The 55,015-nt window shown below is 75.3% G+C and carries 53 protein-coding genes and 1 tRNA gene (1 of these 54 cut by a window edge); 21 read left to right on the top strand and 33 right to left on the bottom strand.

Translation table 11 applies throughout. The features are described 5' to 3' along the window. The 3 genes in view from QSK52_RS29290 to QSK52_RS29280 are tightly spaced (each overlapping or abutting the next) and all read right to left on the bottom strand, a layout consistent with a single transcriptional unit that may run on beyond the window. On the bottom strand, positions 1–684 hold the 5' portion of the coding sequence (locus QSK52_RS29290; protein ID WP_285739214.1) for a CDP-alcohol phosphatidyltransferase family protein. 147 nt of this gene lie to the left of the window's left edge; the window shows 684 of its 831 coding nt (coding positions 1–684); the start codon lies at positions 682–684; the stop codon falls past the left edge of the window. Continuing rightward, a complete protein-coding gene (locus QSK52_RS29285) occupies positions 662–1,723 on the bottom strand; it encodes an iron-containing alcohol dehydrogenase family protein (RefSeq protein WP_285739213.1) in 1,062 nt (353 codons plus the stop codon). The genes QSK52_RS29290 and QSK52_RS29285 overlap by 23 nt, the downstream gene beginning before the upstream one ends. After that, the gene (locus QSK52_RS29280) at positions 1,711–2,466 is read right to left on the bottom strand and encodes a phosphocholine cytidylyltransferase family protein (protein WP_285739212.1); all 756 of its coding nucleotides are present in this window, start codon (positions 2,464–2,466) and stop codon (positions 1,711–1,713) included. The genes QSK52_RS29285 and QSK52_RS29280 overlap by 13 nt, the downstream gene beginning before the upstream one ends. 450 nt (positions 2,467–2,916) lie before the next feature. Between QSK52_RS29280 and idi the strand changes: the two genes are divergently transcribed. After that, complete coding sequence (idi, locus tag QSK52_RS29275; protein WP_285739211.1) at positions 2,917–3,522, top strand: isopentenyl-diphosphate Delta-isomerase; 606 nt, start codon at positions 2,917–2,919, stop codon at positions 3,520–3,522. 19 nt (positions 3,523–3,541) lie between these two features. Here idi and QSK52_RS29270 read toward each other — a convergent pair whose 3' ends face one another. After that, entirely contained in the window at positions 3,542–4,060 is a 519-nt protein-coding gene (locus QSK52_RS29270; protein WP_285739210.1) for an ATP-binding protein, read from the bottom strand. Between the two features lie 490 nt (positions 4,061–4,550). On the opposite strand from QSK52_RS29270, the gene QSK52_RS29265 reads away from it, so the two are divergent. Further along, positions 4,551–4,638, top strand: a tRNA-Leu gene (locus tag QSK52_RS29265). A 135-nt stretch (positions 4,639–4,773) separates the two neighbouring features. On the opposite strand, the gene QSK52_RS29260 is transcribed toward QSK52_RS29265, so the two are convergent. The 4 genes from QSK52_RS29260 to QSK52_RS29245 all read right to left on the bottom strand — a co-directional run bounded on the left by QSK52_RS29260 (position 4,774) and on the right by QSK52_RS29245 (position 7,926). Beyond that, positions 4,774–5,601 carry a hypothetical protein gene (locus QSK52_RS29260; protein WP_285739209.1) on the bottom strand — a complete coding sequence of 276 codons (828 nt, stop codon included), beginning with the start codon at positions 5,599–5,601 and terminating at the stop codon, positions 4,774–4,776. Then, complete coding sequence (locus QSK52_RS29255) at positions 5,591–6,625, bottom strand: hypothetical protein (protein WP_285739208.1); 1,035 nt, start codon at positions 6,623–6,625, stop codon at positions 5,591–5,593. The genes QSK52_RS29260 and QSK52_RS29255 overlap by 11 nt, the downstream gene beginning before the upstream one ends. After that, positions 6,625–7,332 (bottom strand): hypothetical protein, encoded by a 708-nt coding sequence (locus QSK52_RS29250; RefSeq protein ID WP_285739207.1) that lies wholly within the window; start codon positions 7,330–7,332, stop codon positions 6,625–6,627. The genes QSK52_RS29255 and QSK52_RS29250 overlap by 1 nt, the downstream gene beginning before the upstream one ends. 117 nt (positions 7,333–7,449) lie before the next feature. After that, positions 7,450–7,926 carry a MerR family transcriptional regulator gene (locus QSK52_RS29245; protein ID WP_285739206.1) on the bottom strand — a complete coding sequence of 159 codons (477 nt, stop codon included), beginning with the start codon at positions 7,924–7,926 and terminating at the stop codon, positions 7,450–7,452. Positions 7,927–8,017: 91 nt separating this feature from the next. Here QSK52_RS29245 and QSK52_RS29240 point away from each other — a divergent pair, with 91 nt between their 5' ends. After that, positions 8,018–9,571 carry an MFS transporter gene (locus tag QSK52_RS29240; RefSeq protein WP_285739205.1) on the top strand — a complete coding sequence of 518 codons (1,554 nt, stop codon included), beginning with the start codon at positions 8,018–8,020 and terminating at the stop codon, positions 9,569–9,571. On the opposite strand, the gene QSK52_RS29235 is transcribed toward QSK52_RS29240, so the two are convergent. Further along, positions 9,541–9,951 carry a Fur family transcriptional regulator gene (locus tag QSK52_RS29235; protein ID WP_285739204.1) on the bottom strand — a complete coding sequence of 137 codons (411 nt, stop codon included), beginning with the start codon at positions 9,949–9,951 and terminating at the stop codon, positions 9,541–9,543. The two genes, QSK52_RS29240 and QSK52_RS29235, sit on opposite strands and share 31 nt — an antisense overlap. Positions 9,952–10,142: 191 nt before the next feature. Here QSK52_RS29235 and katG point away from each other — a divergent pair, with 191 nt between their 5' ends. Further along, the gene (gene katG, locus QSK52_RS29230) at positions 10,143–12,365 is read left to right on the top strand and encodes a catalase/peroxidase HPI (protein ID WP_285739203.1); all 2,223 of its coding nucleotides are present in this window, start codon (positions 10,143–10,145) and stop codon (positions 12,363–12,365) included. A gap of 55 nt (positions 12,366–12,420) precedes the next feature. Here katG and ddaH read toward each other — a convergent pair whose 3' ends face one another. The 15 genes from ddaH to QSK52_RS29155 form a co-directional block, all read right to left on the bottom strand. Then, on the bottom strand, positions 12,421–13,230 hold the full coding sequence (gene ddaH / locus QSK52_RS29225; protein WP_352230322.1) for a dimethylargininase: 810 nt from the start codon (positions 13,228–13,230) through the stop codon (positions 12,421–12,423). A gap of 78 nt (positions 13,231–13,308) precedes the next feature. Then, complete coding sequence (locus QSK52_RS29220; RefSeq protein WP_285739202.1) at positions 13,309–14,664, bottom strand: FAD-binding oxidoreductase; 1,356 nt, start codon at positions 14,662–14,664, stop codon at positions 13,309–13,311. Next, positions 14,661–15,008: a hypothetical protein gene (locus QSK52_RS29215; protein WP_285739201.1), complete on the bottom strand. Its 348-nt coding sequence runs from the start codon at positions 15,006–15,008 to the stop codon at positions 14,661–14,663. Before QSK52_RS29215 ends, QSK52_RS29220 begins: the two co-directional genes overlap by 4 nt. Then, positions 15,005–15,355, bottom strand: a complete 351-nt coding sequence (locus tag QSK52_RS29210; RefSeq protein ID WP_285739200.1) for a cupin domain-containing protein — start codon at positions 15,353–15,355, stop codon at positions 15,005–15,007. The genes QSK52_RS29215 and QSK52_RS29210 overlap by 4 nt, the downstream gene beginning before the upstream one ends. A gap of 32 nt (positions 15,356–15,387) precedes the next feature. Then, positions 15,388–16,065 carry a response regulator gene (locus tag QSK52_RS29205; protein ID WP_285739199.1) on the bottom strand — a complete coding sequence of 226 codons (678 nt, stop codon included), beginning with the start codon at positions 16,063–16,065 and terminating at the stop codon, positions 15,388–15,390. A 114-nt stretch (positions 16,066–16,179) separates the two neighbouring features. Next, entirely contained in the window at positions 16,180–17,907 is a 1,728-nt protein-coding gene (tsrT, locus tag QSK52_RS29200; protein WP_285739198.1) for a tryptophan 2-C-methyltransferase, read from the bottom strand. A 35-nt stretch (positions 17,908–17,942) separates the two neighbouring features. After that, the gene (locus QSK52_RS29195; protein ID WP_285739197.1) at positions 17,943–19,112 is read right to left on the bottom strand and encodes an acyl-CoA dehydrogenase family protein; all 1,170 of its coding nucleotides are present in this window, start codon (positions 19,110–19,112) and stop codon (positions 17,943–17,945) included. A 40-nt stretch (positions 19,113–19,152) separates the two neighbouring features. Continuing rightward, positions 19,153–20,358, bottom strand: a complete 1,206-nt coding sequence (locus tag QSK52_RS29190) for an acyl-CoA dehydrogenase family protein (protein ID WP_285739196.1) — start codon at positions 20,356–20,358, stop codon at positions 19,153–19,155. Then, positions 20,355–21,671: an ATP-grasp domain-containing protein gene (locus QSK52_RS29185; protein WP_285739195.1), complete on the bottom strand. Its 1,317-nt coding sequence runs from the start codon at positions 21,669–21,671 to the stop codon at positions 20,355–20,357. Before QSK52_RS29185 ends, QSK52_RS29190 begins: the two co-directional genes overlap by 4 nt. Beyond that, positions 21,668–22,966, bottom strand: a complete 1,299-nt coding sequence (locus tag QSK52_RS29180; RefSeq protein ID WP_285739194.1) for an ATP-grasp domain-containing protein — start codon at positions 22,964–22,966, stop codon at positions 21,668–21,670. The genes QSK52_RS29185 and QSK52_RS29180 overlap by 4 nt, the downstream gene beginning before the upstream one ends. Continuing rightward, positions 22,963–24,240, bottom strand: a complete 1,278-nt coding sequence (locus QSK52_RS29175) for an MFS transporter (RefSeq protein ID WP_285739193.1) — start codon at positions 24,238–24,240, stop codon at positions 22,963–22,965. The genes QSK52_RS29180 and QSK52_RS29175 overlap by 4 nt, the downstream gene beginning before the upstream one ends. Further along, positions 24,237–25,334 carry an NAD(P)/FAD-dependent oxidoreductase gene (locus QSK52_RS29170; RefSeq protein WP_285739192.1) on the bottom strand — a complete coding sequence of 366 codons (1,098 nt, stop codon included), beginning with the start codon at positions 25,332–25,334 and terminating at the stop codon, positions 24,237–24,239. Before QSK52_RS29170 ends, QSK52_RS29175 begins: the two co-directional genes overlap by 4 nt. Next, entirely contained in the window at positions 25,331–26,878 is a 1,548-nt protein-coding gene (locus tag QSK52_RS29165; RefSeq protein WP_285739191.1) for a class I tRNA ligase family protein, read from the bottom strand. The genes QSK52_RS29170 and QSK52_RS29165 overlap by 4 nt, the downstream gene beginning before the upstream one ends. Continuing rightward, a complete protein-coding gene (locus QSK52_RS29160) occupies positions 26,878–28,164 on the bottom strand; it encodes a lysine N(6)-hydroxylase/L-ornithine N(5)-oxygenase family protein (RefSeq protein ID WP_285739190.1) in 1,287 nt (428 codons plus the stop codon). The genes QSK52_RS29165 and QSK52_RS29160 overlap by 1 nt, the downstream gene beginning before the upstream one ends. Before the next feature lie 190 nt (positions 28,165–28,354). After that, positions 28,355–29,761, bottom strand: coding sequence for a hypothetical protein (locus tag QSK52_RS29155; protein WP_285739189.1), 1,407 nt, complete (start codon positions 29,759–29,761; stop codon positions 28,355–28,357). Positions 29,762–30,162: 401 nt separating this feature from the next. On the opposite strand from QSK52_RS29155, the gene QSK52_RS29150 reads away from it, so the two are divergent. Further along, complete coding sequence (locus tag QSK52_RS29150) at positions 30,163–31,731, top strand: alpha-amylase family glycosyl hydrolase (protein ID WP_285739188.1); 1,569 nt, start codon at positions 30,163–30,165, stop codon at positions 31,729–31,731. On the opposite strand, the gene QSK52_RS29145 is transcribed toward QSK52_RS29150, so the two are convergent. Beyond that, positions 31,721–32,719, bottom strand: coding sequence for an ArsR/SmtB family transcription factor (locus QSK52_RS29145; protein WP_285739187.1), 999 nt, complete (start codon positions 32,717–32,719; stop codon positions 31,721–31,723). The two genes, QSK52_RS29150 and QSK52_RS29145, sit on opposite strands and share 11 nt — an antisense overlap. An 85-nt stretch (positions 32,720–32,804) precedes the next feature. On the opposite strand from QSK52_RS29145, the gene QSK52_RS29140 reads away from it, so the two are divergent. The 4 genes from QSK52_RS29140 (at position 32,805) to QSK52_RS29125 (ending at position 36,983) form a co-directional block, all read left to right on the top strand. Then, complete coding sequence (locus QSK52_RS29140) at positions 32,805–34,082, top strand: MFS transporter (protein ID WP_285739186.1); 1,278 nt, start codon at positions 32,805–32,807, stop codon at positions 34,080–34,082. Positions 34,083–34,120: 38 nt separating this feature from the next. Next, positions 34,121–35,026 (top strand): hydroxymethylbilane synthase, encoded by a 906-nt coding sequence (gene hemC, locus QSK52_RS29135; protein ID WP_285739270.1) that lies wholly within the window; start codon positions 34,121–34,123, stop codon positions 35,024–35,026. A 99-nt stretch (positions 35,027–35,125) separates the two neighbouring features. Further along, a complete protein-coding gene (locus tag QSK52_RS29130) occupies positions 35,126–35,872 on the top strand; it encodes an SDR family NAD(P)-dependent oxidoreductase (RefSeq protein WP_285739185.1) in 747 nt (248 codons plus the stop codon). Between the two features lie 286 nt (positions 35,873–36,158). Continuing rightward, positions 36,159–36,983: a hypothetical protein gene (locus tag QSK52_RS29125; protein WP_285739184.1), complete on the top strand. Its 825-nt coding sequence runs from the start codon at positions 36,159–36,161 to the stop codon at positions 36,981–36,983. A gap of 53 nt (positions 36,984–37,036) precedes the next feature. Here QSK52_RS29125 and QSK52_RS29120 read toward each other — a convergent pair whose 3' ends face one another. Next, positions 37,037–37,852 (bottom strand): UbiA family prenyltransferase, encoded by an 816-nt coding sequence (locus tag QSK52_RS29120; RefSeq protein ID WP_285739183.1) that lies wholly within the window; start codon positions 37,850–37,852, stop codon positions 37,037–37,039. Positions 37,853–38,010: 158 nt separating this feature from the next. Between QSK52_RS29120 and QSK52_RS29115 the strand changes: the two genes are divergently transcribed. The 5 genes from QSK52_RS29115 to QSK52_RS29095 all read left to right on the top strand — a co-directional run bounded on the left by QSK52_RS29115 (position 38,011) and on the right by QSK52_RS29095 (position 43,273). Beyond that, positions 38,011–39,768, top strand: coding sequence for a serine/threonine-protein kinase (locus QSK52_RS29115; protein ID WP_285739182.1), 1,758 nt, complete (start codon positions 38,011–38,013; stop codon positions 39,766–39,768). A gap of 84 nt (positions 39,769–39,852) precedes the next feature. Beyond that, positions 39,853–40,587, top strand: coding sequence for a DUF6928 family protein (locus QSK52_RS29110; RefSeq protein ID WP_285739181.1), 735 nt, complete (start codon positions 39,853–39,855; stop codon positions 40,585–40,587). Positions 40,588–40,664: 77 nt separating this feature from the next. After that, on the top strand, positions 40,665–41,723 hold the full coding sequence (locus QSK52_RS29105) for a type III polyketide synthase (protein ID WP_285739180.1): 1,059 nt from the start codon (positions 40,665–40,667) through the stop codon (positions 41,721–41,723). A gap of 6 nt (positions 41,724–41,729) precedes the next feature. Beyond that, complete coding sequence (locus tag QSK52_RS29100; RefSeq protein ID WP_285739179.1) at positions 41,730–42,248, top strand: isoprenylcysteine carboxyl methyltransferase family protein; 519 nt, start codon at positions 41,730–41,732, stop codon at positions 42,246–42,248. Then, positions 42,245–43,273 carry an NAD(P)/FAD-dependent oxidoreductase gene (locus QSK52_RS29095; protein ID WP_285739178.1) on the top strand — a complete coding sequence of 343 codons (1,029 nt, stop codon included), beginning with the start codon at positions 42,245–42,247 and terminating at the stop codon, positions 43,271–43,273. Before QSK52_RS29100 ends, QSK52_RS29095 begins: the two co-directional genes overlap by 4 nt. Here QSK52_RS29095 and QSK52_RS29090 read toward each other — a convergent pair. Then, positions 43,254–44,615: a cytochrome P450 gene (locus tag QSK52_RS29090; RefSeq protein ID WP_285739177.1), complete on the bottom strand. Its 1,362-nt coding sequence runs from the start codon at positions 44,613–44,615 to the stop codon at positions 43,254–43,256. The two genes, QSK52_RS29095 and QSK52_RS29090, sit on opposite strands and share 20 nt — an antisense overlap. An 82-nt stretch (positions 44,616–44,697) precedes the next feature. Here QSK52_RS29090 and QSK52_RS29085 point away from each other — a divergent pair, with 82 nt between their 5' ends. After that, positions 44,698–44,934: a hypothetical protein gene (locus QSK52_RS29085; RefSeq protein WP_285739176.1), complete on the top strand. Its 237-nt coding sequence runs from the start codon at positions 44,698–44,700 to the stop codon at positions 44,932–44,934. Here QSK52_RS29085 and QSK52_RS29080 read toward each other — a convergent pair. Both QSK52_RS29080 and QSK52_RS29075 read right to left on the bottom strand, forming a co-directional pair. Next, complete coding sequence (locus QSK52_RS29080; RefSeq protein WP_285739175.1) at positions 44,931–45,749, bottom strand: ABC transporter permease; 819 nt, start codon at positions 45,747–45,749, stop codon at positions 44,931–44,933. The genes QSK52_RS29085 and QSK52_RS29080 overlap by 4 nt on opposite strands. Beyond that, entirely contained in the window at positions 45,746–46,762 is a 1,017-nt protein-coding gene (locus QSK52_RS29075; RefSeq protein ID WP_285739174.1) for an ATP-binding cassette domain-containing protein, read from the bottom strand. Before QSK52_RS29075 ends, QSK52_RS29080 begins: the two co-directional genes overlap by 4 nt. 175 nt (positions 46,763–46,937) lie before the next feature. Between QSK52_RS29075 and QSK52_RS29070 the strand changes: the two genes are divergently transcribed. The 4 genes from QSK52_RS29070 to QSK52_RS29055 all read left to right on the top strand — a co-directional run bounded on the left by QSK52_RS29070 (position 46,938) and on the right by QSK52_RS29055 (position 50,785). After that, the gene (locus tag QSK52_RS29070; RefSeq protein ID WP_285739173.1) at positions 46,938–47,837 is read left to right on the top strand and encodes a COG4315 family predicted lipoprotein; all 900 of its coding nucleotides are present in this window, start codon (positions 46,938–46,940) and stop codon (positions 47,835–47,837) included. 1 nt (position 47,838) lies between these two features. Further along, positions 47,839–48,399: a DUF6529 family protein gene (locus QSK52_RS29065; protein ID WP_352230321.1), complete on the top strand. Its 561-nt coding sequence runs from the start codon at positions 47,839–47,841 to the stop codon at positions 48,397–48,399. Positions 48,400–48,549: 150 nt separating this feature from the next. Next, positions 48,550–49,569, top strand: a complete 1,020-nt coding sequence (locus QSK52_RS29060; protein WP_285739172.1) for a phosphotransferase family protein — start codon at positions 48,550–48,552, stop codon at positions 49,567–49,569. A gap of 4 nt (positions 49,570–49,573) precedes the next feature. Continuing rightward, on the top strand, positions 49,574–50,785 hold the full coding sequence (locus tag QSK52_RS29055; protein WP_285739171.1) for an acyl-CoA dehydrogenase family protein: 1,212 nt from the start codon (positions 49,574–49,576) through the stop codon (positions 50,783–50,785). A 37-nt stretch (positions 50,786–50,822) separates the two neighbouring features. On the opposite strand, the gene QSK52_RS29050 is transcribed toward QSK52_RS29055, so the two are convergent. From QSK52_RS29050 to QSK52_RS29040, 3 genes are read right to left on the bottom strand one after another with little or no spacing between them, the layout of a single operon-like run. Then, a complete protein-coding gene (locus QSK52_RS29050) occupies positions 50,823–51,779 on the bottom strand; it encodes an NADPH:quinone oxidoreductase family protein (RefSeq protein ID WP_285739170.1) in 957 nt (318 codons plus the stop codon). After that, positions 51,776–52,576: an SDR family oxidoreductase gene (locus QSK52_RS29045; RefSeq protein ID WP_285739169.1), complete on the bottom strand. Its 801-nt coding sequence runs from the start codon at positions 52,574–52,576 to the stop codon at positions 51,776–51,778. The genes QSK52_RS29050 and QSK52_RS29045 overlap by 4 nt, the downstream gene beginning before the upstream one ends. After that, entirely contained in the window at positions 52,573–53,328 is a 756-nt protein-coding gene (locus tag QSK52_RS29040) for an SDR family oxidoreductase (protein WP_285739168.1), read from the bottom strand. Before QSK52_RS29040 ends, QSK52_RS29045 begins: the two co-directional genes overlap by 4 nt. A 124-nt stretch (positions 53,329–53,452) precedes the next feature. On the opposite strand from QSK52_RS29040, the gene QSK52_RS29035 reads away from it, so the two are divergent. Next, complete coding sequence (locus QSK52_RS29035) at positions 53,453–54,079, top strand: TetR/AcrR family transcriptional regulator (protein WP_285739167.1); 627 nt, start codon at positions 53,453–53,455, stop codon at positions 54,077–54,079. 50 nt (positions 54,080–54,129) lie between these two features. Here the strand turns inward: QSK52_RS29035 and QSK52_RS29030 are convergent, their stop codons facing one another. Then, complete coding sequence (locus QSK52_RS29030; RefSeq protein WP_285739166.1) at positions 54,130–54,345, bottom strand: hypothetical protein; 216 nt, start codon at positions 54,343–54,345, stop codon at positions 54,130–54,132. 173 nt (positions 54,346–54,518) lie between these two features. On the opposite strand from QSK52_RS29030, the gene QSK52_RS29025 reads away from it, so the two are divergent. Then, positions 54,519–54,899, top strand: coding sequence for a DUF2470 domain-containing protein (locus QSK52_RS29025; RefSeq protein WP_285739165.1), 381 nt, complete (start codon positions 54,519–54,521; stop codon positions 54,897–54,899). Positions 54,900–55,015: the final 116 nt, after the last annotated feature.

The raw sequence follows: 55,015 nt of genomic DNA, 5'->3' as shown, positions 1-55,015 counted from the left end.
CGAGGCCTCGACCGCGCCGACCAGGCGGTGGAACTTCAGCAGCGAGGCGGCCCGGCGGGCCTTGGCCACCGCGGTCGAGCGCGGCACCGAGGCGCTGTCCTCGACGGCGGTCAGGCCGGAGCGGGCCCGGGCCACGTCCACCAGGTCGGTCTCGGACTTGATCAGGATCGCGCCGAGCGCGGCCAGCGTGCCGAGGAAGGCCCACTGCCAGGCGGCGTGCGCGCCCTCGCGGTGGAACAGGTCGGCGGCGCGCAGGCCCAGGCCGGTGAGCAGCGCGGCCTCGGACACGTAGTGGCCGACCCGGTCCAGGTAGACGCCGGTGAGCGAGGTCTGCCGCCGCCAGCGGGCCACCTCGCCGTCCACGCAGTCCAGCAGCAGGTAGACCTGGATCAGCACGGCGCCGAGGACCGCGCCGGTCAGGCCGGGCACCACCAGCCCGATGCCCGCCAGGACGCCGGTGAGCATCATCAGGTACGTCAGGCCGTTGGGCGTGATCACCGTGACGGTGGACAGGACCCGGGTGATCCGCAGCGAGATCCGCCGCATGTAGAGGCGGCCGGCCCAGTGCTCGGCGCTCCGGCGCTGCAGCATGCCCTCCGGGTGGATCACCGCCCGCAGTTCCTCGATCGACGGGCGCCGGGTGAGGTCGACCGGCGGGCGTTCAGCTGTTGACGGCTTGGACATAGTCGGCGTACGCGTCCCTGATGTCTGTGGCGGAGAGGTCGAGGTGTTCGAGGATGGTGAAGCGTCCCGGTCTGGTGTTCGGAGCGTAGTGCACCGCTTCGGTGAACTCCGCACCGGTGAAGCCGATCTGGTCGGCGGTCACCGGCAGGCCGTGGAAGCGCAGGCGCTCCACGATCAGTCCGACCAGTTCCCGCTCGCCCCGCAGGTGGCAGGCGAAGGCAGCGCCGAGGCCGACCTGCTCGCCGTGCTGCGCGGACCGCTTGGGGTACAGCACGTCCAGGGCGTGCGAGATCTCGTGGCAGGCGCCCGAGCTGGGCCGGGTGCTGCCCGCGATGTTCATCGCGATGCCGGACAGTACCAGGGCTTCCGCCAGCGTGGTCAGCAGGTCCGGGTCCTCCAGGGTGCCCGGGTGCCGGAGCAGGTTCTCCCCGGCCGAGCGGGCCATCGCGACGGCCAGTCCGTCGACGGGTTCGCCGGTCACCGCGTGCGAGAGCTCCCAGTCCGCGCAGGCGGAGATGTTGGAGACCGCGTCGCCGATCCCGGCGGCCACGAAGCGCTTCGGGGCCTTGGTGACGACGTCCAGGTCGACCACGATGCCGATCGGGCCCGGCACCCCGTAGGAGCCGCGCCCGGCGTCGTTGTCCAGGGTGGAGACCGGGGAGCAGATGCCGTCGTGGGCCAGGTTGGTGGCGACCGCGACCACCGGCAGGCCGACCCGCGCCGCGGCGTACTTCGCCACGTCGATGATCTTGCCGCCGCCGAGGCCGACCAGGGCGTCGTAGTGGCCGCGGCGGATCTCGTCGGTCAGCCGGACCGCGCTGTCCAGGGTGCCGTCCTCGACCGGGTACCAGTCCGCGCCGGGCAGCGCGGGCTCCAGGCGCTCGCGCAGCACCGCTCCGGAGCCCCCGCTGATCGCCACCGCGATCCGGCCGGCCGCGGACAGCCGCTGGTCGGCGAGGATGCCCCCGAGGGAGTCGAGGGCGCCCGCGCGGATCTCCACGAAGAGCGGCGAGGGCACCAGGCGGGTCAGTACCGGCACGCGATCTCCCGGGCCTTGGCCAGGTCGTCGTGGTTGTCGACCTCGACCCAGGAGACCTCGCCGATCGGCTGCACGTCGACGGTCAGGCCGCGGTCGACCATCTCCTGGTAGCCGTCCTCGTAGTACAGCTGCGGGTCGCGCTCGAAGACCGCCCGGAGCGCGTCGGCCAGGGCGTCGGCCGCGGACGGGTTGATCACGGTGACGCCGATGTACTCGCCGGTGGCGTCCAGCGGGTCCATCAGCTTGGTGATCCGGCGCACGCCCAGCTCGGGGTCGACGACGACCTTCATCTCCTCGTCGGCGAGCTTCTTCACGGTGTCCAGCGCGAGCAGGACGCCGGGGGCCCGGCCCTCCTTGATCCGGCGGTCGTTGCCGTCCAGCATGGTGCGCTGCACCGAGGCCGGGTGCACGGTGTCGCCGTTGGCGAGCAGCAGGCCCTCGCCGAACAGCTCGCGGGCGCACCACAGCGAGTAGGCGTTGTTCCACTCCTCGGCCTTGTCGTTCTCGACCAGGGTGAGCTTGACGCCGTACTTCCGCTCCAGCGCCTCCTTGCGCTCGTGCACCGCCTCCTTGCGGTAGCCGACCACGATCGCGGCCTCCCGCAGCCCGACCTCGGCGAAGTTCCCCAGGGTCAGGTCGAGGACCGTCCGCTCCCCGTCGACCGGCACCAGCGCCTTGGGCAGGGTGTCGGTGTAGGGCCGGAGCCGGCGGCCGGCGCCGGCGGCCAGGACGAGGCCGATCATGCGGGACTCCAAGGGGTCTCGGTGCCGCGCGGCACCGATCCGGGGAGGTCGTACCGTGCGGGCCTGGGCGCGGCCGCGGCTGCGGCGCGCCGAGCGGGCGGCCGCTGCGGACCGCCCGGTGCCACTGATGGTAGGCGACCCCGGCGACCTGCCAGAACGCGGCCCCGGGCGGTTCGCCGATCGTTCCGGGCGGTCCGGTGAACGTCCGGTGACCGGGCCCGACCGGTGGTCGAACACTTCTGCCAGTACGGCCGCCTCCGTCCCCGGGGTGTGCGTCGCGGCCCCGCGGCGGGCGGGCCATGCGGCAGACTTGGGCCCCGAACGCCGTCGGCGGACCGGCCGGTCCGCCGACGCGTGCGCAGCCGACCCCAAGGAGCGGGGCGGACTGCCCGGAGCCCACGACACCGGGCGGGCGGCCCCGGTCCACCTGCCGAAAGGGGCATTGTGCCCATGAGCCCTGCTGTCAGCCCGACCGAAGCCCTCTCGCCGGAGCTCGCCGACCCGTCCGGGACGGCGCCGGGCGAGATCCTGCTGGAACTGGTCGACGACGACGGCGTGACCATCGGGACCGGCGAGAAGCTCTGGGCCCACCAGCAGCCCGGCCGACTGCACCGGGCCTTCTCGGTCTTCCTGTTCGACCGCCAGGGTCGGCTGCTGCTGCAGCGCCGGGCGCTCGGCAAATACCACTCGCCCGGTGTCTGGTCGAACACCTGCTGCGGCCACCCCTACCCCGGCGAGCAGCCGTTCACCGCCGCCGCCCGCCGCACCGCGGAGGAGCTCGGCGCCGCACCGGCCCTGCTGTGCGAGGCGGGCACCGTCCGCTACGACCTGCCGGACGAGGCGTCCGGGCTGATCGAGCGGGAGTGGAACCACCTGTTCGTCGGGCTGGTCACCGCCGACCTGGAGCCGGACCCGGACGAGATCGAGGACACCCGGTTCGTGACCGCCGCCGAGCTGCGCGAGCTGCGGGCCGAGAAGCCCTTCTCGGTGTGGTTCGAGACCGTCTTCGAGGCGGCGCTGCCGGGCATCCGGGAGATCGCCGGGCACGACTGGTAGGCCCGGCCCGGCGGGCGCCTCAGTAGTCGGGGTCCTCGTCGGGGTCGGCCCCCGGGCCGGCCCCGGCGGCACCCGGGCCCGGCAGCGGCAGGCTGGCCCAGATCACCTTGCCGCCGTCCTCGGTGCGCTCCACGTCGCACTCGCCGCCCGCCTGGAGGGTCACGCTCTTGACCAGCAGCAGCCCGCGCCCGCCCGGGCGGGCCGGGTCGTTCTCCTGCGCCTTGGGGCGGTACGGGTGGCCGTCCACCACCGAGATCCGCACCCGGTCGGGGGTGATGGCGAGCTCGCACACCACCTCGGGCGAGAGCACCGCCGCGTGCGTGACCGCGTTGGAGACCAGCTCGGAGACGATCAGCAGGAGGTCGTCCACCAGCTCCTGGTAGCGCTCCCCCGCCATCCCCTGGGCGAGCAGCCGGTCCCGCACGGCGTGTCTGGTGCGCGGGACCGACGCCTCGTGCGAGACCGCCGAGAACCGCCACACGCCGGGTTCCGGGCCCGGTCCGGGCTCGCGGCCGGGCCACCAGGTCGCGGTGTCCAAGGCCGCCCTGTCCGTCTGTTCCACTGCACGCCGCCCTTCACGCGGTGACGGGAGGCTCCCGCGCCGGGGTCCGGCCGGCGGCGGCTGTCGGGAATCGGGCGTTCCGCTCAAGGCTCCCTGGTCCACAGAGGCTAGGAGAGCACCCGCCGATGACCCGCACCGGGACTGGAACTACGCGTGTCGTGAAGGTTCCCGACCGATTCGGTGCGTGTTGTGCGCCGTCCTGGCCGGTCGCGGCGCGCCACCGGCCCACTGTTGCCGCCAGAACGCCCGTCCGAAATCGTCGCCGCCCCCCGCGACCAGCGCAATCACCCCCGCGACGGCCGCCCCGGCGTCCGGGTTGTCCGGTTCCGTCCCGGTCGGGCGCGCGGGGCGCGCGGGGCGGGCGCGCGGGGCGCCGAAAACGCAGGTGAGAAGCACTCCCCGAGCCTGGTAGTGTTCTCTCTGTCGCCAGGGGGCAGCCGAGAGGAAGCCCCGAGGTGAACACCCGGTCCGGGTGGCGGAATGGCAGACGCGCTAGCTTGAGGTGCTAGTGCCCTTTATCGGGCGTGGGGGTTCAAGTCCCCCCTCGGACACCAGTGGAGACCCCTGCTTCGGCGGGGGTCTTCTTGCTTTTCCCGGCCGGAGCGCCGCTGCCCCGCCCCACCCCGCCTGGCCCCCCGGTCCTGCCCGGAGGCCGCGGGGCCGCCGGGCGGGACCGGGCAGGGGCCGGGTCAGCGCGGGGGGAGCAGGTCGGTGCGGTGGGGGGTGAGGTCGGTGACGGCGTCCAGGTCGGCCTCCACCGTGTACCGGGTGTGGGTGCCGTCGGGGGCGGTCTCCTCGTCCAGCTGGTTGGCGTCGGCGAAGCCCCAGCTGCCGCCGGTGTAGACGCCCTTGATCCGGCCCTCGACCGTGCCGACGGCCTCGAACGGGCCGCCCCGCCACCGGAACGTCCAGTGGGTGCGGTACCAGGCGTCGAGCCGGGCCGGGGGGACGGCGCCGGCGTCGGCGAGGACGACCAGGCCCTGCGGGTCGACCGCGGGGGCGGCCCGGTGGGTGGTGCCGCCGAGGACGGCGTGGCAGCCGGGGCGGAAGTGGTCGGCCTCGGACAGCCGCCGGAGCAGGTCGAGGCGCGGGCCGAGCAGGTCCCGCCGGTGCTCCTCGGGCTCGGTGACCTCGGCGAGCGGGAAGACGCCCCGGTAGCCGGAGACCCGGCGCTTGAGGTGCTGCCGGGCGAACTCCCGGTCCTCGCCGAGGTAGTTGCCGGCGACGGTGGCGTCGACGCGGTCGGTGCACTCGAAGGGCTCGCCGCGCCAGTGGAACGTCCAGTGCACGGCGTACCAGGCGTCGAGCCGTTCGGGCGGCAGCGGGTAGCCGAGCACCGAGCCGTCGGCGGCCAGCCGGGGGTCGATGCCCTCGGGGGCGGGGGTGCCGGGGGCGGGGAGCAGTTCCACCAGGGGCCACTGGCCGACGGCGGCGCGGGCCGGGTGGACCACCCCGCGGTGGACCGCGAACTCGCCCTTCACCGGCTGGTGGTGACGGCCCGAAGGGTCAGTTGTCATAGTACTTCCACAGCCCATCGCTCTTGTCGAAGCGGCCGACGGCCTCTTCCGTCCCGTCGGCGTTCATCCGCCAGATCTCCGCACCGTGCGGGAAGCCGGTGGGCCTGGCGTCCCACTCGGGGACGCCGCCGCCGGTGTAGCCGGTGCCCAGGAACGGTGCGTCCCAGTTCTTGCCTGCATTCTGCCCGGCCATGCCCGCGATCCGGTCGGCCAGGGCCTGGTCGTTGACCGCGCCGAGGGTCGGGTCGGCCTCCATGCCGTGCGGGGCGGGGAAGCGCAGCTGGTACGCCTCGGTGGCGCCGGGCGGGACCGGGGTCCAGCCCGCGCCGCCGTCGTCGAGGGCGAGGCCGTTGCGCAGGTCGTCCATGCTGCGCAGGTCGGCGGTGTCGGAGCCGCGCGCGATGGAGCCGCGGAACTCGCCGGGGTCGAAGGCGCGGCCGCCGAGCGTGGTGGAGTTCTCCAGGTACGCCTCCGCCACGTCGGGCCTGACGATCTTGGTGACCATCCGGCCCTCGTCCAGCTTGATCGCGTCGCGGACCTGGACGACCTGGCGGGCCTGCTCCTCGGTCAGGGTGTTGGTGGGGCTGAGCCGGAGCCGGTCGTGCTCGGCGCGGTCGAGGCCGCGGGGGGCCAGCTCCTGGTCGATCTGCTGCTGGTAGCCGGGGCCGTCGCGGAGCGCCGCGTTGCCGTACTGCTCGGACTCGGGCGCTCCGGAGCCGGGCTCGGTGCGCGGGGACGGGACGGTGCCGGCCTCGCCGGCCAGGGCGCCCTCCTCGCCCGCCAGCCGCGGGCCGGCCGCCTCCAGGCCCTTCGGGGACGCGACCTCGAGGTCCCGCGGGGCCACCGCCTTGAGGTCCTCGGCGATCCTCGCCTCGGTGGCGGCGTGGGCGGCGAGGTTGCGGGCGCCCTTCTCGGCGGCCTCCTCGACGACGGCGGCGTGCTTCTCGGCGATCTTCGGCAGCGACTCCACGGCGTCGTTCTTGAGCGCCCGGAAGACCGCCTGCTCCTCTCCCCCGGCCCCCATCAGAACGCCAGCCCTTCGAGTCCGGCGCGCAGCTCCTGGGCGTGGCCGCGGAAGGCCTCGGTGTGGGCGCGCATCGCCTTCAGGTGCCGGTCGGCCAGCTCGGCGTCGAGGCTGAAGCCGTCCGCGGCGCCGCCCGCGCCCGCGGTCCGCCCCCAGTCCAGGCCGGACATGGCGTGCTCGATCTTGGCGAAGAGCGGTTTGGCCGCGGCCTCGATGATCTCGCCGACGACGTACTGGATGATCTGCTGCTTGAGCGTCTCCAGGAGTTTCTTCCCGGCCTCCACGATCACCGGCACGGCGGCCTCGGCCAGCCCGAGGGTGGCCACCGCGGCGGCCTGGTCGGCGATGAAGGTGGCGGCCATGACGCCCAGTTCGACCAGGGCCTCGACCTTCTGGGCGACGATCACCTCGGCGCCGACCTCCAGCGCCTCGGCGAGCAGGGTGCAGCCCGTCACGAGCTCCCGGGTGTGCCGCTCGGAGAGCTCGGACCAGCCGGACTGCATCCGCCGGGTGGCGGCGCCCTGGTACGCCTGGGCGAAGGAGTCCATCGCCCGGGTCGCCTCGGCGTGCGTCCGCTCCACGGCCTGGCCGAACTGCCGCACCATGGCGGCGAAGGCACGGACCTCGTCCTCGTTGATGTAGGGCCAGGGCACCCCGATGACGTTGAGGAACGTCACCACCGGTGCCGGTAGGTCGTCGACGGCCACTGCGCATCCCCCGTGCAGGCGTTCGGACCCGTCGCGGTCGCGACCGGTCGGGCGGCCAGACTGTAGCGCAGTGTCCCGGGGGTTCCGGGGCGGCCGGAACGGCGTTCGAGCCGCAGGTCAAGGCTTGTTCAAGGGTTCGTCCACGGGTGCTTCCGGGGGTGCCTCCAGGGGGGCCGGGGCCCAGAGGCCCTCGGCGCTGCCCTCGGCGAGGCGGGCCCGGTAGGTGGTCACCTTGTGGTCGATGGCCGCCAGGTGGGCGCCGAGTTCGGCGAGGCGTTCGGCGACCTCGGCGCGGTGGGACTCGAGCAGGGCGAGGCGTTCGGGTTCGTTGCCGACGCCGGCGGCGACCAGGTCGGCGTAGCGGCGCAGGGTGCGGATCGGCATGCCGGTGGCGCGCAGCCGGGTGCAGACGTCGATCCAGCGCAGGTCGCGGTGGTGGTAGCGGCGGCGGCCGCCCGGGGTGCGGTCGATCCCGGTGACCACCAGGCCGGCCCGCTCGTAGTAGCGCAGGGTGTGGACGCTGACGCCCGTCCACTCGGCGGCCTCGGCGATGGTCAGCCCCTCGGGGGGTGGTTCCGGCTTGATCTCGCGCACGCTCGAAATCGTAGCGTCGGTGCCGTCGCCCGGACGGGGCGTGGTTGGCGGAGGGCCGACACCCGTGGCGGGGACGGACGGAGGGAACACGGTGTCCGAACCGGACGACCGGCGCAAGCGGTTGGTGCTCGCGGTGTGCTGCGTGAGCATCGTGATGGTGGTGCTGGACATCTCGGTGGTGAACGCGGCGCTGCCCGCGGTCCGCCGGGAGTGGGGGGCGTCGGTGTCGGCGCTGCAGTGGACGGTGGACGCGTACACGCTGGTGCTGGCGGCGTTCCTGCTGCCCGCGGGGGCGGCGGCGGACCGGTGGGGGCGGCGGCGGGTGTTCCTGCTGGGGCTGCTGGTGTTCGGGCTGGGGTCGGCGCTGTGCGCGCTGGCGCCGGGGGTCGGCGCGCTGGTGGGCGCGCGGGCGGTGCAGGCGGTGGGCGGGACGATGCTGAACCCGGTGGCGATGGGGATCGTGGCGACCGCCTTCCCGCGGCCCGCCGAACGGGCCCGGGCGATCGGGGTGTTCGGGTCGATGTCGGGGCTGGCGCTGGCGCTCGGCCCGGTGCTGGGCGGGGCGCTGGTGGACGGCTGGGGCTGGCGGGCGGTGTTCTGGGTGAACCTGCCGGTGGTGGCGGCGGGCGTGGCGGGCGCGCTGTGCTGGGTGCCGGAGTCCCGGGCGGAGCGGGCCCGGCGGTTCGACCCGGTGGGGCAGCTGCTGGTGGTGGCGCTGCTGGGCGGGGCGGTGTTCGCGCTGATCTCGGCGGGGCGTTCGGGCTGGTCGGCGCCGTCGGTGTGGGGGCCGCTGGCGGGGGCGGCGGCGGCCGTCCCGGCGCTGGGGTGGTACGAGGCGCGGCGGGCGGACCCGCTGCTGGAGGTGCGGCTGCTGCGTCGCGGCCCGCTGGCGGCGGCGCTGGTGGCGGCGTTCGCGGCGCTGGGCGCGTTCGCGGCGTTCCTGTTCGCGGTGACGCTGTACCTGCAGGGGGTGCGCCAGATGTCGGCGCTGCGGGCGGGGCTGTGCCTGGCGCCGGTGGGCGTGCTGATCCTGGTGCTGTCGCCGCGGACCGGGCGGGCGGTGGGCCGGTACGGGCCGCGCGGGCCACTGCTGGTGTCGGGCGCGGCGCTGGCGCTGGCGGGCGCGCTGCTGCTGGTGGCGGTGGGGCCGCGGACGCCGGTGTGGGTGCTGCTGGCGGTGTTCGCGCTGGTGGGGGTGTTCCAGGGGACGGTGAACCCGCCGATCACCAACACCGCGGTGTCGGGGATGCCGGGGTCGATGGCCTCGCTGGCCGCGGCGCTGGCCTCGGCGGCCCGGCAGACCGGTTCGGCGGTGGGCGTGGCGGTGGCGGGCGTCCTGCTGTCGCCGGGGGTGGCGGCGGAGGGCGCGCCGGGCGGCGGGTCGGGCGGCGCGGGGTTCGTCGCGGCGGCGCGGGGGGTGTGGTGGCTGCTGCTGGCGGCCGGGGTGCTGATCGCGGTGCTGGCGGCGGTGGGGCCGGGCGCCCGGCGCGGGGCGGCTGCGGGGGCCGGGGCTGCGGTTCCGGCGGCGGGAGCCGGGGCTGCGGCGGTTCCGACGGCGGTGGCGGACGGCGCGGGAGCGGGCGGGGGCGCGGGGACGGGGCCGGAGGCGGGGCGTCAGGCGCAGTCGGGGCAGAGCCCGCGGTAGGTGACCTCGGCGGTGGCGACGGCGAAGCCGAAGCGCTCGGCGGCGGGCAGGGCGGCGAGCGGGTCGCCGGTGGGGTGGACGTCGCGGATGGTGCCGCAGTCGGAGCAGACCAGGTGCTGGTGCGGCTGGTGGGCGTTGGGGTCGTACCGCTTGGCGCGGCCGTCGGTGGCGACCTCCAGCACCTCACCGAGGGTGACGAGTTCGCCGAGGGTGTTGTAGACGGTGGCGCGGGAGATCTCGGGCAGGCGGTCGGCGGCGCGCGCGTGCACCTCGTCCGCGGTCAGGTGGACGTGGTCGCCGTCCAGCACCTCGGCGACCACCCGGCGCTGGGAGGTCAGCCGCCACCCGCGGGCCCGCAGTCGTTCCAGCAGATCACTCATCTCGTTCACCCAATCAGCTCAACATTCGCCCGAACTGTACAGCGGACGTCCCCGGTCGCCCGATTCGAGCGGGACCACCACCCGTTTGACCGTCTTCTTGACTTAGACTCGGTCTATCTTAGGATCGACTCCGAAGAAGAGCCAGACGTCCGTTGCAGAGTGCGATTCCGCCCGACCCCGGAGGGACTCCCATGCCCGAGAACGACGACGCCATCGTCACCGACCCCAAGTCCGAGGGTGCGGGCGGCTGCCCCGTCGCGCACGGCCGGGCCGCGCACCCGACGCAGGGCGGTGGCAACCGGCAGTGGTGGCCCGAGCGGCTGAACCTGAAGATCCTGGCGAAGAACCCCGCGGTGGCGAACCCGCTCGGGGCGGACTTCGACTACCCGGCGGCCTTCGCCTCGCTCGACCTGGCCGCCGTCAAGCGCGACATCGAGACCGTGCTCACCACCTCGCAGGACTGGTGGCCGGCCGACTTCGGCCACTACGGCCCGCTGATCGTCCGGATGGCCTGGCACAGCGCCGGCACCTACCGGATCTCCGACGGCCGCGGCGGCGCGGGCGCCGGGCAGCAGCGCTTCGCCCCGCTCAACTCCTGGCCGGACAACGCCAACCTGGACAAGGCCCGCCGCCTGCTGTGGCCGGTGAAGCAGAAGTACGGCCAGGCGCTGTCCTGGGCCGACCTGCTGATCCTGTCCGGCAACGTGGCGCTGGAGTCGATGGGCTTCGAGACCTTCGGCTTCGGCGGCGGCCGGGCGGACGTCTGGGAGGCCGACGAGGACGTGTACTGGGGCCCGGAGACCACCTGGCTGGGCGACGAGCGCTACACCGGCGACCGCCAGCTGGAGGAGCCGCTGGGCGCCGTCCAGATGGGCCTGATCTACGTCAACCCGGAGGGCCCCAACGGCAACCCGGACCCGGTCGCGGCCGCCCGCGACATCCGCGAGACCTTCCGCCGGATGGCGATGAACGACGAGGAGACCGTCGCGCTCATCGCCGGCGGCCACACCTTCGGCAAGACCCACGGCGCGGGCCCGGCCGACAACGTCGGCGCCGACCCCGAGGGCGCGCCGCTGGAGGAGCAGGGCCTCGGCTGGAAGAGCGCGTACGGCTCCGGCAAGGGCGCCGACGCGATCACCTCCGGCCTGGAGGTCACCTGGACCAACACGCCGACCACCTGGGACAACTCCTTCTTCGAGATCCTGTTCGGCTACGAGTGGGAGCTGACCAAGTCGCCCGCCGGGGCGCACCAGTGGAAGCCGAAGGACGGCGCCGGGGCGGGCACCGTGCCGGACGCCTTCGACCCGGCGAAGAAGCACGCCCCGCAGATGCTCACCACCGACCTGGCGCTGCGCTTCGACCCGGTGTACGAGCAGATCTCCCGCCGCTTCCTGAACGACCCGGCGGCCTTCGCGGACGCCTTCGCCCGCGCCTGGTTCAAGCTGACCCACCGCGACATGGGCCCGGTCTCCCGCTACCTCGGCCCCGAGGTGCCCACCGAGGAGCTGCTCTGGCAGGACCCGCTGCCCGCCCCCCAGGGCGAGCCGATCGACGCGGCGGACGTGGCGGCGCTCAAGGCCGAGCTGCTCGGCTCCGGCCTGACCACCGCCCAGCTGGTGTCCACCGCGTGGGCCGCGGCGGCGTCCTTCCGCGGCAGTGACAAGCGCGGCGGCGCGAACGGCGCCCGCATCCGGCTGGAGCCGCAGCGCGGCTGGGAGGTCAACGACCCGGAGCAGCTGGCGCAGGTGCTGCGGGTGCTGGAGGGCGTGCAGCAGGAGTTCAACGCGCGGGGCGGCAAGCAGGTCTCGCTGGCCGACCTGATCGTGCTGGGCGGCACCGCGGCGGTCGAGCGGGCCGCGAAGGAGGGCGGCGTCGAGGTCGAGGTGGGTTTCCGCCCCGGCCGGGTGGACGCCACCCAGGAGAAGACCGACGTCGAGTCGTTCGCCGCGCTGGAGCCGCAGGCCGACGGGTTCCGCAACTACCAGGGCAAGGGCACCCGGCTCCCCGCCGAGTACCTGCTGGTGGACAGGGCCAACCTGCTGAACCTGTCCGCGCCCGAGCTGACCGTGCTGGTCGGCGGCCTGCGGGTGCTGGGCGCCAACACCGGCGGCTCGCAGCACGGCGTGTTCACCGACCGTCCGGGCACCCTGTCCAACGACTTCTTCGTCAACCTGCTGGACCTGGGCACCACCTGGGCCCCGGTCGCCTCCGACAACACGGTCTACGAGGGCCGGGACGCCTCCGGCGCGGTCAAGTGGACCGGCACCCGGGCCGACCTGGTGTTCGGCTCCAACTCGGAGCTGCGGGCGCTGGCCGAGGTGTACGCCTCGGACGACGCCAAGGAGAAGTTCGTCAAGGACTTCGCCGCGGCCTGGACCAAGGTCATGGAGCTGGACCGCTTCGACCTGGTGTGAGCGTGGAGCGGTGAGGGCCCGGACTCGTACGAGTCCGGGCCCTCGCCGTGCGGTGTCAGTGGCGCAGTTCCAGGGTGCAGCACTTGACGGCGCCGCCGGCCCGGAGCAGCTCGGTCAGGTCGACGCCGATCGGGGTGAAGCCGCGCTCGCGCAGCCGGTCGGCGAGGCGGACGGCGGCCTCCGGGAGGACGACGTTGGCGCCGTCGGAGACCGCGTTCAGGCCGAACACCCGGGCGTCGTCGGCGTCGGCCAGCACCGCGTCCGGGTAGAGGCGCTCCAGGGTCGCCCGGGAGGCGGCGTCGAAGGCCGGCGGGTGGTACATGACCTCGGTGTCGCTGAGCACCGCGAGCGCGGTGTCCAGGTGGTAGTAGCGCGGGTCGACCAGCCGCAGCGGCACCACCTCCCGGCCGAGGAACTCCCGGGCCTCGGCGTGCGCGGCGGTCTCGGTGCGGAACCCGGTGCCCGCCAGGATCCGCTCGCCCGCCACCAGCAGGTCGCCCTCGCCCTCGTTGACGTGCTCGGCGTCCTTGACCCGCCAGCCGCGGGCGCGGAACCAGTCGGCGTACGCGGGGCCCTCGGCGGCCCGCTCGGGGTGGCGGAAGCGGGCGCCGAGCACCCGGCCGTCCAGCGTGGTGGCGCCGTTGGCGGCGAACACCATGTCCGGCAGACCGGGCAGCGGTTCGATCAGCTCCACGGTGTGGCCCAGGCGTTGGAACAGCGCGTACAGCTGGTCCCACTGGGCGAGGGCGGTGCCGGTGTCGGTGGGCTTCGCCGGGTCCATCCACGGGTTGATGGAGTAGTCGACGGTGAAGTGCACGGGCCGGCACATCAGGTAGTGGCGGGGGGTGGCGGTTCGCGGCGACACGGTGGTGTCTCCTTCCGGGCATGGCGGAGCGGCTGACGGTCGGTCAGTACCGTTCCGTGGCATGGGGGTTGGTGTCGTTCAGCTGCCGACGGACTGCGGGAAGGCGAAGAGTCCGTCCGGGTCGTGGCGGCGCTTGGTGGCGACCAGCCGCGGGTAGTTCGCACCGTAGTAGGCCTCGCGCCAGGTCCGCAGGTCCGGGTCGGTGAAGTTCAGGTAGGCGCCGCCGGTCGCGTGCGGGGCGACCAGGTGATCGAGTCCGGCCAGGTGGGCCAGGTGCGGGGCCGGGTCCTCGCCGGGCAGCCAGGAGGTGTCCAGGCTGACCAGGTACTGGGCGTCGCGGTGCACGAAGGCGGTGGCCGCCGGGTCGACCCGGTTGATCGCCCCGCCCCAGCCGAACAGCGCCAGGCCGCAGCCGTCGGCGTTGCCGCTGGGCGGCGCGGCGGCGAGGTGCGCCAGGGCGGCGGCCAGCGCCTCGGGAGGCAGCGGGCGGGCGGCGAAGTGGGTGCGGACGGCGAACGCCCCGCCGCTGGTCTCGTGCTGGAGGTGGTCCATCGCGTCCCAGAAGTCCCGGTCGGCGACCTCCGCGCGCAGCGGCGCAGCGGCGGCGAACGCCGGGGCCAGCAGTTCGCGCAGCTCGGCGGCGGGGCCGAGGTGCAGGCCCACGGTGGAGACCAGGGTGCGGCCGCCGGAGCGGGCCACGCCGAGGCGGAGCGAGGTCTCCTCGGGCGCGGCGAGCATCAACTGCTGGACGGCGGTGAGGACTTCGAGGGCGTGGTCGCCCTCCCAGAGCAGCAGGCAGGTGGACGCGGCGGGGGCCGCCACGGCCTGGAAGGTCAGGTCCAGGTTGATCCCGAAGTTGCCGCCGCCACCGCCCCGGCAGGCCCAGTACAGGTCCGCGTTCTGCTCGGCGTCGCAGGTCAGGACCTCCCCGGCGGCGGTGGCCAGGGTGGTGGCGCGCAGCGTGTCGGCGGTCAGCCCGAACCGGCGCGAGGTCGCGGCGGAGCCGCCGCCGAGCGCCAGCCCGGCGATCCCGACGCCCGCGCCGTTGCCCAGCGGCAGCGCGAGCCCGTGCGGGCGCAGCGCCGCGTACAGCGCGCCGGTCAGGACGCCGCCGCCGACGGTGACCCGCCCGGTGGCGGGGTCGACGGCGATCGCGTCCAGCGCCCGCAGGTCCACCACCAGCCCGGAGTTGACCGAGTGCCCGGCGTACGAGTGGCCGCCCCCGCGCGGGACGATCGGCACCGCGTGGTCCCGCGCCCACTCGATCGCGCGCAGCACGTCCGCGTCGTCGGCGGCCCGCAGCACGGCGGCGGGCGCGCGGTGCGCCCAGCGCTCGTTGAACGCGGCGGAGGACTCGCGGAAGCCCGGGTCGTCGGGGCGCAGCAGGGGGCCGGTGGTGTGCTTGTCGAGCAGTGCCCAGTCGGCGGGGGTCACGGGGCGACCTCTTCGATGGTGGAGGTGCCGGTGGTGGGGTGGGGGCCGTAGCGCTCCCAGGTCTCGTGGAGGCGGATGCGGCCGTCGGGGGTGAGGGTGGGGGTGTTGTGGGTGCGGCCGCAGACGACCTGGCCGTCGGTGAGGACGAAGGTGTAGCCCATGGCGAGGGTGCCGTCGGGTTGGCGGGTGCCCGCGGTCCAGCCGCGCTGGATGCTGCCGCCGGTGACCTCGCCCCAGACCAGGTCGCCCTGCTGGTGGTAGACGGCGACGGTGCGGTGGTCGCCGTCGGGGGCGTGGAAGCGGCGGCCCTCGTAGTCGAGGCGGTGGAGGTTCGGCGGGGTCATGCCTGCCACCAGATGGCGTAGTAGGCGAAGTCGGTGTCGTGCGGGTTGGCGACGGCGTGGTCGGTGTCGGCGGGGAGGAGGACGAGGTCGCCCGCGGCGATGGGGTGGCTGGCGTCGGCGGTGCGGACCTCGCCGCGGCCGCTGATGCAGATGAAGAGTTCGCGTTCGGTGTGCTGGTGGGTGTCGGTGAGGTCGCCGGGGCGCAGGACGCACCAGGCGCCGTGGAAGGGGGTGGTGAGCCCGCCCCAGGGGTGGAGGAGGCGGAGGTCGAGGCCGTGGGCGCGTTCGAGGTGCTCGGGTTCCTGGCGGCGGATCACCAGGCCGGGCGGCGGGCCGGTTTCGGGCATGGCGGGGCTCCGTTCGAGGAGGGGCGGTCGCCTCAGCGGGCGGCGGCGGCGTGGCCCAGGCCGGCGTCGCGGGCGAGGACCAGGGCCTGGGCGCGGTCGGCGACGCCGAGTTTGCCGAGGATGTGGGAGATCCGGTTGCTGACGGTCTTGGAGGCGAGGGCGAGTTCCCGGGCGATGGCGGTGTTGGAGCGGCCGGCGGCGAGGTGTTCGAGGACCTCGCGTTCGCGGTCGCTGAGCTGCGGGAACGGGTAGCTGCGCGGGCGCGGGCCGGTGCCGATCAGGGTGCCGAGCCGGGCGGCGATGGTGCGGTCGAGGATGGCCTCGCCCGCGCCGACGGCGTGGATGCCGCGGACGATCTGGTCGGCGGTGGCGCGTTTGACCAGGTAGCCGCGGGCTCCGGCGTGGAAGGCGGCGGCGACGGCCTTGTCGTCGTCGAGGGTGCTGAACACCAGGACGCCGGTCTCGGGGGCCAGGCGCAGGACCTGGCTGATCATCCGCATGCCGGTGCTGTCGTCCATCTGCGGGTCGAGGACCAGGACGTCGGGCCGGTGCCGGGAGGTGGTGGCGAGGACCTCACCGGTGGTTCCGGCCTCGCCGACCACCGCGGCGGCGTCCGTGGCCTCCACCATGGAGCGGACGCCCTGCCGGACGGCGGGTTGGACGTCGGCGAGCAGCACGGTCAGCGGCGTGGTCGTCCCGTGCTGTTTCATCGTCCCCTCGCGGCGTGTGGTGGTGCGCGGTGTGGGCTACGGACTGGTCACCGGTAGTGATGATTCCGTGACCTCATCATGATCTGATCAAATCGCCACCTCAAGTGCGCAATGTCACGCAGGAGTTGGCAGATGTGAGGATTGGGCGGCGGTTTCCCGGGCCTTGCGCATGATCTCCTCGCGGCCGCGCCAGTGCGACCAGAAGGCGCCGGTGTAGCCGAGGCCGCCGAGGCTGGTGAGGAAGGGGTTGTCGGCGTAGTTGTTGTCGTGCTCGCTCATGCCCTCGACGGTGGGCAGCATGACCCGGTGGTGGTCGGCCGGGTCGATCAGCGCCCACAGGTCGGTGACGGCGCCGTGCCAGCGCTCGGCCGGGTCGGCGGCGCGGGCCGGGTCGGGCAGCAGGCCGGGCGAGAAGTAGCAGACCAGCCGGAAGTTGCCGTGCTCGTCGAACATGAACTGCCGCTCGTACTCGGCCGGGGAGGAGCACATCCGCAGCGGCTTGAGCACGATCGGGCCGTCGGCGGTGTTGGACTGCAGGCCGGGGACGGTGCGCACGCCCGCGCACTGCTCGGCGATGTCGATGCCCATCGGGGTGTACGGGAACAGGCGCAGGCCGAGCGAGAAGCCGGTGACGGTGGCGTCCAGGGCCATGAAGGCGTCCACGCAGGCGCGGACCGTCTCGGGGGTCTCCCCCGGCATGCCGAACAGCGCCTCGACCATGGTGAGGATGCCGCGTTCGTGGCACAGCCGCACCAGCCGCTCGGTGTCGGCGAAGGTGTAGTAGGTGCCGCCCTTCTCGGTGACCTTCCAGCCGCTGAGCACCTCGGGGCGGATGTGGTCGCTGCCGACGTTGACGCCGCGGCAGCCCGCCGCGGCCAGCAGGTCGGCGAACTCCTCGTCGAACGGGCTGGGTTGGCAGTAGACCCAGAGCCGCAGCTGGTTCAGCGGGTTGGCCGGGTCGGCGTGCCGGCGGCGGACGATCTCGCGCAGCAGGTTCTTGGCGTGCACCACGGAGAGGTTGAACTCGCTGTCGGTGGTGTGCTGGTCCAGGATGCCCTGCGCCGCCAGCGACTCCATCTCGTCCACCACGGAGGCGAGTTCGCGCTGCCCGTAGCGGGTGCCCTTGGCGTCGGGCTCGACGCAGTGCGAGCAGCGGTAGGCGCAGCCGTTCTTGGTCAGGATGGAGCCGAGGCCGCCGCGCCGGTAGTACTCCAGGTTGTCGACCCGGCGCGGCACGCCGGAGCGCCGCCGGTAGACCGAGAGCCGGTCGACCTGCCACACCCGGGACTCGAACTGGCCGGTGGGCTCGGCGGGTTGGGGCTTCCCGTGGCGGACGGTGAGCACCGCGGGCGGGACCCGGACGGCGCCGCGCTCGGTGTTGCGGATCAGGCCGGGGATGGTGCCGGTGTCGCGGCCCTCGGCGATCGCGGCGGCCAGTTCGCAGAGGATCTTCTCGCCGGGGCCCTTCACGCCGTAGTCGATGCCGAAGTACTCGACCAGGGCGAACGGCATGGTGGAGAAGCCGATCCCACCGCCGACCACGGGCGCGTCGGTGAGCCGCCGGATCTCGGTGATGATCTCCCGGTGCTCGCCGACGAACGGGCGCTGCTCGAAGGCGTACACGGTGTCGGTGTTGCGGACGGTCACCCCGACCAGCATCGGGGAGCGCTCGGCGAAGTACTCGTGCAGGCAGGTCTTCCAGTCGTCGCGGCGGAAGGTCAGGTCGAGCACCTCCACCTCGAAGCCGTCGTCCTCCAGTGCGGTGGTGAGCACGTCGAGGGCGTACGGGGCGATCGGCGGATGCACCTTGTTCGGGTTGACCAACAGGACGAGTCTGCTCATCGGGGTTGCCTCCCTTGGAAGTGGGTGTCGGGCGCTCAGACGAGGCCGAGGCTGATGCCGAACTCGGGCTCGGAGCCCAGCAGGTAGGCCCCGGCGGACTGGAGGATGCGGTCCTGGGCGACCAGGTGCTGGGCGAGCACGGCGGTGTCGCGCAGCCAGCGGTCCATCGGCGAGCTGCGGTAGATCGACCAGGTCTGCAGCAGGTCGTAGGAGCGCGAGACGATCTCCCGGGCGCTGCGGAAGGCGTACAGCCAGGACAGCGGGGAGGCGGCGCGCTCGACCGGGGCGAGGTCGTCCAGGGTGCCGCCGGCCGCCAGCACCTCCCACTGGCGGCGCATCGCGCCGTAGACGCCCTCCCGGGTGGCGTTGAACTGGCCCTCCAGCCGGGAGATCTCGGTCTGCACCCGCCAGCTCTCGGACCAGCCCTGGCCGGCCATCCGGTCGTAGCGGGTGCTCGCCACCTGGCGGACGTGGTCGAGCGCGGCCCGGGCCACGCCGAGCGGGACGCCGCACATCGCCCGGGTGAAGGAGTCCGGCTGGGTGAGCGGGCCGGGGCGGCCCTGCGGGGTGGCGAAGGTGTAGGTGTGCTCCTCGGGGACGAACACCCCGTCCATCGTGTAGTCGCAACTGCCGCTGCCGCGCAGGCCGGTGGTGTTCCAGTTGTCGATCACCTCGACCTGCTCGCGGCGCACCAGGAACTGCCGGGAGTCGTGCCGGTGCTTGCTGCCGGGCGCGGCCCAGGGCTCGCCGTCCTGGTAGATGAACGCGCCGGAGGTCACCCAGTCGGCGTGCTTGATCCCGGAGCCGAACGACCAGCGGCCGCTGAGCCGGAAGCCGCCGGGGACGCGCTCGGCCCGGCCGGAGGGCTGGAGCAGGCCGGCCACCACCAGGTCGAGGCGCGGGAAGACCTCCTTGGCCACGGTCTGGTCCAGGAACTGGGCGTAGATGCCGGTGTTGGCGCCGATCACGGCGCACCAGGCGGCCGAGGCGTCGCCGTACGCGAGCGCCTCCACCACCTCGGTCTGCTCCATCGAGGTCAGGCCGGGCCCGCCCCACTCGGGGCCGAAGCACATGCCGAACACGCCGGTGCCGCGCAGCAGTTCGAGGACGTCGGCGGGCAGTGTGCGGTTGGCCTCGATCTCCGCGGCCTTCTCCCGCAGCACCGGCGCCAACTCCCGGGCGCGACGCAGGATCTCCGTCGTCATGCTGGTCACTTCTCCTTCTGCTGGGGGTGGTGGGCGGTGCTCAGTGGAGGCCGAGGCCGATCCGGACCTTCGGCGGGCGGCCGAGCAGGTAGGCGCCGACCGACTCCAGGACGACGTCGTGGCCGATCTGGCCCTGGCTCAGCACCGCGGTGTCGCGCAGCCAGCGGTCCATCGGGGAGTCGTGGTCGATCGACCAGGTCTGCAGCAGGTCGTAGAGCCGGTTCACCACCGAGCGGGCCACGTGCACGGCGTGCAGGCCGGACAGCGGGACGACGCCGCGCTCGGTCGGGCTGAGGTCGTCCAGCGTGCCGCCCGCCGCCAGCACCTCCCACTGCCGACGGGTCGCCCCGTACACGCCCTCCCGGGCGGCGTTGAACTCGGCCTCGCAGCGCGCCAGTTCGACCTGCACCCGCCAGCTGTCGGCCCAACTGCGGCCGGCCATCCGGTCGTAGCGGGTGCTCGCCACCTCGCGGGCGTGGTCGAGCGCGGCCCGGGTGATGCCGAGCGGGACGCCGGGCAGGGCGCGCATGAAGGAGTCGGACCAGGCCATCGGGTTGGGCGCGACCCGCGGCTCGAAGAACGAGAAGGTGTGGCCCTCGGGGACGAACACGTCCTTGAGGACGTAGTCGCTGCTGCCGGTGCCGCACAGGCCGGTGGTCTCCCAGTTGTCGACCGGCTCGGCGGCGGAGGCCCGGACGACGAACTGCATCGAGTCGTGCTCGTGCGGGCTGTCGGGGGCGGCCCAGGGCTCGCCGTCCTGGTAGACGAACGCGCCGGAGGTCAGCAGGTCGGCGTGCCGGACGCCGGAGCCGAACGGCCAGTGGCCGCTGAGCAGGTAGCCGCCGGGAACGCGCTCGGCCCGGCCGGCCGGGACCAGCGAGCCCGCGGTGATCAGGTCGGGGCCGGTGTAGAGGGCCCGGGTCGCCTCCGGGGTGAGGAAGTTGGTGATCGCGCCGCCCATCGCGCCGATCCCGGCGCACCAGCCGGCCGAGGCGTCGCCGTACGCGAGCGCCTCGACCACCTCCAGCTGCTCCACCGAGGTCAGGCCCGGGCCGCCGGTCGCCGGGCCGTGGCCGATCCGGAACACGCCGGTGGCGCGCAGCAGTTCGACGACGTCGGCGGGCAGCGTGCGGTTGTCCTCGATCTCGGCGGCCCGCTTGCGCAGGACGGGCGCCAGCTCGCGGGCGCGGCGCAGGATCTCGGCGCCGTCCAGCGGGGTGTCGGTGGTGTTCGAGCTCTCGGTCATCGGTCCACATCCAGGAGTCCGGCGGGCATGGCGAACGGGGCGTGCGGGTCGGCGGGTTCGACCTCGGAGGTGACGGTGCGCACCAGCGCGGCGGCGTCGGCCAGGCGCTGTTCGCAGGCGGCGACGCTGTCGGCCTCGCAGATCACGAAGGAGTGCCGGGCCAGGTAGCCGCCGGGGGGCAGCCGCAGCACGGTGCCGGGCGGGGCCATCGGGGCGGCGTGCAGCAGGCCGGGGGCGTCGCCGGGCTGCGGGAGGGTCAACCCGTCCAGGCGGCAGTCCCGTTCGGGGCAGCCGAAGCTGATCCCGGCGACCGCGGCGCGGGTCGGGGCGATCTCCGGGCGGCGGCCGACGGCGACGTCGAACAGCACCTCGCCGGGTTCGATCCCGGTGGCGATCCGGCCGAGCAGCGGGATCAGGTCGCCGCCGAGCCGGCCGTTGACCTCGACGATCAGCGGTCCGCGCGGGGTGAGCCGCAGCTCGGTGTGGGTGATGCCGTCCTCGACGCCGAGCGCCCGGTGCGCGTCGGCCAGGTGGGCCAGCAGGGCGGGGTCGGCGAGCAGCGGGTCGGCGGCGTCGACGACGTGGCCGACCTCCTCGAAGTACGGCTCGTCGCTGCTGTACTTGCGGGCCAGGAACAGCGGCCGGTACTCGCCCTTGTGGACGGCGCCGTCGACGCTGATCTCCGGGCCGCCCGCGTACTCCTCGACGATCACGCTGGCCCGGTACGGCCCGGGGTCGACCTCGCTCGCGGAGAGCGCGGTGCGGAACGCCTCGTCGAGCTCCTGCTCGTCGGCGGCGAAGACCACGCCGATGCTGGCGCCCATGGCGCGCGGCTTGAGCACCACCGGGTAGCCGATCCGGGCGGCGGCGGCGCGGGCCTCGTCGATGTCGGTGGTGAGCGCGAAGCCGGGCTGGCGCAGGCCCGCGGCGGTGAGCACGGTGCGGGTGCGCTCCTTGTCGCGCACGCCGCGCACGCCTCGCTCGGACAGGCCGGGGACGCCGAGTTCGGCGGCCAGCAGGCCCGCGTCCAGCACCAGCGGCTCGTCCCAGCAGAGCAGGCCGACGACGTGCTTGCGGGCGGCGATCTCCCGGACGGTGGCGTTCATCGTCGCGGTGTCGAAGACGTCGGCGACCACGATCTCGTCGAAGTACTCGCGCTGCCAGGTCGGCCGCAGGTTGTTGACCAGCAGCAGTTCCAGCCCGGCGGCGCGGGCCCGGCGGCTCATCGGGCCGACCAGGTACTCGCGGTACTCCTTCAGACCGCTGCCGATCACCAGCAGGGTGCCGGGTCCGGCTTCCCGGTGTTGCGTCATGATTCCTCCTCCGCGAGGGGGTCGAGGTCGAACCGGACCAGCGCGGCGGCCGCATCGGCCAGTCGGCGGGCCTCGGCGGGGGTGTCGGCGCGGGTGGTGACGATGCCGACCCGGTCCCAGGAGCTGCGCAGTCCGGCGCTGCGGTGGCCGGGGGCGATGCCGACGACGGCGAGCTGCACGCCCTCGGCGGCGGCGGCCGCGTCCAGGCCGTGCACGGCGGTGACGGTGCCGGGCCGGTCGGGGGCCAGGAAGGCGGCGGCGGTGGCGCGTTCGGCCTTGGCGGGCAGCTCGCCGGTCGGCTCGCCGCGCATCAGGGCGTAGTAGGCGCGGGTGAGTTCGACCGGGTAGGCGGCCTCGATCAGGTCGGTGATGGAGTCGCCGGGCAGTCGGCCGGCGCACTCCACCAGGACGGGCACGCCGTCGGCCAGGATCCACTCGCAGTGCAGCACGCCGGTGCCGAAGCCGACCGCGGCAGCCAGCCGTTCGGTCTCGGCGGCCAGCAACTCGTGGGTCTCCGGCGGCAGTTCGGCCGGTACGGTGTGCCCGGCCTCGATCGGGTACGGGCCGGGGTAGAGCAGTTTGCCGGTGGTGTTGGCGAACACCGGGCGGCCGTCGGCGACCAGCATCTCGACGCTGAACTCCGGCCCGGAGACGTACTGTTCGGCCAGCATGGCGGGCGGGATCGGCCGGTCCGGGACGAACACGCCCTCGTCCTGCGCCTGCCCGAACGCCCAGGCCGCCGCGACCTCCTCGGGGGCGTGCACCACCCGGGTGCCGACCGAGGCCTGCCGGTTGGCGGGCTTGAGCACCACCGGGCCGGGGTGCCGGGCCATGAAGGCGGCCAGCGCGGCGGCGTCGGCGACCGGCTCGGAGGCCGGGTTGGCGATTCCGGCGGCGGCCGCGACCACCCTCAACTGGTGCTTGTCGCGCAGCAGTTGGGCGGCGCCCAGGCCGGCCCCGGGCAGCCCGTAGCGTTCGGCGAGCCGGGCCGCGAACGGCACCGCGTACTCGACGGCGGGGACCACCGCGACCGGGTCGAGCCCGGGGTGGGCGGCGAAGAAGGCGTCGGCGCGGCCCGGCAGGTGGTACTCCCACTCGATCAACCCGCGGGCGTAGTCGATGCCTTGCACCGTCTCGGCGAGGTGCCGCTTGCGGGCGACGTCCGGCTCCTCGACGTAGACCACCGAGTCGGCCTGCTGGAAGGCGGCCAGCGCGGGCACCGCGAAGGCCACGTAGCCGACCACCAGCACGGGGCGCCCGCTCGTGCCCTGCCCGCCCGTGCCCTGCCCGCTCATGCCTTCCCCCCGACCGGCTCGACCAGGTCGGCGGCGGCGGCCCCGGCGGCCCGCCGGTCCGCGTCCCGCTTGATGCCGTACACCGCGAGCGCACCGGCCAGTGCGGCCGTCAGCCCGGCCATCGCCCAGAAGCCCTGGCCGAACCGCTCCCACAGGTAGACGCCGAACAGCGGCGCGACCGCTCCGGCCAGGCCGGTGACGGCGTGCATGGCGGCCAGGTAGCGGGCCTTGAGGTGGGAGGGGAAGGTCGCCGGGTGGGCGAACATGCTGGGCGCCGCCGTCATCAGCCCGGCCACGTAGACCACCGCGCCGAGCAGCACGAACGCGCCGGAGTGCACCGCCAGCCCGTACACCGCCAGCCCGACCGCGTTCAGTCCGTGGCCCAGGCCGACCGCCAGGTAGGTGGGGATCCGGGTGATGTACGCGGTGATCTTCAGCTCGCAGGTGATCAGGATGACCGAGGAGGTGGCCAGCACCGCGCTGTACAGCCAGGTCGGGTAGCCGTCGTCGACGATCTCCAGCGGCAGCGAGACCGAGGACTGCACGTAGGTGAGCGTGCCGAGCGTGATCGCGGCCAGGTACGCCAGGTAGGCGCGGTCGCGGAGCATCGCCGCGTACGCGGCCCGGCCGGTGGCCCGGCGCTCGGTGTCGGGGACGGCCTCCGGCTCGGGCACGGCGTGCCGCGGCAGCAGCCGGAAGGCGAGGGCGGCGTAGGCCAGGGTGGTGGCGCCGTCGATCCAGAACAGCAGGTCCCAGTCGAGCAGGATCACCCCGGCGGCGATCAGCGGGGCGAGCGCGGCGCCGACGTTGAGGGCGATCCGCATCATCGAGAACGCCATCACGTGGTAGCGGTCCGGCATCAGGTCGCTGAGCAGCACCGACGCGGCGGGCCGATACGCCTGGGCGAACAGCCCGGCCCCGGCGACGGCGAGCAGCAGCGGCACCAGCAGTCCGGGCCGGGCCAGCAGCGGCAGCAGGGCCACCAGCGGCGCCGAGCCGGTCATCGCGACCACGATGGTGGTGCGGGCGCCGAGCCGGTGGGTGGCCTCGCCGCCGAGCACGGTGCCGACGGCGGTGCCCAGGCTGTAGGCGCCGAGCGCGAGGCCCGCGGCGCCGTCCGACATCTCCTTGTGCGTCAGGTAGAGCACCAGGAAGGTCTGGACGAACGCGCCGAGCTGGTTGACCAGGACGCCGCCGAGCAGGTAGCGGACGGTGGTCGGGGTGGCCCGGAGCGTGTCGAGCACGCCGATCGGTGGCCTGTCGTCGTCGGTCATGCCGCCTCCTTCACTGCCTTGGCGATGCGTTCCGCGACCAGCGGAGCGGTGGAGAACCCGCTGCCGCCGCACGCGGCGCGGGTCCACAGGCCCGGGGAGACCCGGGTGAGCAGCGGGCCGCCGGTGGCGGTGTCCGCGGTGTAGTGGCAGACCCGGACGCCTGCCACGGGGTAGCGGTCGAGGTCCGGCAGGATGCCCTCGGCGGCGAGCCGCTCCAGGTACGGCCGCTGGTCCTCTCCGCTGCTGTCGGTGTCCGCGACGGGGCGGCACACCGTGTCGGAGCTGAGCTTGAGCAGGGTCCCGACGCCGGGCGGCAGCACCCAGCCGCGGCCCGCGCGGCCGAGGCCGCCCGCGGCGGGCGCCTCGTCCCAGCGGTCGCCGCCCGCGGGCCGGCCGAGGTAGAGCATGGTCTGCCGGTGCAGGGCGACGGGGCTGTCGGCGAGGCGGCGGGTCCAGGGGCCGCCCGCCAGCAGGGCGAGGTCGCCGCGGAGCACCTCGCCGGTGTCCAGCACGATCCGCCCGGAGCCGGTGAACACCGAGCGGACGGTGCTGTGCGGGCGCAGCACCACGCCCGGCCGGGTGGCCAGCCAGCGGGCCGCGGCGTGCAGCACCCGGTCGGCGAGCAGCACGCCGCCGGTGCGCTCGCGCACCCCGACGGTGCCGGGCGGCAGGCCCAGCGGCGGGAGGGCGTCCGCCGCGGGCAGGTCGACCGGGACGCCCGCCTTGTCGGCCTCGGCGAGCAGGTCGTCGAGGCCGCCCTCGGGGTGGGCGGTGAGCGTGCCGACCCGGCGGTACAGCGGGGTGCCGAACAGGGCCTCCAGGTCCTGCCAGTGGCGGTGCGCGTCGAGCCGGCGGGCGGTGCCGTCGGGGTCGCCGGGCAGCAGGGTGCGGATGGCGCGGTGCTGGTCGTGCGAGGTGGCGTCGGGGTTGGGCAGCGGGCCGCGCTCCAGGACGGTGACCCGGTGCCCGGCCCGGGCGCAGGCGACGGCGGTGAGCAGGCCGGTGACGCCCGCGCCGACCATCACCACGTGCGCGGCGGCGCTGCCCGCCGACCGCGCGGGGGCGGTCGGCGCGAGCCCGGTGGTGCTGCTCACCGTCCGCCGCCGCGGAGCCTGGTCGCCAGCCTGGGCAGCGGGCGGGGGCGGACGGTGGTGGCGGTGTGCTCGGCGGGGATCGCGGCGTCGGGCAGTCCCTCGGCGGCGAGGTCGACCAGCAGCGGGGCGGCGCAGCGCAGGAACAGGTCGAGTTCGTGCCAGAAGTCGCCCGCGTCGGCCTCGGTGACCTCCCAGCGGTCGAGTCGGCCGAGCTGTTCGGTGAGGGTGAAGGCGGCGGCGCTGAGGCTGAAGCGGCGCGGGCGCAGGGCGGCCGCGAAGCGTTCGGCGATCAGGGCGGCGGCGTGCCGGGAACGGGCGCTGACCGGCAGCGGGCCGCGGTCGAGGTGGGCCTCGGCCTTGGCGGCGACCCGGTTCCAGGGTTCGACCAGGCGCTGTCCGCAGACCCGGTCCATGGCGGCGCGGGTGAAGTTGGTGCGCTGGAAGTCGGGGCCGGTGGCGGCCAGGTAGTAGCGGGCCAGGTCGCGCGGGACCTCGGCGGTGAGCTGGCGTCCGGTGACGACGTGGCCGCGGCTGGTGGAGAACTTGTCGCTGTCGAGCTCGTAGAACTCGTTGGTGACGAAGTGCGCGGGCAGCGCGAGTCCGCCGAGGGCGAGCAGCATGGCGGTGCCGGCCAGCGCGAAGGCGAAGCTGGCGTCGGAGCCGAAGAAGTACGCGACCTCGGGTCCGGCCTCCAGCGCCCAGTGCCGTTCCTCGTCGCCGGGGACCTCCCCGCGGGACTCGGCGGCCAGCGCGATGGCGTGCAGGCTCCAGGCGACGGTCTCGGTGTCGGAGTACAGCACCTGGCCGGGGGTCTCGGCGAACGGGGCGGGGATGCCCCAGTCGATGGGCAGGGTGATCGGGTAGTCCGGCAGCCGCCGGGCCATCAACTCCTCGACGAGCTGGGCGAGTCGGGGCCGCATGGTGGGGGCGAGCCGGGCGAAGTAGCTGGCCAGGGCGGGCCGGTGCTCCTCCAGCGGGAGCACCAGGACCTCCTTCTCGCGCAGTTCGACCGGGAGTTCGGGGTGCCGGGTGGAGTGCGGGTCGATCAGTTCGCCGGAGGCGATCCAGTGGCCGCAGTTCTCGCACAGCCCGGCGCAGCCCTCGGCCAGGCAGACCGGGCAGCCGCCGCGGACGTACGCGTCGGTGAGGTACTCGCCGGTGGCGGGCAGGTACGGGAAGGCGACCCGGCGCAGCCTCAGGTGCCCTTCGCCGTGCAGCCGTTCGAAGAAGGTGCGGACGGTCTTGAGGTAGCGCTCGTCGAAGCGGACGAAGCCGTCGGGGACGATCCCGGCCGCGGCCAGGGTGGCCTCGACCTGTTCGGCGGCGCGCAGCCGCAGCTCCTCGGGCTGTTCGCCGAGGCGGCGGGCGGTGGTGACGATGTAGTTCTGGGTGAAGTGCACGCCGGTGCCGAACAGGGCGTCGCGGCCGGTGGCGCGGGCGTAGCGGGCGCACACGTCGGCGGACAGGAACGGGCCGGCCAGGTGGCCCAGGTGCAGGTCCCCGTTGGCGGTGGGGCCGGGGGCGACCACCAGCAGCGCGGCCATCAGCGGCCGCCCGCCGCGACGGTGCCCAGGCCGTGGCGCTCCAGCAGGTCGCCGGTGATGTCGCGGGCCCGGTGGGCGAGCACGCTGATCAGCGAGTCGGCGATGCCGTGGGTGGCCTCGTTGACGCCCTGCAGGTACAGCGCGGCGTCCGTCCCGGCGCCCAGGTCGACCCGGTAGTCGCGGCTGACGGTGATCTCCTCCAGCCCGGCCTTGCCGGTCAACTCCCGTACCAGGGAGGGCATCCGGCTGTCGTAGCCGGTGCCGAGCAGGACGAGGTCGCAGCGCAGCTCGGTGACCTTGCCGGTGCGCCGGTCGCGCAGGTCGAGGACGACCTCGCCGTCCTCCTCGCGGGCGGCGACCACCTCGGTCATCGGGCGGACCTCGGCCCGGCCGGTGCCGATCATCTTCTCCCGGTAGAGCAGCATGTAGAGCTCGTCGAGGAACGGCGGGGCGAGGGCCGCGTAGTTGGTGAACCGCATCTCGTCGAGGAGCTGGGCGCGGGTCTCGGCCGGGGCGTCGAAGAACTCGTCGACGAAGGACGGGTAGAACAGCTCGTTGACGAACTTGCTGGTCTGGTAGTTCTGCAGGCCGATCGAGCGGACCAGCATGGTGACGGTGGAGTTCGGCAGGTTCTCGTACAGCGCCATGAACATCTCGGCGGCGCTCTGCGCGCCGCCGATCACCACGGTGCGCAGCGGGGCGTCCTTGTCGACGGCGCTGATCCGGCCGCGGAAGCGGGCGCTGTGGATGACCTTCTCGGCGGGCAGGTCGGCGAAGACCGCCGGGATGTGCATGTCGCGGCCCGCGCCGACGACCAGGTCGCGGCAGCGGATGGTGTCGCCGTCGGCGAGGGTGACCTGCCAGCCGGCCAGCCGGCCGTCGGCGTCGTGCCGCGGTTCGGCGGCGACGACCTTGGCGTCGTAGCGGATGCGCACCTTCTCCAGCGAGTGGGCGACCCACTGGAGGTAGTCGGAGAACTCCCAGCGGTGCGGGTGGAAGGTGCCCAGGTTGATGAACTGGTCGAGCCGGTCGTGCTGGTGCAGGAAGTTGAGGAACGAGAAGCGGCTGCGCGGGTCGCGCAGCGTCACCAGGTCCTTCAGGAAGGACACCTGGCTGCGGGCCCAGGGCATCAGCAGGTCGCGCTGCCACTTGATGTCCGGGGCCTGCTCCAGCAGCAGGGTGCGCTCGGCCAGTTCGGCCGATCCGCTCTCCTCGATCGCGGCGGCGAGGGCCAGGTTCGCCGGTCCGGCGCCGATCGCCAGTACGCCCACCTCTAGGTCAGCCACACTTTCCTCCTCGTGAACTCGGCTCGGTCCAGGGCCGGTTGTCGCGGCGTCGTCAGGACGTCGTCGCGTCGAGGAATCTAGGAAGCCGGGGTTCCCGGCAGGTAGGGCGGACTTCCCGTCGACGGGGGAAATTCGGGAACGGACGTGCGAAGGCCCCGGGGACTCCGCCCCGGGGCCCTTCCCGCGCGTGCTACTTCCGGGTGATCCGCAGCACGCCGGTCTCGGTGCCCTGGTAGAGGGTGCCGTCGGGCGCGGTGGTGCCGGTCATCTGCAGCGGGTTGTACAGCAGCCCGATGCCGAAGGTGCTCCCGGCGACCTTGGCGCCGGTGTTCGGGTCGACGACGGCGTGCGCGTAACTGGCGAAGGTCTGGGCGCCGACCGAGTCGGTGGGGCCGCTGACCGTGACGGTGTAGATCAGGTTGTCGCCGAGCGAGAGCCGGGGCAGCGCCGCCGACTTGACGTCGCTCTCCCACACGGTGGAGCAGCCGGTGCCGCTCGCGTTCAGGTCGATCCGGGCCAGGCCGCCCTGGAAGGAGGCCGAGGACGGGACGCTGGCGGGCGCGCCCTCGGGCAGCGCCGGGTACGGGTAGCCGTAGGTGTTGGTGACGAACACGCTGCGGCCGGAGGCGATCACCGCGTCCTCGGTGCCGCTGGCGGCCCACTTGGTGAGCACCGGCGTGGTGCAGACCGGGGTCGGCCCGGCGTCGACCCGGTAGACCAGCAGGTTCTCGTGCGGCGCGGCGTTGTCGGTGATGGTGACGTACTCGGTGCCGCCGTCGGGTCCGAAGAAGCTGGGCGTGGCGCCGGTGCCCCAGCTGAGCTGGCCGGGCTTGCGGCCGGGGCCGCGGTCGTACGGGGCGCGCCACTGCACGACGGGCGTGCCGTCGTCCGTCTGGCCGAGCAGGTAGAGGGCGTGGTCGGTGGCGACGGCGGTGTGGCCGGGGACGGTGGAGATGCTGTTGGCGACGCCCTCGCCGGTGGCGAGGGTGCGGATCGCGCCGGTGGTGGTGTCGGCGGTGCCGATGACGCCGCCGCCGGTGGCGAACCAGACCTTGCCGTCCCAGCCGGGGCTGAGGCCGACGATGTTGTCGCCGGACGGTACCGAACCGGCCAGCGGGGTGCTCCGGTCGACCGTCAGCTGCCAGGCGCCGCTGCTGCTGCGGTGGTGGCCGATCCGCAGCAGGTTGTCGTTGCCGTCGACGCCGACCAGCCGGTCGTCCTGGTCGAGGTAGGCGTACACGCCGCCGAACAGGGCGCCCTTGGGGAGCTCCAACGAGGCCAGGTCGTTGCCGTTGGCCGGGTCGAGCAGGTGCACGGTCGGGGTCTGGCCGAAGATCGTGGTGCAGAGCGCGACCGGGTAGCCGTCCCGGCCGACCGTGACGGTGGGGCAGGCCGAGGCGAGCGCGGTGCGGCTCCAGTTGACGGCGCCGGTGCCGGGCCCGGCGTACGGGGTGGTGTCGCTGGAGGCGGAGTCGCCGTGCATCCCGGCGTTGCCGTTCGGTGCGGTCGCCGGGTTCTGCGGCGGCAGCGGGCCGAAGGCGGTGGCGGCGAGCGCCGCGGCCAGGGCGAGGGCGGGGAGGAGCGGACGGGTGCGCATGGCGGGGTCCTGTTCCGGGAGTCGGAGTCCTTCCGCCGCGAGCGGAAGGAAAGGGACGCCGGACGGCACCCGGAACCGGGGACGGGAGAGCACGGGGCCGCTCGGCGGGAGTGCGTGAGCGGCCCTCGGCACGAGGCGGGGCGGAGGGGCCGCGTCAGCCGACGCGGCGACAACCCGTCGTGGTGGCACGGCCATGGTCGACATGGCGGCGGCTCACCAGCAGGGTCATGCCCCGCACCCTAGCGGCCGCGCCCCGCCCCGCGCTGCCCCCTTCTCACTCCTCGGACGGCGGCCCTGACCCGGCGTCACCGGCCGCCCCGACCCGGTTGGTTCCGCGGGGGCGGGGCGGGGCATGGCTTGGGGGACAGCGGTGTGCGGGGCGGTTCGTGGCGAGAGGGGCCGTGGTGGGTACGGAGTGGGCGAGTGACGCGGTGCTGTACCAGATCTATCCGCAGAGCTTCGCGGACGGGAACGGCGACGGGATCGGCGACTTCGCGGGGCTGACGGAGCGGCTGGAGTACCTGCAGTGGCTGGGGGTGGACGCGGTCTGGCTGAACCCGTGCTTCGCGTCCCCGTTCGGCGACGCGGGCTACGACGTGGCGGACTTCCTGACCACCGCGCCCCGCTACGGGACGCCGGAGGACCTGGCGAAGTTCACCGACGCGGCCCGCCGGGTCGGCATCCGCGTCCTGCTCGACCTGGTGGCGGGCCACACCTCGGACCGGCACCCGTGGTTCGTCCGCTCCGCCGCCGATCCGGACGACCACCGGTACGTGTGGGCGGACCGTCCGGCGCCCGGGTACGTCGCCTCGCCGGGCAGCCGCCCGGGCTGGTACAAGCCGAACTTCTTCGACTTCCAGCCCGCGCTGAACTTCGGCCACGCCCGCACCGACCCGGCCGAGCCGTGGCGGCAGCCGGTGGACGCCGAGGGCCCGCGGGCCAACCGGGCGGCGCTGCGCGAGATCATGGCGCACTGGTTCGCCCTGGGCGTCGCGGGTTTCCGGGTCGACATGGCCTCCTCGCTGGTCAAGGACGACCCCGGTTTCGTGGAGACCGGCCGGCTGTGGCGCGAGACGCGGGCCTGGATGGACGCGCACCACCCCGACCGGGTCCTCCTCGCCGAGTGGGGCGACCCGGCCCGCTCGGTGCCGATGGGCTTCCACGGCGACTTCTTCCTGCAGTTCGGCGGCCCCGGCGACGGCGCGGCGCTGCGCTCGCTGTGGAACAACGGCGCGGGCACGGTGCACGAGGAGTGGCCGGCGGAGCCCTGCTACTTCGACGCCGAGGGGCGCGGCTCGATGCGCCCGTTCCTCGCCGAGTGGGAGCGCACCGCGCAGGCCGTGGCCGGGCACGGCTTCGCCGCGCTGCCGACCGCGAACCACGACTTCTCCCGGCTGGTCTGCGGCCCGCGCACCCGCGAGCAGTCGGCGGCGGCGTTCGCGTTCCAGCTGACCTGGCCGACCGTCCCGGCGATCTACTACGGCGACGAGATCGGCATGCGCTTCGTCCCGGGCCTGCCCGACACCGAGGGCAGCGTGCTGGGCCCGCACTACAACCGGGCCGGTTCGCGCACCCCGATGCAGTGGGACGCGACGGCCGACGCCGGGTTCTCCTCCGCGCCCGCCGAGAACTTCTACCTTCCGCTGGACCCCGCCCCCGACCGTCCGGACGTCGCCTCCCAGCGCGCCGACGAGACCTCGCTGCTGCACCAGGTGCGGGAGTTGATCGCGCTGCGCCGCGCGCACCCCGGGCTGGGCCCGCACGCGCCGGTCGAAGTGCTGCACAGCGGCTACCCGTTGGCGTACCTGCGGGGCGAGCGCTACCTGGTGGTGGTCAACCCGCGGCGCACGCCCGCCTGCCTGCCGGTGGAGCGCGAGCTGCCGGGCCGGCTGCTGCACGGGCGCGGGGTGTCGCTGACGCACTCGGTGCTGCGCGCGGAGGGATTCTCGTACGCGGTGTTCACCCGCTGAGCCCGGACGGCGGGAGGAACCGGCCTTCCCCGCAGAGCAGTTCGGCCGCGGCCGTGCGCAGGTAGAGCACGCTGCGGCCGGTGCGGTGGCGGGCGGCGAGGCCCGCGTCGTGCAGGGCGGACAGGTGGTGCGAGACGGTGGGCGCGGACAGGCCGGTGCGGGCGGCGAGTTCGGTGGTGGTGGCGGGGGCGTCGAGCTCGGCGAGCAGCCGGGCCCGGGCCCGGCCGAGCACCCGGGCCAGGCCGTCGGGGGCGGGTGCGGCGGTCTCCCAGAGCGTGGCGACGCCGCGCGGCGGGTAGACCAGGCCGGGCTGCCAGGGCGGGTTGAGCTGGGAGAACACCCCGGGCCAGGCGAAGACGGTGGGCACCAGGACGAGTCCGCGCGCCCCGTCGAGGCGGCGGTGCTCCTCCAGGTGCCGGTGGCCGATCCGCAGCAGGTCGCGCTCCCAACTGACCGACGGGTGCAGATCGGTGAACAGCCCGGCCGGGCCGCCCGCGGCCAACTGGCGGGCCCGGCGCAGGATCTCGCCCTCGGCCAGCCGTTCGATCCGCCCCCAGTGCGGGGCGATCGCGGCCTGCCAGTACGCCCGCGCCTCGGCCGCCAGCCGCCGCGTCCCGGCTTCCGGGTCGGCGTGCAACTCGGCCACCAGCGGCGGCAGTTCGCCGCCGATCCGGTCCAGGTCGCGGCGGACGGCGGCCGGGTCGAGCGCGGTCAGTTCGGCCAGTTGCCGCTCCAGCGTCGGGCTGCTGTCGGCCGGTACGGGGGTGAGGAAGTCCGGCACGTACACCGTCGGCAGCCGCACCAGCTGGGAGAGCAACTCCCACTGCACGCCCGCGAGTTCGCGGCGGGCCCGGCGCACCCAGGGCAGGTGGACGGCCCGGCGGCCCGGGCCCTTGAGCACCTCGACGCTGGTGGTCAGCTCGCACAGCGGCGAGCGGGCGAACCTGGTGCGGGCCAGGTCCTGCGCGGAGAACTCCCAGGTCAGCACGGACCCTCCCGGTCGCGGCGGCGGCGAGGATTCGACCGTGGTCGAATCCGTGGGCGGGAGCGATCATCGCAGGCAGCCTCGGAGCATGACCACCGCGACCCCCCTCCCGCTCCGGGACCGCCTCGGGCTGCCCGCCTCCGCGGACCGCCACCGCCCGCTGATCGGCGCCCACCTGATCGACAGCCTGGGCACCGGACTGGTGCTCGCCTTCACCCTGGTGTTCTTCACCCGCACCACCGCCCTGCCGCTGACCACCGTCGGCGCGGCCGTCACCGCCGCCCGGCTGCTGGCACTGCCGGTCGCGCCCGTCGTCGGCCCGCTGATCGACCGGTACGGCGCCCGCCGGACGGCGGCCTGCGCCAACGCGCTCTCCGCCCTCGCCCACGCCGCCTTCCTGCTCGCCGACCGCCCCTGGTCGATCGGGCTGGTCTGCCTGCTCGCCCAGGCCGGGCAGGCCGCGTACTGGACGGCCAGCACCGGCCTGGTGGTGCTGGCCGCCCCGTCCCCCGGGGAGCGCACCCGCTGGTTCGCCCTGGTGCAGACGCTGCGCAACGCCGGGCTCGGCCTGGGCGGCGCGGCGGGCGCGCTGCTGGTCGGCGACGGCGGGACGGGCGGGCTGCGGCTGCTGGTGGCGCTGAACGCGCTGTCGTACCTGGCGGCGGCGGTGCTGCTGGCCCGCTGGCGGCCCGCCCCGGCGCCCGCCGCGGCGGCCGCGGAGCCCGGGGGCGGCGGCTACCGGGCGGTGCTGGCCGACCGCCGCTACCTGCTGATGGTGGCGGTGAACCTGTCCTTCGTGCTGGCCTCGATGGTGCTGAGCGTCCTGCTGGCCGTGCACGTGACGGCCGCGCTGCACCTGGGCGCCCCGCTGGCGGGGGCGCTGCTGGTGCTCAACGGCGCGCAGGTGGTGCTGACCCAGGGGCCGGTCGCCCGCCTGCTGGAGGGCCACCGGGCGACCCGGACCGTCGCGGCGGGGGCGCTGCTCAACGCGGCGGCATTCGGCCTGCTCGCCGTGCTGCCCGGCGACGGCCCGCGGTGGCTGGTGCTGTCCGGGCTGGTCGCGGCGGTGCTGGTGTACAACCTGGCGGAGACCGTCGGCACGCCCGGCCGCGAGGAGTTGAGCGTGGCGCTGGCCCACCCGGCCCGGCGCGGCCGGTACCTGGCGGTCAACCAGCTCTCCTGGAACGTCGGCCAGGCGCTCTCCCCCGGCCTGTTCACCCTGCTGTTCGCGCACGGCCCGGCCTGGCCCTGGCTGCTGCTGCTCGCCGTCTCGCTGGCCGCCGTCCCCGGCCTGCTCCGGCTCGAACGCCCGTCCGCCGCGGTTCCCGACATTCCGTCGGAAACCGGACCGTCCGCGCGGCGCTAACATACCGTCAGGGTGGCTCGCACGGACGGGAGTTGACGATGGTCGAACTGGTGGTGGGGTCGCGGGCCAGCCAGCTGGCGCGGTCCCAGGTGAAGGAGTTCCTCGCCCCGCTGCGCGCCCGCTTCCCCGAGGTCGCCTTCCGGCACCGGGTGATCATGGAGGACGGCGACCTCGACCGGAAGTCCGACCTGCGCGAGGTCTCCGAGCGCGGCGGCGGCTCCGCGTTCGCCGGACGGCAGGCCGCCGCCCTGCTCGCCGGCGAGGTGGACGTCGTCGTCCACTCGCTCAAGGACCTGCCCACCGCCGACCCGGACGGCCTGCTGCTGCTCCCGCCCCCGCCCCGCGCCGACGTCCGCGACGCCCTCTGCGGGTCCACCCTCGCCGCCCTCCCCGCCGGTGCCCGGATCGGCACCTCCGCCGCCCGCCGGATCGCCCAACTCCTGTACGCCCGGCCCGACCTGGCGCCCGAGCGGATCCGCGGCAACGTCCCCACCCGGCTGGCCCGGCTGCGCACCCTGGACGCGGTCGTGCTGGCCGCCGCGGGCCTGCACCGCCTCGGCCGGACCGCCGAGATCACCGAGCACCTCCCGCTGGACCGCTTCCCGCCCAGCCCCGGCCAGGGCGCCCTCGGCATCCAGGTCCGCGCCGACGACGCCACGGCCCGCGAGCTCCTGGCCGGCACCGGCGACCCCGGCACCGACGCCGAGGTGCGCGCCGAACGCGCGATGCTCGCCGAACTCCACGGCGGCTGCTCCGTCCCGGTCGGCGCCCTCGCCACCACCGCCGACGGCGTCCTCACCCTCCACGGCCAGGTCACCGCCCCCCGCGGCACCCACCAGATCGAGGCCCGCCTCTCCGGCACCCCCGCCGAACCCGAGAAGCTCGGCCGCGCCGTGGCCGCCCTCCTCCTCGACCTGGACGCCGAGACCCTCCTCCGCCGCTGACCCTCCTCCGCCGCTGACCCCTCCCCGCCCTCCGGGCCGCGCAACGCACCGACCGATAGCCGCCAGCGCCCGCTGCCCGGCCGGACGAAGCTCGACGGCATGAACGACGACCGATTCGAAGGACGCGTGGCCCTGGTGACCGGCGGCAGCCGGGGCATCGGCGCCGCCGTGGCACTGCGGCTGGCCGAGGAGGGCGCCGACGTCGCCCTGACCTACCGCCAGGACGCCGAGCGAGCCCAGCAGGTGGCCCGGAAGATCGAAGGGCTGGGCCGCCGGGCGCTGGTGCTCCGGGCCGACAGCGCGGACGAGGCGGCGCTGACCGGGGCGGTGCGGCGCACCGTGGAGACGCTCGGACGGCTGGACGTGCTGGTCGCCAACGCGGCGCTCTTCCCGTCCGGCCCGCTGGAGGACGTCGACGCGGCGCAGCTCGACCGCGTCCTGGCCATCAACGTCCGCGCCCCGTTCGTGCTGGCCCGGGCCGCGGCGGCGCACCTGCCGGAGGGCGGGCGGATCATCGGCATCGGCAGCAACATCGCCGACCGGGTGCCGTTCCCCGGCCTGGCCCTGTACGCGATGACGAAGACCGCGCTGGTCGGCCTGACCAAGGGCCTGGCCCGCGAGCTGGGCCCGCGCGGCATCACCGTCAACCTGGTGCACCCCGGCCCGACCGACACCGACGCCAACCCCGCCGACGGCCCGAACGCCCCGGCGATCGGCGCCCTCACCGCGCTCGGCCGCTACGCCGCGCCCGCCGAGATCGCCGCCGTGGTCGCCCACCTGGCCGGGCCCGAGGCCGGGTACGTCACAGGGGCGGTGGTGCCCGTCGACGGCGGCTTCTCGGTCTGACCGCGCCCGGTTCCCCAGGTCCACGAGGTCGACGGGGGGCGCAGGGCGGAGCCCCTCACGCACCGTCAATCCAGCGGACCGCGACCACCTTTTCTGCTAGGTTGCTCGCGCCGTGCACGAATGACCTGCCGGTACGCCGAGACCCGCCGCGCCCCCTCGCACGTGCTGCGAGGGGGCCGGTCCGTCGATCCTCCGCACCGGTCGCACCCCCGGCCGGGCCGCCGCGCACCGGGCCACCGCACACCGGGCCACCGCACGGTCGTCGACGGGCCCCACCTGGAGAGAGATGACGAACGTGACCCGACCCCTGCCGACCGGCACCCGCGCCGTCCGGATAGCCTGCGCCGGACTGACGGCCCTCGTGCTGACCGCCGGCACGGCGGCCTGCTCCTCGGACGGCGGGAGCGGCCCGTCCGCGGCGAAGGCCGACGTGCTCACGGAGAACGGCTACCGCGGCCTGACGCCGGGCATGAGCAAGGACGCCGCACTGGCCGGCGGCGCACTGGAGCCGACGGCGATCTCGCTGCTCGGCGGCTGCACCGACTTCACCTTCGCGGGGTCGGCCACCGACCGGCCCGCCCAGGACGCCTCCCGGATGGCGGCGGAGGCCGCGGCCGACGCGAAGCTCAAGGAGCTCGACGCGAAGGCGGACCAGGTGGCCGGCGCCACGCCGACCCCGCTGCCGTCCCTGCGGCCGAACGCCTCCGCGGCGGAGTCCCTGGAGTTCGCCAGGCGCGCGGCGGAGTCGGCCCAGCAGGCGGCGGCCGACACCAGGGTCATCGCGGACGCGGCCCAGGCCCAGGCCGACGTCATGAAGCTGCGCGAGGACCGGGACAGGGCGTTCCTGGCGCAGGGCCGGGTCTCCTTCGGCGCCGCCGGGTTGCGCGAACTCGCCGTTCCGGCCGCCGCGCGGACGGCCGCGGGCGTCGGCGCCGGGTCCACCCTCGCGCAGCTCAAGCAGGCCTACGACTCCCACGGCCTCGCCCTGGCCGCGAACGGCCGGTACCGCGTGCCCGTCGACGGGAAGCCGGGCTGGGCCTACGAGTTCACCGTCGACGGCGAGCAGGTCAGCGGCCTCGCCCTCGTCGACCCCGACATGAAGTGCGCCTGACCGCACGGTAGTCCGGCGCCCCGCCCGGCCTGCACCCACCGGCGGCGCCCCGCTCAGCCCCGCAGCCCGCCGCCCAGCAGCAGCACCGCGAGCGCCAGCCCCGCCGCCGCGATCACCGCCAGGAAGGGGGCCCGGCTGCGGGGCGGGGCGAGCAGGGCGGTGAGGGCGGGCGGGGCGGTGACGACGAGGACGGGCCAGCCGGGGGCCAGCAGCAGGGCGGCCGCGCCCGCGGCGAGGACGGCCGTCGCGGCCGAGGCCCGGCGGCCCAGCCGCTGCGGCAGGCCGCGGACGCCCGCGGCGCGGTCCGCGGCCAGGTCGGGCAGGACGTTGGCGAAGTGCGCGGCGACCCCGATCAGCGCACCCGCACCCAGCACCTGCGGGGCGGGCCAGGGCCGTCCGGGCAGCGCGAGCGTCACGAACGCGGGCAGCAGCGCGAACGCCACCGCGTACGGCAGCCAGGACCACGCGGTCCCCTTGAGCCGCAGGTTGTACGCCCAGCCCGCCCCCACCGCCACCAGGTGCGCCGTCGCCGCGGCCACCCCGCAGGCCGCCGAGAGCAGCACGCAGCAGACCACCGCCCAGCGGGTGGCGGCGGCGAGCCGCCCGGCCGTCAACTCCCCCGCGGCGAGCGGCTTGTCGCCCCGCCCGGCCGCCGCGTCGCGCCGCCGGTCGACCAGGTCGTTGCTCCAGCCGATCGACAACTGCCCGGCGGCGACCGCCCCGGTGGTGAGCGCCGCACCGAGCGGGCCGCGCCCGGCCGCCACCGCCATCACGGCGGCCAGTCCGGTCACGGCGGCCGCCGGGGCCGGATGGCAGGCCCGCAGCAGGACGCCGATCCGGACCCGGTCCACCACCGCTGCGCTGCTCATCCCGCCAGGCTAGGCGGTGCGCGGCCGATCGCCGCCGAGGAGCTGGACGAACCGTCAAGATCCTTGGCAGGAAGAGGAGTTCGCTCGCCCGGCGCGCCCCTTCCCGCCGTATACTCCCCCCGGCCCGGACCCGCCGCCCACGGAAGGAGGAGCCCACGGTGCCGCTCCTCGGTCTCGCCGCTGACCAGCCGCTCGCCTCGGTGCTCGCCGCGGAGTCCGCGAGCTGGTCCGCCGACTACGGCGAGCTCGCCGTGGACCTGTCGCTGGTCGTGCTGCTCGCGCTGGTCGTCCGGCTGCTGTCGCTGCCGCTGCTGCGCCGCGCCCAGCAGGCGGCCCGGGAGCGGGCGGCGGCCTCGGTGTCCGGCGCGGCGGCGCCGGGCACCGGACCGGTGGTGGCCGAGGTCGTGGCGTGCGTGCTGTTCGCGGCCGGGCTCGAATCCGTGATGTCCGGCATCCCCCACTACGGCTTCGAACTCCTGCGCAGCCAGGTGGCGTTCGCGGACACCGGGGGCATGTCGAGGGCCCTCGGCCTGAGCTCGGCCGACGCGGCGGTCCGCGCGCTGACCGTCGGGGCGTTGCTGCTGGTGCTCTGGCTGCTGTTCGCCCACCTGTCGCGGCGTGCGCTGCTCTCCGTCGGGATGCCGCCCGCGGTGGCCGCGGACGGGCGGGTCCGTCGGCAGAACCTGCTCCGGCTGGGCCTGTTCGCACTCGTCGGGGCGCTCGTGCTGCCGATGGGCGTGCTGCTGGCCGGGGCGGTGTTCCAGGCGGTCGCGCTGCTCTCCGCCCGCCGCCTGCCCGCGCCGACCGGGCCGACCGGGCCCGCCGACCCGGCCGCCGTCCCGTCGCACCCGGGCCCGGCGGACCCGTACGTTCCCGCCCCTGGCCCCGACCCCTTCTTCACCGCCCCCGCGTCCGAGCAGGTCGCCCCGTCCGCGTCCGCGCAGGCCGCCCCGCCCCCGCCCGCGACCGCCCCGGCCACCGCGTACGTCCCCGACGGCGCCCCGGCGCCCGCACCCGCCACGGCCCGGGTGCCGCACCAGCCGCTGAACGGGCACGAGCCGCGCCGCATCGGCGGCTACCTGCTGCTGGGCCGGATCGGCGCGGGCGGGATGGGCACCGTGTACCTGGCGCGCCGGGAGGGGGCGGCGACCGAGGTGGCGCTGAAGACGATCAACCTGGAACTGCTGGACGACCCCGACCTGCTGCGCCGCTTCCAGCGCGAGTCGGAGGTGCTGGCGATGGTGCCGGGCGCGTACACCGCCCGGGTGCTGGACACCGGCGTGGACGCGGGCCGCCCGTTCCTGGCGATGGAACTGCTGGACGGGCGCCCGCTGGACGCGCACCTGCGCGAGCTCGGCCCGGTGCGCTCGCCGGAGGCGCTGCGGGCGCTGGCGCTGGCCCTGGCCGTGGCGCTCTCGGGCGTGCACCGGCTCGGGCTGGTGCACCGCGACCTCAAGCCCGCCAACATCATGCTCACCTCGGCGGGGCCCCGGCTGCTCGACTTCGGCATCGCCGCGCTGGTCGACGGCACCCGCCTGACCATGACCGGCGCGGGCCCCGGCACGCTCACCTACATGGCGCCCGAGCAGTTCGGCGAGGAGCGGGTCGGCACCGCGGCGGACGTCTGGGCCTGGGCCTGCTGCGTGGTGTGCGCGGCGCACGGCGCCAGCCCGTTCGCGGCGACCAGCACCGGCGGCGTGATCCGCCGCATCGTCGACACCGGCCCCGAACCGTCCGCCCTGGCCGCCGTGCACGCCCTCGACCCGGCGCTGGCCGCCGTCGTCACCCGCGCCCTCACCCCCGACCCGTCCGCCCGCCCCGCCGACGGCGCGGCCCTGCTGGCCCTGCTCACCGACGCCCCGCAGGAGGACCTCCGCACGGAGATCACCCGCGGCTGGAACACCCTGCGCCTGTGACCGCCTGACGGTGGCGGCGGCTGACGGTGGCGGCGCCTAGGGTGCGGGGAGCCCGAACCCCCTTCCCCACTCCGGAGTTCGCCCATGGGAGCCAAGACCGCCCTGCTCGCCCACGCCGACGGCGACGGGCCCGCCCTGCTCCGGCAGGCGGTCGGCGCCGCCCCGGACCGGGAGCGGACGGGCGCGCTGATGGACCGGCTCTACCGGGGCTGGACGGTCGAGCCGGGCGGCCGGTCCCGCGCCCTGTTCGAGGTGGTGTACCCGGCGCCGGGCGAGGCGTTCGCGGGGAGTTGGCCGGGCGTGGACGTGCTGTGCGACCGGCGCTTCATGCTCGACCGGCCCTCGCAGCTCCCGGCCGACCTGCTCGCGACCGGCCCGGGCCGCCGGACGGTGCTGCACGCGATGCACAGCGTGGTCGACTGGCTGGCGTTCGCCCTCTGGGAGGACGGGCGGCTGGTCCGCTCGCTGAGCGTCACGCCGGACGACGGCGTGATCGAGGACCTCGGCGACCCGCTGCCGTTCGAACTCCCGTACTGGGCGGGCGAGCACCCGGTCGAGCCGCTGCCGGAGGACGAGGGCGGCCAGCTCTACCCGCTGCCGTTCCACCCGCTGAGCCTCGGCGAGGACGCGCTGCACGCCCTGTTCGGCTTCAACGCCGAGGGCCACCCCGCGGACGTGGAGGAGACCGGGATGCTGCCTTACCTGGTGGGCGAACCGGGCGCAGCACCGAGGGCGGCGGCCGCGGCCCGACCGCACCGGTCGCAGTACTACCTGATGGGCCCGGACGGCAGGCCGATCCTGATCGGCGAACCCTCCTGACGCTCCGTCACCACCCCGGGACGCGCCCGGACGGGCGAATTGCCCGGTTCGGGAGGATTGTTCCCTATCCTGGGCCGGTGACGCGGATCGCGGCTGTGCACGGGGTGCTCCCGGCCCACCGCTACGGGCAGCGGGAGTTGACCGGAGCGGTGGCGGCGCTGCGCCCGGGCGGCGACGGGCCCGCGCGGGCGCTCGCGGAGCGGTTCGCGGCGGGCGCGGGCGTCGAGTTCCGGCACCTGGCGTTCCCGCTGGAGCGCTACCCGGAGCTGGACGGCTTCGGCCGCGCCAACGACGCCTGGCTGACGGCGGCGGCCGAACTCGCCGGGCGGGCCGCCACCGCAGCCCTGACGGAGGCCGAACTCCCGCCCGAGCGCGTGGACTTCATCGTCTCCACCACCGTCACGGGCATCGCCGTGCCCTCGCTGGAGGCCCGGCTGGCGCCCCGGTTGGGCCTGCGCGAGGACGTGCGGCGGCTGCCGCTGTTCGGCCTGGGCTGCGCGGGCGGCGCGGCGGGCCTGGCGACCCTGGCCGACCTGCTGGCGGGCCGCCCGGACGGGGTGGCGCTGCTGCTGGCGACCGAGCTGTGCTCGCTGACGCTGCAGCGCTCCGACGCCTCGGCGGCGAACCTGCTGGCCACCGCCCTGTTCGGGGACGGCGCGGGCGCGCTGGTCGCGGTCGGCGACGGCGTCGACCGCTCCGGCCCGGAGGTGGTGGCGACCCGCAGCCGGCTGTACCCGGGCACCGAGCGGCTGCTCGGCTGGGAGGTCGGCGACTCGGGGTTCCGGATCCTGCTGGGGGCCGAACTCCCGGAGCTGGTACGGCTGTTCGTCGGCGAGGAGGTGTCCTCCTTCCTGGCCGCGCACGACCTCAAGCCGGGCGACCTGACGGCCTGGGTCTGCCATCCGGGCGGGCCGCGGGTGTTGGACGCCCTGCAGACCGAACTCGGCCTGCCCGCCGCCGCGCTGGCCCCGAGCCGGGCCTCGCTGGCGCGCTGCGGCAACCTCTCCTCGGCCTCGGTGCTGCACATCCTGCGGGACGTGCTGGCGGCCGACCCCCCGCCGCCGCCCGGCTCGTACGGGCTGGTGCTGGCGCTGGGCCCCGGTTTCGCATCCGAACTCGTCCTCCTGCGCTGGTAGGTGCCGATGACCGCCTACACCGTCCTGATCCTGCTGGTCGCCCTGGAGCGGCTGGCCGAGCTGCTGGTCGCCCGCCGCAACGCCGCCTGGAGCCTGGCCCGGGGCGGGGTCGAGCACGGGCGGGGGCACTACCCGGCGATGGTGGCGCTGCACACCGGGCTGCTGCTCGGCTGCCTGCTCGAAGTCCACTACGCGGCAAGGCCGTTCGTCCCGGCGCTGGGCTGGCCGATGCTGGCGCTGGCGCTGGGCGCGCAGGGGCTGCGCTGGTGGTGCATCCGGACGCTGGGGCCGCGCTGGAACACCCGGGTGATCGTGGTGCCGGGCCTGCCGCTGGTGGTCGGCGGGCCGTACCGGTGGCTGCGGCACCCCAACTACCTGGCGGTGGTGGTGGAGGGCCTCGCGCTACCGCTGGTGCACACCGCCTGGGTGACCGCACTGTGCTTCACGGCGCTGGACGCCTGGCTGCTGGCCACCCGGCTGCGCTGCGAGGACGCCGCGCTGCTGCGCTGCCGGGTGCCGGCGTGATCGACCTGCTGGTGGTGGGCGGCGGTCCGGCCGGGCTGGCCGCCGCGATCCACGCCGCCCGGGCGGGCCTGTCCGCGACGGTGCTGGAGCCGCGGGCGACGCCGATCGACAAGGCCTGCGGGGAGGGACTGATGCCGGGCGCGGTGCGGGCCCTGGAGCGGCTGGGCGTCGAGGTCGAGGGACGCCCGTTCGCGGGCGTCCGCTACCTGTCCGCGGACGGCGCCCGCACCGCCGAGGCCCGGTTCCGCTCCGGCCACGGCCTGGGCGTGCGCCGCACCGCCCTGCACGCCGCGCTGGCCGCCCGCGCCGAGGAGCTCGGCGTCCGCCGCCTGACCGCCCGCGCCGACGGCCTGCAGCTGACCCGGCACGCCGTCACCGCCGCCGGGCTGACCGCCCGCCACCTGGTCGCGGCGGACGGCCTGCACTCCCCCGTCCGCCGCGCCCTCGGCCTGCACCGGCCCGCCCCGGCGCGGCTCCCGGCCCGGTACGGGCAGCGGCGGCACTTCGCGGTGGAGCCGTGGAGCGACCTGGTCGAGGTCTACTGGTCGCGGCGCGCGGAGGCGTACGTCACGCCGGTCGCGGACGGGACGGTCGGGGTGGCGGTGCTGGGCAGCGAGCGGCTCCCGTTCGACCGCCAACTCGACGCCTTCCCGGCCCTGTCGGCACGCCTGGACGGTGCGCAGGCCGGTCCGGTGCGGGGCGCGGGCCCGCTGCGGCAGCGGGCGGCCGCCCGGGTGCGGGGCCGGGTGCTGCTGGTCGGCGACGCGGCGGGCTACCTGGACGCCCTGACCGGCGAGGGCGTCGCGCTGGCCCTGGCCTCCGCCGAGGCCGCGGTCCGCTGCCTGGCCGCCGACCGCCCCGCCGCCTACGAGCGGGCCTGGCACCGCGCGACCCGCCCGTACCGCCTGCTGACCTCCGCCCTGCTCGCCGCCCGCCACCACCCCTGGCTGGGCCCGCGCGTCGTCCCGCTGGCCGCCGCCCTCCCGCCGGTCTTCGGCGCCGCGGTCAACCTGCTGGCCCGCTGACCGGCCCGCTCCACCTGCTCGGCCCGCCGCCCCGTTCGCTCAGCAGCATCGGCTGCGGCCCGGGCGACAGCACCAGCCGCGGCACCGGCCGCACCGGGCCCGGACCCGCCGGGCGCAGCCGCCACCGGCCCGCGACGGTGGCCAGGGCCAGCGCCGCCTCGGTCAGCCCGAAGCGGTCGCCCAGGCACTTCGTCGCCCCGGAGCCGAACGGCAGGTAGCCGCCCCGCGGCAGCTCCCCCGCGAACCGGTCGGGGTCGAAGCGCTGCGGGTCGGGGAAGAGTTCGGGCCTGCGCTGCAGCAGGTAGAGGCAGCACACCACCAGCGCCCCGGCGGGCAGGCGGGCCCCGCCGAGCTCGGTGGGCCGGGTGGTGGTGCGGCTGATCGCCCAGGCGGGCGGGTAGAGCCGCAGCGTCTCGCTGATCACCCGTGCGGTGTACGGGAGGTGCGGCAGGTCCTGCCAGCGGGCCGGGGCCCCGGCCGGTCCGGCGTCCAGTTCGGCGTGCAACGCCCGTTCCACGTCCGGGTGTTCGGCCACCAGGCGGAGCGACCAGGCCAGCGCCGAGGAGGTGGTCTCGGCCCCGGCCAGCACCAGGGTGGCGACCTGGTCGGCGAGTTCGCGTCCATCGAGCGGCCGGCCGTCCTCGTCACGGGCCGCGAGCAGCAGCGCGAGCACGTCGCCGCGGTCGATCCCGCGGGCCCGGTGGTCGGCGACGATCGCCGCCACTCCGGCGTGCCAGGTCGCCAGCGCCCGCCGGTAGCCGCGCCGCGCCGGGGTGGGCAGCAGGTCGGCCGCGGGCAGCACCACCCGCAGGTAGAGCCCGCGCAGCAGCACGTCCAGGGCGGCGCGCAGTTCCTCCGCGGCCCGCGGCGGCAGCCCGGCCGAGAACAGGGTGCGCACGGCGACGGCGGTGGTGAGCCGGAACGCCTCGCGGGTGACGTCGACGACCTGCCCGGCCCGCCACCCGGCGGTGAGCGCCGCGGCCTTCTCCGTCATCGCCGCGGCGTAGTGCGGCAGCAGCGCGCGGTGGAAGGCGGGCTGCACGATCCGGCGGAGCCTGCGGTGGTCGGCGTGCGGGCAGGAGGCCAGCCCGTTGCCGAGGAACGCCCGGATCTTCGCGTACAGCGGCCCCGTCCGGTCGAACGCCACCCGGTCGGCCAGCACCCGCTGCACCAGCTCCGGCTCGCTGACCACGTACATCTCCCGTGGCCCGACCCGCACCCGCACCGGGTCGCCGCAGTCGGGCAGCGTGTCGAGGAAGGCCAGCGGCCGGGTGAGCAGCGCGGGCAGGTGCCCCAGCAGCGGCACCCCGCCGGGGGCGGTGACGGGTCGAGTGGCGCGCACGGACGACCACGATACGCGTCGGGGCGGGCACCGAGGGTGAGATCGACGGGCCGTTGCGCGCGGGGCGCGGGACACTGGAGGCATGAGCGAGTCCGGAGACATATTCCACCCGCCGGTCGTGGTCCGCCCGCCGACCCGCGGGCAGCGGCCGTACCGGCGGGTGGAGATCTACGGACGGACGGTGGGCCGGGCGACCGGGCCCGAGGACGTGGTGGAGCTGATCCGGCACGCGGGCGTCGCCGAACCGGACCTGGACGACCCGGACCTGGTGGCCTGGCGCGGCGGCGACCGCACCGTGTGGGAGCCCCCGGCGGCCTAGACCGCGCGGCGGTAGAGCCAGACGCCGAGCGGGGCGAAGACCGCGACGATGCCCGCGTCCCAGGCGAGGGCCTGCCAGACCTGGGTGCCCAGCGGGCCGCCGATCATCAGGGTGCGGACCGCCCCGGCGGTGATGGTGACCGGCTGGTGGTCGGCGAAGACCTGCAGCCAGCCCGGCATCGTCGCGGTGGGGACGAACGCGGAGGACGCGAAGACCAGCGGGGCGAGGACGGGGAACGCGGCGGCGGTCGCGGTCTCCGGGTCGCCGACGGCGAGGCCGACCACCGCGAACACCCAGGACATCGCGAACCCGAAGGCCAGCACCAGCAGCCCGCCCGCCAGGAACGCCGGGACGCCGTTGTGGATCCGGAAGCCGACCAGGAAGCCGACGCCGGTCATCAGCGCGACCACGAACACGTTCCGGGCCAGGTCGGCGGTGGTCCGCCCGGAGAGCACCGCGGAGCGGGCCATCGGCAGCGAGCGGAAGCGCTCCATCAGCCCGGTCTGCAGGTCGCCGGCCAGGCCGATCGCGGTGTTGACCGCGCCGAACACGACGACCTGCACGAACACGCCGGGCATCAGGTAGTCGACGTACGAGACGCCGTGCAGCGCCGCGCCGACCACCCCGCCGAACACGTAGCGGAACATCAGCACGAAGACGATCGGCTGCACCGTGGAGAAGATCAGCAGCCGGGGCACCCGGCGCAGCGCGATCAGGTTGCGCCCGGCGACGGCCAGCCCGTCCCGGACGGGGGCGAGCAGGCGGTCGACCGTCGGCTGTTCCCGCGGCTGTTCCAGCGGGGTGGCGGTGGTCATGACGGCGGGCCTTCCAGGGTGGTGCCGGGGTCGGGGGCGCGGTCATCGGTGCGGTGGCCGGTGAGGGCGAGGTAGACGTCGTCGAGGCTGGACTCGCGGACGGCGATGGTGCGCGGGGTGAGCCGTTCGGCCTCCAGCGCGTGCAGGACGTCCATCAGCAGCAGCGAGCCGTCCGGGCTGGGCAGCCGCAGCAGGGCGCCGTCGCGTTCGGGGCGCTGCCGCAGGCGGTCGGTGAGCAGGGCGGCGGCGCGGGCGGCCCGCGGGTCCTCGCCCATGCCGAGCTCCAGGACGGTGGTGCCGAGGCGGGCCTTCAGGTTGTGCGGGGTGTCGTCGGCGACCACCCGGCCCTCGGCGAGGACGGCGACGCGCTGGGCGAGCCGGTCGGCCTCCTCCAGGTACTGGGTGGTGAGCAGGACGGTGGTGCCCTCGGCGACGAGTTCGCGGATCAGCTCCCACAGCGCGGTGCGGCTCTGCGGATCGAGCCCGGTGGTGGGTTCGTCGAGGAACAGCACGGGCGGTTCGGGGACGAGCGCGGCCGCGACGTCGAGGCGGCGGCGCATGCCGCCGGAGTAGGTGCGCACCGGCCGGTCGGCGGCGGCCGCCAGGTCGAAGCGGGCCAGCAGGTCGGCGGCGCGCGGGTCGCGGCGGTGGCGGGGCAGCTGGGTGAGGCGGCCGATCAGCCGGAGGTTCTCCCGGGCGGTCAGGTTGGGGTCGACGGCGGCGTACTGCCCGGCGAGCCCGATCAGGCGGCGGACGGCGGCGGGCCGGGCGACGACGTCGGTGCCGAGCACCTCGGCGCGGCCCGCACTGGGCCGGACGATGGTGGTGAGGATCCGGATCGTGGTGGTCTTGCCCGCGCCGTTGGGCCCGAGCAGGCCGAACACGGTCCCGGGCGGGACGGCGAAGTCGACGCCGTCCAGGGCGACGAGGTCCTTGAAGCGCTTGCCGAGGCCCTCGACCCGGATCGCGGGTCGGGCGGCGGCGGGCTGGGTGGTCGCGGACTCGGCGGTCATCGGCGTGCCCCCTCGGACGGGCGGTGCTCCTCCAGTGTCCGCCCGCCGGTGCCGGGTGGTCCTTCCGGGGCAACCGGATCCCCCCTGGTGCGGAGCGGCCCGGCTCTGGAGTGGCCGGGCGGCGGGCGGCGGGAGTGGATGGTGTTCCAGTGCCGCGCCGTCCCCTGGAGCCCCGATGCCCCGTACCCGTCGTGCCGCCGCTGCCGCGGCGCTGTCGCTGACCGCCCTGTCCGCCCTGCTCTCCGCCGCGGGCTGCTCGGCGCCCGCCGACCTGAACGCCCCGCCCGCCGCCGACTCCCCGTCCGCGGCCTCGCCGTCCCCGAGCTCCGGCCCGTCGGTGTCGGCGTTCGCGACCTCGGTGGGCACCCGGGTGGCGCTGGCCAGCGTGGGCAGCCTGGGCCCGGTCCTGGTGGACGCGCAGGGCCGCACCCTGTACCTGTACGGCGCCGACACCTCGGTGCACGCGAGCTGCCTGGACGAGTGCGCGAAGTCCTGGCCGCCGGTCACCACCCCCGGCTTCCCGCTGGCCGGGCCCAGCGTGGACGACGGGCTGCTGGGCGCGGCGGCGCTGCCGGACGGGACGGCGCAGGTGCTGTACAAGGGCCACCCGCTGTACCGCTACGCGGGTGACCACGGCCCGGGCGAGGCCACCGGGCACACGGTGGCCGACCCGCACGGCACCTTCTACGCGGTGACCTCGCTGGGCGACCCGGTGGGCGTCGACATCGCGACGCTGCGCGGGGCGGGCGGCGCGGTGCCGGGCGCGGGCGCCTCGGCCGGCGCTTCGGCCGGTGCCTCGGCCGGTGCTTCGGCGGGCGCGAGCGCGTCCCCGGATGCCCCGGCCGCGGACCCGAACGCCGCCGACCCGAACGCTCCGGCAACCCAACCGCCCGCCCAGCAGCCCGCCCAGACGCCCGCCCAGACGCCCGAGCCCGCCGCCCAACAGCCCGCCCAGGCCCCGGTCGAGGTGCCCCCGGCCCAGGCGCCCGCCCAGGCCCCGGCGGAGGAGGCCCCGGCCGACGGTTCGGGCTCCGGCTCCGGCGCCGCGGCCGACGACGGCTCGCAGGAGCACTGAGGTGGCGCCCGGCCGCCGTCCGGGCGGGTCGGTCGCCGGTCGGCTGCCGACGCTGCTGGCGGCGCTCGCGCCGGTGGCGCTCGCGCTGGGGCTGCTGTGGTTCGGGCGGGTGCACGTGCCGGACCCGGGGCGGAGCCTGTTCGGGGCGTCCGGCGAGGACGCGCTGCGGCTGAAGTCCTGGCTGGGTTCGGCGCTGTTCGCCCTGGCGCTGCTGCAGGTGGTGCTGGCGCTGGCGATGTACCGGCGGGGCCCGGCGGCCCGCCCGGTGCGGACGGCGCACCGGGTGGGCGGCTGGCTGGCGTTCGCGCTGTCGCTGCCGATCGCCCAGCACTGCCTGCTGGCGTACGGGGTGCGCTTCACGGACGTCCGGGTGGGCCTGCACTCGGCGGCGGGCTGCTTCCTGTACGGGGCGTTCGCGGCGAAGGTGCTGCTGGTGCGGCACGGCGGGCTGCGCGGGTGGGTGCTGCCGGCGGCGGGCGGGGCGCTGTTCTGCGCGGTGGGGGTGCTGTGGTGGACGGCTGCGCTGTGGTTCCTGAACGGGTACGCGGCGCCCGGGTTCTGAGCCGACGCCGAACCGACCGGTCGCCCGCCCGACCGCCCGCCCGCCCGGGACGCCGTTCCGGGCGGGCGGCGCTCGTTGACAAGTCCTCCCGTCGGGCCGATCCTAAGCAAGCGCTTAGTCAGCACGCCCCGACCCCTGCGAGGTGCACCGATGACCACCGCCGCTCCGCCCGGACTGGACCTGGAGAGGCTGCGCGCCCACCTGGACGCCGCCCTGCCGACCCCCGTCGCCGGGCCGCTGACGGCCCGGTTGTTCGAGGGCGGCCGGTCGAACCTGACCTACCTGGTCGAGGACGGCGCCGCCCGCTGGGTGCTGCGCCGTCCGCCGCTCGGGCACGTGCTGGCCACCGCGCACGACATGGGCCGCGAGTACCGGGTGCTGGGCGCCCTGACGGGCACCGCCGTACCGGTGCCGCGGCCGGTGCTGCTGGTCGAGGACACCGACGTGATCGGCGCGCCGTTCTACCTGATGGAGCACGTCCCGGGCACCGCCCACCGGGACGCGAAGGCGCTGGCCGCGCTCGGCGAAGAGCGGGTGCACGCCCTGGGCGGGCGCCTGGTGGAGACCCTGGTCGCCCTGCACGCCCTGGACCCGGACGCGGTCGGTCTGGCCGGCTTCGGCCGTCCCGAGGGTTTCCTGGAGCGCCAACTGCGCCGCTGGGCCAAGCAGTTGGACGCCTCGCGGAGCCGCGAGGTGCCGGGCGCGGACGACCTGCACCGCCGCCTCGCCGACACCCTGCCGTCCTCCCCCGCGCCCGCCCTGGTGCACGGCGACTACCGGCTGGACAACGTCCTGGTCGACGCCGAGGACCGGATCACCGCCGTCCTGGACTGGGAGATGTCCACCGTCGGCGACCCGCTCACCGACCTCGGCCTGCTGGTGATGTACACCGAACTCGCCCGCCGCTTCGACGGGTTGCTCCCCGGCGCCGCCCTCGCCCCCGGCTTCCCGTCCCCCGCCGAACTCGTCCGCCACTACGCGCAGGCCTCCGGCCGGGACGTCTCCGGCCTCGGCTGGTACGTCGCCTTCGCCTCCTTCAAGCTCGCGGTCGTGCTGGAGGGCATCCACTACCGCTACACCCGGGGCGGCACCGTCGGCCCGGGCTTCGACCGGGTGGGCGAACTCGTGCCGCTGTTCGTCGAGTTCGGCACCGAATCGCTGGAGGGCTGACCCCATGGACTTCTCCCACGACGCCCGGACCACCGAGCTGATCGCCGAACTCACCTCCTTCATGGACGAGTTCGTCTACCCCGCCGAACCGGTGCTGGCCGACCAGCTCGCCGACCCGGACCGCGAACCGTGGTCGGTCCCGCCGGTGGTCGGCGAGTTGCGGGCCGCGGCGAAGGCCCGCGGCCTGTGGAACCTCTTCTTCCCGGGCGAGTTCGGCGCCGGGCTGACCAACCTGCAGTACGCGCCGCTGGCCGAACTCACCGGCCGCTCCATCCTGTTGGCGCCGCCCGCGCTCAACTGCGCGGCGCCCGACACCGGGAACATGGAGCTGCTCGCCCAGTTCGGCACTCCGGCCCAGCGCGAACGCTGGCTGCGGCCGCTGCTCGACGGCGAGATCCGCTCCGCCTTCGCGATGACCGAGCCGGACGTCGCCTCCTCGGACGCCACCAACATCACCACCCGGATCGAGCGCGACGGCGACGAGTACGTCGTCAACGGCCGCAAGTGGTACATCACCGGCGCGATGAACCCCGACTGCAAGGTCCTGGTCGTGATGGGCAAGACCGACCCCGCCGCCGAGCCCCACCGCCAGCAGTCGATGGTCCTCGTCCCGCGCGACACCCCGGGCGTCCGGGTGCTGCGCGGCATGCAGGTGTTCGGCTACCCGGACGAGGACCACGGCGGCCACGCCGAGATCCTCTTCGAGGACGTCCGCGTCCCCGTCGCGAACCTGGTCGGCGAGGAGGGCGGCGGCTTCGCCATCGCCCAGGCCCGCCTCGGCCCCGGCCGCATCCACCACTGCATGCGCGCCCTGGGCATCGCCGAACGCGCCCTCGAACTGACCTGCCGCCGGGTCAACTCCCGGGTGGCGTTCGGCCGTCCGCTCGCCGACCAGGGCGTCGTGCAGGACTGGATCGCCGAGGCGCGGGTCCGGATCGAACAGGCCCGCCTGCTCGTCCTGAAGACCGCCTGGCTGATGGACACCGTCGGCAACCGCGGCGCCCACACCGAGATCCAGGCGATCAAGATCGCCGTCCCGTCCACCGTCGAGTGGATCCTCGACAAGGCCGTCCAGGCCCACGGGGCCGCGGGCGTCAGCCAGGACACCCCCCTCGCCCAGCTCTGGGCCGGCAACCGGACCCTGCGCCTCGCCGACGGCCCCGACGAGGTCCACAAGCGCTCGCTCGCCCGTCGCGAGCTGCGCAAGTACCGCTGAGGGGGCCGGGGCGGGGGTCTCCCCCCGCCCCGGCGGGTCAGGGGACGATCGCGAGGCGGCCGGTGGTGGTCCCGGCGGCGAGGTCGTGGACGGCGGTGGCGGCCGCCTCCAGGGGGAGGCGGGCGGAGACCAGGGGGCGGGGGGCGAGGGCGGTGAGGGCCGCGTGGCAGGCCCGGACGGCGGCGGGGTCGCGGGTGACGTAGAGGCCCCAGTGCAGGCCGAGCAGCGAGTAGTTCTTCACCAGCGCGTGGCCCAGCGGCGGGGCGGGGATCTCCCCGGAGGCGAAGCCGACCACGACGATCCGGCCCTCGAAGGCGACGCACCTGGTGGAGCCGGTGAAGGCGGGGCCGCCGACCGGGTCGAAGACCACGTCGGCGCCGCGGCCGCCGGTGGCCTCCTTGACGGCGGCGACGAAGTCCCCGGCGCGCCGGTCGACCACCACGTCCGCGCCCAACCCGGCCGCGACTGCGGCTTTCTCCGGTCCGCCGACCACGGCGATGACGAACGCCCCGGCGGCCTTGCCCAGTTGGACGGCGGCGCTGCCGACGCCCCCGGCCGCGGCGTGCACCAGCAGGGTCTCGCCGGGGGCGAGGCGGGCGCGCCGGTGCAGGGCGAACCAGGCCGTCTGGTAGGCGATGTGGAAGCCGGCGGCCTCGGCGTCGTCCAGGTGGCCGGGGGCGGGCAGCGCGGTGGCGGCGTTCATCAGGGCGTGCTCGGCGAACGCCCCGGCGGGCAACTCCGCGGTGCCGATCAGGCGTTGACCGGCCCGCGGGCCCTCGACGACCTCGCCGCAGAGCTCCACGCCGGGCGTGAACGGCAGCGGCGGACGGACCTGGTACTGCCCGGCGGCCATCAGCGCGTCGGGGAAGTTCACGGCCGCGGCCCGGACCCGGACCAGGAGCTGGCCCGGTCCGGGGACGGGCAGGTCGGCGTCCGGGACGAGTTCCATCACGTCCAGCGGGGCGCCGGTTCGGGTGATCCGCCAGGCTCTCATCGGCTCTCGATCTCCTGCTGGAGGCGGTTCATGCCGCGCAGCCAGCGGTCGGGGGTGGTGGCGCGGGCCGCGTACTGCCCGGCGGTCTCGGGGTGCGGGAGGATCAGGAACTCGTCGGCGGCCATCCCGCGCAGGGCGGCGGCCGCGGCCGCGGCGGGCTCGATCGCGGTGGGGGCGAGCAGCACGTCCCCGTGGACGCCGGTGCCGTCGAGCATCCGGGTCCGCACGCCCTGCGGGCACAGCGCGTGCACCTTCAGGCCGCGGTGCCGGTAGGTGGCGGCGAGCCACTCGGCGTACGCGAGGGCGCCGTGCTTGGTGACGGCGTACGGGGCGGAGCCGAGCATGGTGAGCAGCCCGGCGGCGGAGACGGTGGCCAGGTAGCGGCCGGTGCCGCGCTCCAGCCAGTCGGGCAGCAGCAGGCGGCTGGCCCGGACGTGGGCGAGGACGTTGACCTGCCAGGCCAGTTCCCAGGCCTCGGGTGCGGCGTCGGGGCCGCCGGTGGTGGCGACGCCCGCGTTGGCGCAGTAGAGGTCGATCGCGCCGAGGTGGTCGCGGGCCGCGGCGACCAGGGCGGCGACGCCGTCCTCGCCCGCGGCGTCGCCGGGGACGGCGTGCCCGCCGGTCTCGGCGGCGACGGCGCGGGCCGCGTCGGCGTCCAGGTCGTTGACCACCACCCGGGCCCCGGCGGCGGCCAGCGCGCGGGCGAGGGCGGCGCCGATGCCGCGCCCGGCCCCGGTGACCACGGCGCCGACCCCGACGAAGCCCGCACCCGCGGGGGCGGCGCGGAGGTCGCTCACAGCCCGCCGCCGAGGGTGACGCCGCCGTCGACGACCAGGGTCTGGCCGGTGATCCAGGCGGCGTCCTCGGAGAGCAGGAAGGCGACGGCCCCGGCGACGTCCTCGGGCAGGCCGAGGCGGCCGAGGGGGTAGGCGCGGGCCACCTTCTCCTCGCGGCCCTCGTAGAGGGCCTCGGCGAACTTGGTCTTGACCACGGCGGGGGCCACCGCGTTGACCCGGACGCCGGGGCCGAGCTCGGAGGCGAGTTCCGTGGTGAGGCGGATCAGCGCGGCCTTGGAGACGCCGTACATGCCGATGCCGTTGGAGGCCCGGATGCCCGCGATGGAGGCGACGTTGACCACGGCGCCGCCGTGCTCGGCCATCCAGGCGGCGTGGGCGCGGCGGGTCCAGGCCAGCGGGGCGAGCACGTTGACGGCGAGGATCTTGGCGGCGGCGGCCGGGTCGGTGTCCAGGACCGGGCCGTAGACCGGGTTGATGCCGGTGTTGTTGACCAGCAGGTCGAGGCGGCCGTAGGCGTCCATGACGCGGGCGACGGTCTCCTCCTGGTGCGCGGCGTCGTCGGACTTCCCGGCGACGGCGATCGCGTGCTCCGGCCCGCCCAGCTCCTTCGCGGCCTGCTCCAGGGTCTCCGCGGTGCGGGCGGTGAGGCAGACCTTCGCCCCGCGCCGGACCAGCTCCCGGGCGATGCCGAACCCGATGCCCCGGCTCGCGCCGGTGACCACGGCCACCTTGCCCTCGAACGACACTGCCATCCTCGTACCTCGCACCTCTCCGAGCGGATGTGACTAAGCGCTTGCTTAGCATCTTGGCGGCGGGCGACACTGTCAACAGCCCGACCCGCCGGGGCGGGCCGGAGCCGTCTGGGAGGATTGCCCCATGACCGACCCAGCGACCGCCGACCTCTGGCCCGGGGAGCGCACCGAGGCCGCCCGGCGGCTGCTGCTGGCCGCCGTGGACTCCTTCGCCCGCCGCGGCTACCACGCCACCACCACCCGGGACATCGCCACCGCCGCCGGGATGAGCCCGGCCGCGCTGTACATCCACTACCCGTCGAAGGCGGCGCTGCTCGCCGAGATCTCCCGCACCGGCCACCGGGCCACCCTGGAGCTGGTCGAGCGCGCCGAGGCCGCCGGAACGGACCCGGTGGAGCGGATGCGCGCCCTCGCGGAGTCCTTCACCACCTGGCACGCCCGCGGCCACACCGTCGGCCGGATCGTCAACCACGAGCTGCACGCCCTGCCCGAGGAGGACTTCGCGGCCGTCGCCGAGCTGCGGATCCGGATCGAGGAGACGGTGCTGCGGATCATCGCGGACGGGGTCGCCCGGGGCCTGTTCCGCGTCCCCGACCAGCGCACCGCGGCCCGCGCCGTCACCTCGCTCGGCATCGACGTCTCGCGCTGGTACACCGAGCGCAGCAGCGAGTCCCCGGAGGAGCTGGGGCGGCGGTACGGCCAGCTGGTGCTGCGGATGCTGGGCGCCCCGCCCGAGCGGGTCGGCGACTGACCGCACCGGCCGCTGGACTCCGACCCCCTTCATAGTTAGGTTAGCCTCACCTAATCAAAAGGAGGCTCCCCGTGCTGCCCCAGCCCGCCCGCCGCCCGTCCGCCGCCGAACGCGCCCGCACCCTGCTGGAGCACGCCTCCTCCGCGGTCCTGGACGTCCGGGGCGCCGACCTCACCGCCCGCCCCGGCTTGCCCCCGCAGGTCGCCCGCGCGCTGCGGCCCGACGGCTCGGTGGCGGTCCTGGTCGGCCGCGAGTCGGCCCTGCACCGGATCACCGCCCTCGCCCGCACCCCGCTCACCGCCGAACTCGACTGCGTGGACGTCGCCCCCGTCGCCGTCCCCCACCGCGTCCGCGGCCGCCTCCTGGTCCGCGGCCTGCTCACCCGCTCCCCGGCGAGAGCGCCGCCGCGCTGTTCCCCCACCACGACCACGGCGGCGGCGTGCTGCTCCGGCTGGCCCCCGAGCACCTGGCGCTGGACGACCTGTGGGGCTCCGAGTGCTGCGTCGACCCCGACGAGACGGCCGCCGCGGCCCCCGACCCGGTCGCCGCCGAGGAGGCCGGCCTGCTCCAGCACCTGGCCGCCGCCCACGCCGACCAGCTCCTGCTGCTGGGCGCGAGGGCCCTGGACCACCACCGCCCCACCCCCGACCGCCTGCACGCGGTCCGCCCGGTCGCCCTCGACCGCCGCGGCCTGCGCGTGCGCCTGCTCCTCGGCAGCCGCACCCTGGACGCCCGCTTCGACTTCCACCGCCCGGTCGACCACCCCGACGACCTCCCGGAGGCGATGCACCGGCTGTTCGCCCCCACGCTCACCCCCTGACAGTGATGATGTGACTGGTGGTTCTGCTGATGAGCCTGACCCGCCCCCTGACTGACGCCTCGGGCTGTCCTGTTTGGGATTTGTCGGCTCATCAGCAGGCCATCACGCACGCGGCC

The organism is Kitasatospora phosalacinea, from assembly GCF_030268885.1.
Lineage (GTDB): Bacteria > Actinomycetota > Actinomycetes > Streptomycetales > Streptomycetaceae > Kitasatospora > Kitasatospora phosalacinea_C.
Note: the sequence above shows the minus strand (reverse complement) of the source record. Positions and strands in the feature narration are given on the sequence as shown.

Coding starts and splice junctions, on each gene's coding strand:
- QSK52_RS29165 (WP_285739191.1), bottom strand. CDS start 26,878: ATGGCCGCGCTGCTGGTGGTCGCCCCCGGCCCCACCGCCAACGGGGAC.
- QSK52_RS29185 (WP_285739195.1), bottom strand. CDS start 21,671: ATGACGCAACACCGGGAAGCCGGACCCGGCACCCTGCTGGTGATCGGC.
- QSK52_RS29210 (WP_285739200.1), bottom strand. CDS start 15,355: ATGCCCGAAACCGGCCCGCCGCCCGGCCTGGTGATCCGCCGCCAGGAA.
- QSK52_RS29155 (WP_285739189.1), bottom strand. CDS start 29,761: ATGCGCACCCGTCCGCTCCTCCCCGCCCTCGCCCTGGCCGCGGCGCTC.
- QSK52_RS29125 (WP_285739184.1), top strand. CDS start 36,159: ATGACGAACGTGACCCGACCCCTGCCGACCGGCACCCGCGCCGTCCGG.
- QSK52_RS29190 (WP_285739196.1), bottom strand. CDS start 20,358: ATGACCGAGAGCTCGAACACCACCGACACCCCGCTGGACGGCGCCGAG.
- QSK52_RS29280 (WP_285739212.1), bottom strand. CDS start 2,466: ATGATCGGCCTCGTCCTGGCCGCCGGCGCCGGCCGCCGGCTCCGGCCC.
- QSK52_RS29035 (WP_285739167.1), top strand. CDS start 53,453: ATGACCGACCCAGCGACCGCCGACCTCTGGCCCGGGGAGCGCACCGAG.
- katG (WP_285739203.1), top strand. CDS start 10,143: ATGCCCGAGAACGACGACGCCATCGTCACCGACCCCAAGTCCGAGGGT.
- QSK52_RS29130 (WP_285739185.1), top strand. CDS start 35,126: ATGAACGACGACCGATTCGAAGGACGCGTGGCCCTGGTGACCGGCGGC.
- QSK52_RS29255 (WP_285739208.1), bottom strand. CDS start 6,625: ATGGGGGCCGGGGGAGAGGAGCAGGCGGTCTTCCGGGCGCTCAAGAAC.
- QSK52_RS29215 (WP_285739201.1), bottom strand. CDS start 15,008: ATGACCCCGCCGAACCTCCACCGCCTCGACTACGAGGGCCGCCGCTTC.
- QSK52_RS29055 (WP_285739171.1), top strand. CDS start 49,574: ATGGACTTCTCCCACGACGCCCGGACCACCGAGCTGATCGCCGAACTC.
- QSK52_RS29205 (WP_285739199.1), bottom strand. CDS start 16,065: ATGAAACAGCACGGGACGACCACGCCGCTGACCGTGCTGCTCGCCGAC.
- QSK52_RS29100 (WP_285739179.1), top strand. CDS start 41,730: ATGACCGCCTACACCGTCCTGATCCTGCTGGTCGCCCTGGAGCGGCTG.
- QSK52_RS29260 (WP_285739209.1), bottom strand. CDS start 5,601: ATGACAACTGACCCTTCGGGCCGTCACCACCAGCCGGTGAAGGGCGAG.
- QSK52_RS29180 (WP_285739194.1), bottom strand. CDS start 22,966: ATGAGCGGGCAGGGCACGGGCGGGCAGGGCACGAGCGGGCGCCCCGTG.
- QSK52_RS29140 (WP_285739186.1), top strand. CDS start 32,805: ATGACCACCGCGACCCCCCTCCCGCTCCGGGACCGCCTCGGGCTGCCC.
- QSK52_RS29235 (WP_285739204.1), bottom strand. CDS start 9,951: ATGAGTGATCTGCTGGAACGACTGCGGGCCCGCGGGTGGCGGCTGACC.
- QSK52_RS29085 (WP_285739176.1), top strand. CDS start 44,698: ATGAGCGAGTCCGGAGACATATTCCACCCGCCGGTCGTGGTCCGCCCG.
- idi (WP_285739211.1), top strand. CDS start 2,917: ATGAGCCCTGCTGTCAGCCCGACCGAAGCCCTCTCGCCGGAGCTCGCC.
- QSK52_RS29110 (WP_285739181.1), top strand. CDS start 39,853: ATGGGAGCCAAGACCGCCCTGCTCGCCCACGCCGACGGCGACGGGCCC.
- QSK52_RS29050 (WP_285739170.1), bottom strand. CDS start 51,779: ATGAGAGCCTGGCGGATCACCCGAACCGGCGCCCCGCTGGACGTGATG.
- QSK52_RS29195 (WP_285739197.1), bottom strand. CDS start 19,112: ATGACGACGGAGATCCTGCGTCGCGCCCGGGAGTTGGCGCCGGTGCTG.
- QSK52_RS29120 (WP_285739183.1), bottom strand. CDS start 37,852: ATGAGCAGCGCAGCGGTGGTGGACCGGGTCCGGATCGGCGTCCTGCTG.
- QSK52_RS29040 (WP_285739168.1), bottom strand. CDS start 53,328: ATGGCAGTGTCGTTCGAGGGCAAGGTGGCCGTGGTCACCGGCGCGAGC.
- QSK52_RS29060 (WP_285739172.1), top strand. CDS start 48,550: ATGACCACCGCCGCTCCGCCCGGACTGGACCTGGAGAGGCTGCGCGCC.
- QSK52_RS29080 (WP_285739175.1), bottom strand. CDS start 45,749: ATGACCACCGCCACCCCGCTGGAACAGCCGCGGGAACAGCCGACGGTC.
- QSK52_RS29175 (WP_285739193.1), bottom strand. CDS start 24,240: ATGACCGACGACGACAGGCCACCGATCGGCGTGCTCGACACGCTCCGG.
- QSK52_RS29075 (WP_285739174.1), bottom strand. CDS start 46,762: ATGACCGCCGAGTCCGCGACCACCCAGCCCGCCGCCGCCCGACCCGCG.
- hemC (WP_285739270.1), top strand. CDS start 34,121: ATGGTCGAACTGGTGGTGGGGTCGCGGGCCAGCCAGCTGGCGCGGTCC.
- QSK52_RS29070 (WP_285739173.1), top strand. CDS start 46,938: ATGCCCCGTACCCGTCGTGCCGCCGCTGCCGCGGCGCTGTCGCTGACC.
- tsrT (WP_285739198.1), bottom strand. CDS start 17,907: ATGAGCAGACTCGTCCTGTTGGTCAACCCGAACAAGGTGCATCCGCCG.